Origin of the sequence: Clostridium sp. MCC353, assembly GCF_018785315.1 — a bacterium.
Classification (GTDB): domain Bacteria; phylum Bacillota; class Clostridia; order Lachnospirales; family Lachnospiraceae; genus CHH4-2.
The window spans coordinates 1-57,671 of record NZ_WQPN01000017.1 but is presented as its reverse complement, the minus strand read 5'-3'; the positions used below and the strand labels follow the sequence as shown (position 1 = coordinate 57,671).

Sequence of the window (57,671 nt, the reverse complement as noted above, 5' to 3'; positions counted from 1 at the left end):
TCGAAGAAAAACCAGATGGAATTGGCTTTTACCAAAAACTCCCCATCCTTGTCCCGGATCGTGAAATTCCTGTAGCCGTACATGCCTTTAAAATCATATGGCCAGGTAGAAATCACAATCTGCTCTCCCAGCTTAGGCTGCCTCTCGATCACGATCTGCCAGGACGACAGCCACCATGCCCTGTGGTTCCTGTTCAAATATTCAATCCCCAATCCCAGGTCTTCTGATTGAAAAGTAGAACAATCCTGTAAATAATTTATAATTCCTGTAACGGACAGTCTTCCCTTCTCATCCGTTTCGCTGTATCGGACTCTGCTGTCAAATGAGTACATCGCATTCCTTCCCTTCAACCAAAATTACCATCATTATATAGTATTTTGCCTGCAATGTCTAGGGATGGCGGCATCTAGTTTATGATTTTTTGCAACAGTTCAGACGGCAGGAAAAATGATAAAGAAAGCTGCTTGACCGGCCTTTCCGGTCAAGAAGATGACCGCCTGAACTGTTGCAGCCTGTTTTTGTAATCATTTTTTAGCTATGGGCCGGGATTTATGGTATATTAGAATCAGATAATTTATATTCTGCAGAACGGAGGCTTTCTATGAAGAAAATGCGTACTGAAAAAGAGATGTTTGATCTCATTCTGGGCACCGCCCGGGAAGATGAACGGATCCGCGCCGTAATTATGAACGGTTCCCGTGCTAATAAAGATGTGAAAAAAGACTGTTTCCAGGATTATGATATCGTTTATCTGGTTACGGATGTCCGTCCCTTCGTTAAAGACCGGCACTGGATTGACCGTTTCGGCAAACTCATGATACTCCAGATGCCGGATGACACATCCCAGCAGCCCTACGATCCTGACAGCGGAAAATCCTTTACCTATCTGATGCAGTTCATGGACGGAACCCGGATTGATTTGAAGCTTTATTCTGTGGAAGATTATGAAGATAATCATGAACCGGCCGTCAGCCTCCTGGATAAAGATTCCATTTTACCTGAATTCTCCGATCACAATGGCCAATGTTACTGGATTAAGCCGCCCACTCAAAAAGAATTCGAAGAATGCTGCAATGAGTTCTGGTGGCTCTTGCCTTACGTTGCAAAAGAATTATGGAGAAACGGGCTGCCTCTGGCAAAGACCCTTTTAGAAACCAACATCCGGGAGGAACTGATGAAAATGCTGTGCTGGTACATCGGTTCCAAGCACGACTACAAAATAGGTACCGGCAAGATGAACAAATATATCCGCTCCTACTTAACCCGTGAAGAGTGGATTTCCCTGAAAAAAACATACCCGGACCTAAAAACAGACAATATCTGGAACGCCATGTTCTGCATGTGCACCATTTTCCGCGAAAAAGCCCAGGCCGTAGCAAAGCTGTGGGGATACGAATACCCGATTCAGGACGACCATAATGTCCTAGGCTACATTGAGCATATCCATAAGATGCCTCGGGATGCGGGAGAGATTTTTTAGGTTTTATTGTGATTAATTGATGAACGTTACGCAGAAAAGCGGGGGGAGGCGGATGGCGAAGGACCGGGCATTCCGACCGGGGCGGGGGCGTCCTCTCATGGTGCAGGAATCCAGCTTCCAACCGTAAGTGGAACTAAGCCTCCGGGAATGGAAAAAGACGGTGCGATGCCCATTCACGGTAAACTCTTTATGGACTTTACCGTTCAGTGGGCATCTCAGAAACTGATTCGGTTTTCAGTTTCTGCCCGTCTTTTTCCATCCCTGGAGACTAAGTTCCACTAAACGGTTTCCAGATGGATTCCTGCACCATGAGAGGAAGCCCCCGCCCCGGTCGGAATGCCCGGTCCTCCGCCATCCGCCTCCCCCCGCTTTTCTGCTGGTTTTTCCTGGCTTAGATGATAAAAATTTTTTTTACATCAACCCTCAAGGCATTTTCGAAAATCCCTTCACATTTTACTATTAAACCTTAAAGCATTTTCGAAAATCCCTTCACATTTTACTATTAACCCTCAAAGCATTTTCAAAAATCCCTTCACGCTTTACTATTAACCCTCAAAGCATTTTCAAAAATCCCTTCACGCTTTACTATCAACCCTCAAGGCATTTTCAAAAATCCCTTCACGCTTCATGTAAATTCCCCCATCATCTCAATTACAAAGTCTTTTTTATCATTAGCGCCCCCATACACAGCCATGAAGAAGGGGAAGCTGGGGCGGTCAGCCGCGGATGATAGGAATTGGGGGCGTATGCAGACCCTTAGAAATACTTGGGCTTCAAGGGCGAAAAAAGACAGGCAGAAACTGAAAACCGAATCAGTTTCTGAGGTGCCCACTGAACGGTGAAGTCCCATAAAGAGTTCACCGTGAATGGGCACCGCCCTGTCTTTTTTCGTTCTTGAAGCCCTAGTATTTCTTAGGGTCGGAATCCGTCCCCCAATTCCTATCATCCGCGGCTGACCGCCCCAGCTTCCCCTTCTTCATGGCGTTACACCCGCCAATTAATAAAAAGGAGAGTCACCCTTTATTTACCGTGAAAGCACCGCCTGCTTTGCAACATCCGCACAGGTAGCCGCATCGGGAGTATAATAGTCCGCTCCAATCTGTTTTGCGAAGCTTTCGTTTACAGGCGCTCCGCCTACCATAACTACATATTTATCGCGAAGTCCTCTGGCGTTTAATTCATCGATAACATCCTTCATATTCGGCATTGTGGTGGTCAGAAGCGCTGACATGCAGATGATATCCGCTCCAACTTCTTCTGCCTTGTCGATGAACGTATCGCTTTCAATATCAACGCCCACATCGTAGATTTCGAATCCTGCTCCTCTGAGCATCATAACAACCAGGTTTTTGCCGATATCATGGAGATCGCCTTTTACAGTACCGATTACGGCTTTTCCAACCGGTTCATTGCCCACTTCGATCAGTTTTGGTTCCAGAATTGCGATGCCTGCGTTCATGGCTCTTGCCGCTACTAAAACTTCCGGTACGAAAACTTCATTGTTTTTAAATTTTTCACCGATAATCATCATTCCGGAAAGCAGTCCGTCGTTCAAAATTGCTTTTGGATCCACACCCTCGTCCAATGCCTGCTGTACTAAAACCTTAACATTTTTTGCTCTTCCTTTTTGCAGAAACTCAGAAATCTCTTCGATAATTGCCATTGCTATATCCTCCTCATCATCTACACCCTATGCGGTTCTATCTTTTATCTGTATATTAGTATAAGAAATTGTTCCGGCAGAATTTTGTACTTTTTTTGGAGTAATTGTATTTCTTTTAGAATCTTACTGCAATTCCGCATTTATTTTAGATATTACGGACATAAATGCCTCCACTTCCCCTAAACTGCCCATTTCCCTTATCTTATAAAAGAGGTGGTTAATGGCTGTGTCGATGCCCTTTTCTCCCGCGTCCTCCATCATATCACATTTTAAACGGTCCATCTGGGAACGGTGGGTCTGGAACAGAAGCCACCTGGAAAACTGGTCCTCGTATTCATCCAGAATCTTGTCCGCCGCCTTGATATCCGCCTGCTTTTTCTCGTTGTTCTGCCTTGCCAGTTCCTTCATATCTTCTATATTAAAGTATCTGACTCCTTTTAAGTCCCCCACTGCCTTTTCAATATCCATGGGAACCGCCAGATCAACGAATACTCTTCGTTTGTCCGTCTTCATGCATTTTTCAAAATGATTTTTGGTGACGGTGTAATGAGGGCTGGACGTGGCGCTGATGATGATGTCCATTTCGTCCATGTAAGAATATCTTTCATCATAGGAAATGACTTCATAGCTGATATGTCCTCCTCCCGTCATTCCAGGCAAATGATTCCGGCTGGTGACGCAGATGGAAAGGCCTTTTATACAGCCCGCATTTTTGAGCACAATGCCGCCGATCTTGCCGGAAGCCCCTATGATCATCATCTTTTTATCCTGAAGGCTGCCCAGTTCATGCTCCGCGGCTTTAATGGCCAGGGTTGCCGTGGAAATGCTGGTCTTGGACAGAACCGTATCTGTCTTGATTTTCTTGGAACAGGTAACCGCGTATCGAAACAGCGTGTTTAAGTAAGTGCTGCACCGGTTCCTGACATGGGAAAACTCATGGGCGTGTTTAACCTGCCCCAGGATCTGATCTTCCCCGATCACCATGGAATCCAGGCCGGCCGCCACCCGGAACAGATGATGCATGGCTTTATGATCCTGATATAACAGAATATAATCCCTCAGGTTTTCCACCTGCCCTGCCCCCGCCGTTTCCGCCACCGTTTCCAGCATCTGCTCAAATACCTTTGATGCATCCGCCCTATCGTTGGAATAGCAGTACACTTCCATCCGGTTGCAGGTGGATAATACCACCGCCTCTTCTATGGATTCATGGCCGCAAAGCCCGTCCAGAATCCTTTCCTGCTGTTCCTCATTAAACGCGAACAGGGACCGGATCTCAATGGGCGTTGTTTTATAACTGACACTTAATAATTGTACTCCCATAACAGCCTCGCTTTACGCCTGTAAAATGACCTCACAGGTTTTTTTAATGTCTTCATCGCTGTGAGCGGCCGATACAAACATGGCCTCAAACTGAGACGGCGCCACATAGATACCATGTTCCAAAAGCGCTCCGAAATACTCCGCATATGCCTGTGTATCCGAAGAGGTGGCGCTTTCGTAGTCCGTCACCATTTTTCCCGTGAAAAATGCACACAGCAGTGATCCCACCTGGTTTACGCACAGATTCCCTCCATTTTTCAGTTCTCCCCGTTTCCTCAGGGCCTCTGCAAGAGTTTTGGCTTTCTGTTCTATTCCGGTGTAATATTCCGGGTGTGCTTTCAATATCTCCAGCGTTTTGATACCCGCAGTGGTGGCAATGGGATTGCCTGATAGGGTACCAGCCTGGTATACAGGCCCCACCGGTGAAACCATGTCCATGATTTCCTTTTTGCCGCCGTAAGCGGCCATGGGCATTCCGCCGCCGATGATCTTGCCCAAAGTAGTCATGTCCGGCTTAATCTTATAATAATCCTGGGCCCCGCCATATCCGAGACGGAACCCGGTAATCACCTCGTCGAAAATCAAAACTGTGCCATATTCCAGCGTGATTTCCCGCAGAAATTCCAGGAACCCGTCCTGCGGAAGGACTACCCCCATGTTGGCAGCCACCGGCTCCACGATAATGGCAGCCACCTGGCCTTTGTAAGTTTCCATCAGCTCTCTGACTGAATCCTTATCATTGTAAAGGGCCACCAGGGTATTCTGAGTATAGGAAGCCGGAACGCCGCTGCTGTCCGGAACCGCCGTGGTGAGGGCGGCAGAACCAGCCTTTACCAGAAGGCCGTCGGAATGGCCGTGGTAGTTGCCCTTGAATTTGATGATCAGATCCCTGCCCGTATACCCGCGGGCCGTGCGGATTGCGCTCATGACCGCTTCCGTACCGGAACTGACCAGCCTCACTTTTTCCACAGAAGGCATCGCCTCACAGATCATTTCCGCCAGCACCAGCTCCTTTTTGGTAGGCGCTCCGTAGGTTAACCCCTTCTCACAGGCTTCTTTCACCGCTTCGATCACTTCCGGATGGGCATGTCCCAGAATTCCAGGGCCCCAGGAACAGACATAGTCAATATATTCATTTCCATCCACATCCGTGATGCGGCTGCCTTTTGCATGATCAATAAATAACGGAGTTCTTCCAACGGATCCAAAAGCGCGCACCGGACTGTTCACGCCACCCGGAATCCTCTGTCTGGACGCTTCAAATAACCGCTTTGATTCTTCTGTTCTCATCACTGCTCGTCTCCTTCAAACTTTTTATAAGCTTCTATATTAATTGTTTCAAATGTGCTGTTTTCCAGGTATACCTCATTGGCCATATCCAGCATGGGGAACAAGAGCACTGTCCCCGTTCCTTCTCCCAACGCCAGATTCCCCAAAATGAGGGGTCTGAGCCCCAGTTCTTCCATAATCCGTTCACTGGACGGTTCCTTGCTCATATGGGACGGCAGCATATATCCGACAGCCTCAGGGCAGATCCTCTTTGCCAGCAGGGCGGCGATGGAGGAAATAAGGCCGTCTATGACCACAGGAATCCGGTAAATGGCTCCGCCCAAGAACAAACCGGTCATTCCCGCGATATCAAAACCGCCCAGGTCAGCCAGCACTTCAATGGGGGCCGCCGGATCCGGATGGTGGAGCGCTATGGCCTCTTTGATCACATTTATCTTCCTTATAATCCCTTCTTTTGAAAGGCCTGCGCCTTTTCCCGTCACCTGTTCGGGGGGCAGGTTTAACATCACAGAGGCAATGGCGCTGCTGGTGGTAGTATTTCCAATCCCCATCTCACCGGTGCCCAGAATCCGGTATCCGCTCTCTTTCAGTTCCCGCACAAGATGAATTCCTGTTAAAATTCCCTGAAGGGCCTCTTCTCTCGTCATGGCCGGTTCTTTGGCCAGGTTTTTTGTGCCATAGGCGATTTTGCAGTTCCTGATTCCCGGTTCTTTTACGTCCCGGTTAATGCCGATATCCACCGGTATCACGTCAGCTCCCGCCACAGCGGCCATCCTGTTTACACTGGCAATCCCTCTGGCAAAGTTCTCAGAGACCACTGCCGTCACGCTGCTGTCCGTCTGGGTCACCCCTTCGGCCACCACGCCGTTGTCACTGCACATAACCACAACCGCCTTTTTCTCCAATGAAACCATCTCCTGGTTTTGGATTCCGGCTATCTTAGTAATCATCTGTTCCAGCAGCCCCAGCCCGTCCAGGGGCTTTGCTATATTATCCCAGTGGGCTTTGCTCACCCGCAGGATTTCCTGATTCAGCGGCTTAATCAGCCCGCATAATTGTTCTAATTCCGTCATTCGATCCATATCCTGCTCCTTTTTAACTTCCCTTTTCCACAGGTATAATGCCCGCTCTGCGGCCATTATGCCATAGCCGCAAGCGCCTATAGCAGCCTCCGGCCGATTCCAGCGCCCGGCTTTCTGCGGCGAGCGCAGAAACCGGCATGCGCAGGTATAATGCCCGCTCTGCGCCCATTATGCCATAGCCGCAAAGCGCCTATAGCAGCCTCCGGCCGATTCCAGCGCCCGGCTTTCTGCGGCGAACGCAGAAACCGGCATGCGCAGGTATAATGCCCGCTCTGCGGCCATTATACCATATCTCCCAACAACTTAACATCCATAATTCATAAAACATAACGGTCTGTAACAGAAAGGGAGGTGTCGCCGCACCTCCCTCCCATCCCTTATTTATTTCTCAAATTCAATGGTAGCTGCGGCTGGAAGCGCCAGCCTGCATTCCACTTCCATGCACTTAATGATTCCGGCAACCGCCGGGCAGGACGCGTGTCCTGGGAAATGTTCAGCGGCATACTCATAGAGATCCCCTGCCCCGGGTTTGGCCAGGCATACGTCAAAGGCATCAAACGTATTTCCCAAATCCTCAAACATCTTCCTGATGCTTTCGCAGCCTGATTTCACGGTTACTGTAACTTCCTGCTGGTCCTCCGACTCCGCGGTCACGGTTGTGACCAGACCGCAGATACCCGGATTAATTTTTACTTTCGTCATAATGCTCAGCCCTTTCTTTTCTTGTCGACTGCAGCCTTAAAACAGGCTGTAAGTTCCGGGGTATCCGGCAGGATACTTTCGTACTTCACTTCGCCGTCCACACAGATGGTGGGAACCTGCTTGGCTCCCAGTTTCATCATGCAGGCAACCCCTTCTTTTTCCTTGATTTTATGTTCAATAATCGTAACCTGATCCATTAACGGAGCCGCCGCCACACGCACTGCCTCCATGTTATACTGGCAGGCCGCGCAGGATTCGGAATCCAGCGTAATGCAGTCGATGATCACCTTTTCCTCCGCCTGGTAATCCGGAAGCTCGTAAGTTACGCCGTCCATCACGTTGCCGCCTTCGAAGATATCTTCAATGTCTCCATGAACCGTTTTGGTCACCGCCTGCACATTTTCAACCGGTGTCGCATACGGCATATCGCAGCCGGGAGCCAGGATAAAGCCTTCGTGGCCGCCGATCTGCATACAGTTGGTGGCATCCTGCATGTTGTCATATGGGGTGCCGAACAGCATAGTCAGGGTCAGCTTAATGTTGCCGCCCACAGAAACCTGGTTCTTATGGCAGATATCCACCACGTATTCCAGCGGGATATTCTCATCCACGGATACATTATCCGCATGGATTTTACACATAGCTTCCACATTTCTCTTGGCATTGCCGCATACGAACATGGAACCCAGTTTTCCCCTTTCATGGATGTAATCAAAAACAGGAGTCACGTAAGGGCTGACGAATTCCTCGAAATTATCAGGAGAAATCTGAGAGGTCATGGGATCCACCAGGGCCACGATATCAACGCCTGCGTCTATGTACATTTTCGCCATGTTAATTGCCACCTTCTGGCAGAATTCCATGAGCTCTTCCACCTCTTCCGGCTCATCCAGCATATCGTAAAAAATGTCGGTGCCCTTTAAGTGCAGGGCCAGGGTAAATGGTCCGGTAATCAGGCCGTACACCGCAATTTTATCCCCTACCGCTTCCACGATCCTTCTGGTGGCGCCAAGGGCGATGGGAAGGCGTCCGTCATTTTCCGTTGGGATCTTTAAGTCTTCCAGGCTGGCCCCCTGCTCTAAAATGTGGGTGGATACCGCCGGTGGGTTGTCTTTCGCATAGGTGAGTTTACATCCCATGGCCTCGGCTTCAAGCTGTAAATCGAACATGGTGGGGATTCCGTCGGGATTGTAAAGCTCTACCGCTTTTAACACGCCGTTAACAATGTCCTCTTCGTTTTTAAAAAATGTTTCACAGTCCACTCCGATTAAGCTGGCCGCATGACAGCCTACAAAAGGCACCCACGGAATTCTGTCCACTTTTTTGCACTGCATGGCGTTTAACACCAATTCTTTCTGATTCATCTTCTTTCTCCTCCATCATTTTTCATTATTCATAAATATTAACCGGGCACCCCATGATCCTGTCCCACTGCCGGTACAGTTCCTGTTTAAAATCCCCGTGTCCATTCAGTATCAGAACAATCTTTGTCCTCACCATCAGATCCCTTTTCTTAGGCACATAGGGCTCAAACGACCACTGATCCGCCGTAGAATCAAAAAGGAACCATTTGTTTTCTATCTTAGCAAATCCCTTTCCTCTCAGCATGTCAACCGAAAGGCTGCTGATGAATTCCTTTAATTTCTCTTCCGATATATCCCCGTCACACTCCAGCGCATAGGATGCGGGACGGTTCCAGGGATGGTTGCTGGTTTCTCCCACATATCCGTTGTCCTCCAGATGTTCCTGCAGAAACTCCGCCGGCACATCCGAAAACATGGTTTCATACCGGAATGCATCGGGATTCAGCTCCTCAATCACAGCGCGTATCTCCTTCAAAGTCACCTCATTCACCAGGTCAATCTTATTGATAATGATAAAATTGCTGGAAATGATCTGATTCTGTATTGGCGTCAGCACCTTCACATGTTTTGTAAAGGATACGGAATCCACCACACAAATGGCCCCTTTATAATGATATCCACGTTCGATTTTACCCGTCAGCTCATCCAACAGGGTATGGATGCTGGACGGATCAGCCAGGCCTGAGTTTTCAACGATGAGGACGTCCACATCCAGCTTGGTAAACCCGATCAGGGTCTTTACAAATTCTCCCTTCAGGCAGCTGCAGAAAATGGATCCGTTGCTGATCTCGATCAGATGCATGCCCTCCCGTTCCACCAGAGTGCCGTCGATTCCCACGCCGCCGAACTCATTGACCAGAACCCCCACCTTTTTACCGCCCATGCCGGACAGCATCTTTTTCAGCAATGTGGTTTTGCCCGATCCCAGAAAACCGGAAATCAGATACAAATCGATATCACGATTCTCTTCCTCTGCGGTTTTCTTCGCAAAATCATCCAGCCCCTCTTTCCACTCTCCCGTCTCATCATGATACTGGATGCTGGACGGGTGCAGCTCACATTCGCACCGGATGTCCTCAGCCCCTTTGGCCGCTTCAATGATCACCGCTTCCTGTTCCTCTAAATCAGCCCTGCTTTTTGGGAAGAATGGGCACTGTTTCAGCTTGCATTCCCGGTTGTTTTTATAAAACCGGCAAATGACTTTATCCCTTTTTTCCAAATGGATTCCCAGCTCTTCTTCCAGGAAATCCACCGCCTCTTCAAATGCCAGATAGGTATTGCGCTTGCAGCACCTGGGGCCTTCCACCTCTGCGATCTTTAGAAGGCATCTTCCTGTCCCTCTGTTTGGAAGGGACCAGTTCTTCCCCTCTGTCTTGGGCGCCGCCTTCAGGTAAACGCTGGTAAAAATGCCGATGCCCACAGCAGCTCCGCAGTTGCCATAGTTCCCGCAAAAACCGCCCAGCACATTCTTTGCCCGTTCCAGCACCTGTTCCAAATCCTCTGCCAGCTGCCGGGCAGTCCTGTTTTCCATCTTATACACAACTGTCAGCATCACGGCCGGTATCATATAATGGTGAGGCGGACAGTGCATGGGCAGCCCGTCCAGGCTCATCACCCTGTCGGCCAGGTCCCAAATTGTCAGCGTCTCATCGGAATGAAAATATCCGGTGCAGATATCTGTAATCTCCTGATAAAAATCACGTTCCATAAAAACCTCCTTTATATCATTTAAGTATAAAAGCGTTTTCAACTCTATCTTTGAAATTATGTCATAAAATTTGTAATTTTTTTAGAACATATAAAATCTTTACCGGTTCCAGCGGATACATTTCTCCTCTAAAAAATCCAGAAACAGGTTGAGCAGCAGGATCACCGCCGCGGTCAGGATAATTCCGGCCAGCACACAGGTATAATTTCCATAATCGGCAAAATTTTTGATAAAATATCCCAGGCCGGAAGACGCGCCCATCATTTCCGCCATGGTCAGCAGCATAAATGAAGTGGATAGTGAAATGTGCAGGCTTTTCACCACGCCCGGAATCACATAGGGCAGATAGATTTCCGTAAAAAGATCCCATTTTCCCACCCTCATGCTCTTTATGGTGTCCTCCATGGTCTGCGGCAGAGAAGATACCATGAGAACCACATTCATAAACACCGGCCAAAACAGCCCCATCACCATCACGAATACGGATGCGCTCCTAAACGAAGGCATGACCGCCACCACATAAGGAGTGTAGATGATGGGCGGGATGCAGCAGGCGATTTTGGCAGCAGGAAGTAAAAATCCCCTCATCCGCCTCACCCGGCCCGACAAAATCCCCAGTGGAATGCCCAGGAAAAATGCAGCTCCGAATCCGGCCAATAGAAGCTGGAAAGACGAATATACCCCTTTTATCATCAGGCTGCGCTGATTTATGAAAACCTGGAATACGGCCCTGGGAGACGGGAGCAGAATCGGGTTCACCGCCGGAATCCAGTCTGTAACCAGTTCCCATAGGATCAAAACAGCGTAAAACCCTGCCATGAGGTCGCTGTTTGCCCTCTTTTCTCCCTTCCTTCTTATCAGATAAATGGCTTCGGCCGCGGTAACCATACAGGCGAATGCGGCCCCGCCTGGAACCTCATTGTTAACCGGAACAATCCCCATTACCAGAAGGGCTCCATAGAGGACATGAACCAGCCAGTCACATATCATTTTCATTTTCCTAAATCCTCCCGTTTCAGCGGCAGCCGCATCCTGCAAATTCCTGTGCCGGCCCCCGCTCTTTTCCGGCCTCATTTCCTTCATAGTACAGATCAATCAGTTGTTTTCGGATCACGCAGTATTCCTCTTCCTTCAAAATGGTATCAATTCCCCGGGGACGTTTAAATGGAATCTTAATATCAGCCCGTATCTTCTGCCGGTCCAAAAATATCACCCGGTCCCCCAAAAATATGGCTTCATCCACATCATGGGTGACAAATAGGATGGTCTTTTTCTTTTCTCCCTTTTTCCACATGGTTTCTAAAAGCTGCTGCAGCTCCATCCTGTTTTTCGGGTCCAGGGACGCAAACGGCTCATCCAGCAGAAGGAGTTCCTTATCCATAGCCATCATCCTGGCGATTGCGGCCCTCTGCCGCATTCCTCCCGACAACTGCCCCGGATATTTTTCTTTGCTGTCCTCCAGACCCACATAAGCCAGGTAACGTCCGGCCCGCAGCTCCCGTTCCGCCTTTTTCATATCCGGATGGGACTGGCGGATTCCGAACGTAATGTTCTTTTTCACCGTCATCCAGGGAAACAGGGAATTGTGCTGGAACAGAATGCCCGTATTCTCTCCCGGGCCAAAACAGGCGTTTCCATCAATGGTTATCGCACCCGATGTGACCGTCCTGAGGCCTGCGATCAGGCTCAGAAGCGTGCTCTTACCGCAGCCGCTGCCTCCCAGCGCCACCACGAATTCACCGTCTTCAATTGTTAAATCGATCCCGTCCAGCACACACTGCGTCTCTCCCGGATAGTGGAATCCGGCCTGCTTCAGTTCAATCATAAAACTCCTCCATACCGGAGCGGTTTTTGCGCAGATTTACACACAAACCTCTCTAAAAGTTATTCTCCTGATATTGTTTCTCCAGTTCTTTCAGCGTCTCATTATCCGGCAGCCGCTTTGCAAGCCCGTCCAGGGCTTCTTTATAAATGGTGATGTCCACATTTTTATCTCCGTCCCATTTACTGTCTTCCGGGATATCGCCGTTATTTTTCATCACTTCATAAAATGACATCACCTTATTCCTGGCCGGATCCATGGTTATCTTCATGGCCCCGTCGTAAAGGCAGTATTCCACATATTCCCTGTCCTGTCCTGAAAAATCCATCAGTTTCTTAACCGCCGTTTCCGGGTCTTCCAGGCACAGCAGGTAAGCCCGTAAGTTAGCGGTCTGGAATTTCACCAGGGCATCCCGCTTTTCGTCGATCACCTTTTGGGATGTGGTCTGGCGGCAGCACACCGCCCCCGGCATCACATCACCGATTGCAAATGCCTTAGTGAGCCCCTGCTTTCTTGCGATCAGGCCAAACCCGCTGTTTACAAATCCCGCATCGGCCGTTTTCTTCTGCACGGCCTCAATCACGCTCTGAAAGCCGTCCACTTCCACAAATTTCGTAGCGCCATCCACATCCATCCCCTGATCCCGCATCAAACTTTCCGCAATCATATGGCTGGTTTCCGGCCGCACACAGGCAATGGTAAGGCCCTCCAGATCTTCTAAAGATTTCACCTTATCCTTGTATTCGTCGGAGACCACCACTTCCCCGCCTTCTGCTATGGTTCCGCCAAATACCACGTAATCGCCGCCCTGGGCCGCAAATGTCACGGTAGGGATGATTCCCATAGGAAGCACGTCCATCTTGCCGGTTCCAATGGCGGTCAGTCCGTCATTTAAATTATTGATCTGTTCAAATTCTACTTTCAGGCCTTCTTCCTCATAATATCCCATCTCATGGGCCAGAACCACCATGGCCGCTTTTATGCTGGTTCCCATATTACCCACTTTCAATATCTCAGGTTCCCCGGCCTGTGCTGTTTTCCCGCATCCGCTAAGGCCCGCAGTCGCCATCAGCCCAAGCGCCAATAATACCGCTGTTTTTTTCATTGTCATTCCTCCCCGTTTAGCCGGAATACCGGCGCTGTTATACAAAAATAATACTAATACCGGCGAATTATTTTTGGTAATTTCTTTAGATTTTTTACAGATATTTTATCACTTAGGGGAATTTTCTCCTCTCTGCCGCCCGCAAACCGCCTTCCGGAACCGTCCAAATTTTGGGATTGACAAACACGGCAGCAGCCTTTAGAATATGAGTAAACCATCGAGACGGAGATAAAACCTTCAAAGGCGCCGTACAGAGAATGGGGCATAAGCTGAGAGCCCCGTGGAAAAGCCGGCTGGTAAATGGACCGTTGAGGGCCAGGGGAAATGTCATTTTGTAATTTGACAAAGTATCTGAGGACGTATTCCGGCGTTAACGGTAGGAAGTGTGATGGCATTTCTGGTTGAGTGGATTATTTAATCAAAAAAGGTGGTACCGCAGAATAACAATCTGTCCTTTTATCAGGGGCAGATTTTTTTATTTTAATCATATATCGTAAAATATCAGGAGGAATCAACATGGAAAATTACAGCATTAACCTGCCAAGCTATTCAATCGGAACCGACATTTATAAAAAAATCCCTGAAATATGCCGCCCTTACGGTTCCCGCATCATAGCCGTCGGCGGACACCGGGCCATGGCCGCAGTTCAGGAACAATTGACGGAGGCTGTGGCAGGAAGCGGCCTTGAAATATTAGATTTTATCTGGTTTGGCGGGGAGTGCACCTTTGAGCAGGTCGACCGGCTGATGAATCTTTTACAGGTGCAGGAAGCGGATATGATTTTCGGAATCGGGGGCGGTAAAGCGTTAGATACGGCAAAGACCCTGGCAGTCAAGATGAACAAGCCGGTATTTACATTTCCCACAATCGCGTCGAACTGTGCGGCCTGTACCAGCGTATCCATCATTTATAATACGGACGGCAGCTTTAAACAGCCGTTTTTCTTCCCAAAACCGGCCCAGCACGCATTTATACAGACATCTGTGATCGCCAACACCCCCACCGAATACATGTGGGCCGGTATGGGAGATACTTATGCCAAATATTTCGAAAGCACCATTTCGGCACGGGGAGACGAATTGGTTCATTATATTGCCATGGGCGTTGGCATGAGCCATCTGTGTTACGAACCCCTGATGAAATATGGAAAACAGGCCCTGGAAGATCAAAAGACCGGCGTATCTTCCTATGCGTTTGAACAGACCGTTCTGTGCATCGTGGTCACCACCGCTCTTGTATCTAACTTTGTAACCGCAGATCACCGGATTGACTACAATACAGGGTTGGGGCATGCCGTTTATTATGCGCTGACTTCATTTCCCCATATTGAAGAAAAGCATCTTCACGGAGAGCTGGTATGTTACGGAATCCTCCTGCTGCTTCTGATCGACGGACAAAAAGAGGAGTTTGAACGGGTCTACAATTTCAACAAGAGCGTGAAACTGCCAATATGCATGGCGGATGTGGAAATTACGGAAAATGATCTGGAAGCCGTGGTAAAACAGGCTATTTCCATGAAAGATATTGAGCACAATCCTTATGAGATTACGGAAGAAATGTTGATGGGGGCTGTGAGGGAACTGGAGGGATGTTTGCTTCAGTAGAAATGGAATTTAATTAGTGAAAGTTACGCAGGAAAACAGGACGCGGGAGCCGAGGCCGGGCCGGATGTCTGGAACCGGGCTAAGGGGAATCCCTCGGGGATGAAAACCGGCTTTCAACCGTAAGTTAAACTAAGGCTAAGGGGAGCAAAAGCCGGTCCGATGCACCGGCTTTTGCTCCCCTTAGCCTTACAGCCGATATTGGGATGAGCTGGCCCGCCTTATAAGCCTAATGCCAACAAACACATAACTAATAAAATGTACTTACCCTGATTATTTGTTTTTCTCGATATACTGGATTACATGAAACCAGCCATTATTTTTTGCAGGAAACTGGTAATATCATAATAGGTCTCGTCTTTATTTGAAAAGACTGTAAAGTTGGGAAACAGTGAAATGATATGTTCGAATCCTGCTTTTAACTCATACAATTCCAACACTCCCAAAATGTGGGGAATAAAGGGGACCGCCAGTGCATTAAAAGGATTTTATCTTTTTATATTCAACCCATCCATCCCGTCTGCCACGGACCAGTCCTCCACCTCTGTTTTCAATGCGAACAGATATTCCAGATCCTTCATATTTTTCAGAGCGGACAGATCAGAAACCGCTGTTTCAGAAATGTCCAGAATCTTCAGCTTCGTCATTCCGGCCAGGGGGCTGATATCTAAAACAGGGGTCTGCTGAATCATCAGGGTTGTCAGGCCGGTCAGATCTTTCAGCGGTTCCAGATCTTCGATGGGGTTGCCCCAGAGCCATAATTCCTTCAGGCCTGTCATGGTTTTAAGAGGGCTGATGTCGTCTAAATCATTCTGGGAAAGGTCCAGTGAAGTGAGCTGTGTGAGTTTTTCGATCCCGTTAATATCCGTAAGTTTATTATTCCACAGCCACAACCGTTCCAGCCAGACGATTTCCTGAAATCCGGAGGCATCCGTAATAGCGCTTCCATAAATCCCAAGTTCCTTTAGCTGATGAAAGTTCTTAAAATCGGCCGGAGTTTTGATCGTGCCTGCCAGAGTTTCATCATAATAATACCGGATGGCCAATTGCTCCCGGTTTTCCATAAAACCGGCGCCGTCTTTATCTTTACCATTAATAAACAGGCGGTCATCTCCATACAAATCCACAGATGTGATGAAGTCCAGATCTGAAATGCTGATATCGCCTTCCGGTTTTTCCAGAAATTCCCGGATCAGCTTTTCTACCGCCGGATCTTCCCATTGGACGGCCTGGCCGGTTTCTTCCGTTGTGGTTTCCGATTGGGATATTGCAGTTTGGGGCTGAGATTCCTGGCCCTTTGACCCGTTGTTGCAGGAACTCATTGTTATGACGATTGATAATCCAATTAAAATTTGTGCTAATTTCCTTTTCATGGACAAGACACCTCCTTTAAGATAAGATAACTCACCCGGAACACTTTGCGTCCAGGTGAGTTCTTTTGTATGGGCGGCGCAGTCAGCAGCTTTATAAATACCTGTGAATTAATTGTTCCGCTTCTGCCAGAGATATCCCTTTTTCCCTGGCAATACGCGCCATATCCTCGTATTCTGTTTTCCGTCGTTTCACATCCCAGCCGCTGCTCTCCTTAATATGGACAGTTCCATACTGGGTCTCCACGCTTTTTATCTCCCGCTTCAGCGTATATCTGGCACAGTTGTATTCCCGCACGCCCAATGTTGTGGTATGCCGGAATAAAAGCCTTACCATTTTTTCTTTGTCCTTTGTTCTGCACATGCACACAAGCATCACTCCGGGACGGTTTTTCTTCATTCCAATGGCCACCGTATAAACATCCAGCGCCCCTTCTTCCATCAGCCTTTCCTGGGCAAATCCTATGGCCTCAGGCGTCATATCGTCCAGGTTGCAGCAAAGTTCGGACGCCTCATCTTTTGAATCCCCGGTTTCTCCCAGCATAGCCCGGACACAGTTGGCCCTTTCAAATTCCTTCTTGCCCATGCCGTACCCGATTTTAGAAACCTTCATAACCGGCATGGAACCGAATTTGGCTGAAAAATGCTTCAACAGCGCAGCGCCCGTAGGAGTACAGAGTTCTCCTCTGACCTCGCCTCCATAGACCGGCACATCTTTTAAAATGCAGGCAGTTGCCGGAGCCGGTACAGGCAGGATTCCATGGGCACATTTCACCTGGCCGAATCCCACATGGACGGGAGAGGTAATCACCTGATCGGGGGCTAATTCATTCATCAGCATACAGACGCCCGTAATGTCCGCCACCGCGTCCAAAGACCCCACTTCATGAAAATGAATCTGATCTACAGGCATTCCGTGCGCATGGCTTTCCGCTTCCGCAATCAGTTCATAAACAGCCAGCACATCCCTGCGCACCTGGTCCGGAAGGTCGAAATGCCCGATCATATGCCGGATTTCGTGCATTCCCGTATGATGATGATGCCCCGGGCCATGGCTGTGGCCGTGGCTATGGTCGTGGCTATGGTCGTGGTTGTGGTCATGGTCGTAACTGTGCTCATGGTCGTGACCGTGGTTGTGATCGTGACCGTGGTCGTGGTCGTGACCGTGGTTGTGGTCGTGACCGTGGTCGTGCTCATGGTCGTGGTTGTGGTCGTGGTTGTGGTCGTGCTCATGGTCGTGACCGTGCTCATGGTCGTGACCGTGCTCATGGTCATGGCCGCAATCTGAATGGTTTAAATGCATCGGATCATCATTCCCATGGCCATGTGCAGTACAGATATACTCATCAGGATCATGATAATTTGATGCACAAACATGATCATGGTTATGTTCTGATAAAGTTTGATCATCATGGCCATGTTTATGTTCCGCACAACCTTGATCATCATGACAATAATGGTCATGCTTTTGCTCTGCACAGCCTTGATCATTATTGTCATGATGGCCATGTTTATGCTCTGCACAACCTTGATCATCATGGCCATGATGGTCATGTTTATGTCCTGCACAACTTTGATCATCATGGTCATGATGATCATGTTCTATGCAGCTTTGCCCCTCATGACCATGATGATCATGATAGTGTTCATGCGCTCCATGCCCATGCCCCATATCATGCAAATGCGCATGCCACTCATCCAGGCTCTCTTCTTCCTCCCCATTAATCACCACCGACACATGAGTTCCGGTAATCCCGCATTTCACAGCCGGTTCAGCCGTAACCTTCACCCCCGGAATCCCCAACTTTTCAAATCTCTCCAAAAATCCGTCCCGGTCCGGGTGCAGTTCCAAGAGAGCAGCCATCAGCATATCTCCTGCTGCCCCCATATTACACTCCAAATATAACGTTTTCACTGATTTACCTCCTTTTATGCCTTATCTGCCGTCTCTCTACATGTGATTTATCATACTCCCCAGATAACCAGCGCCGAAACCATTGTCGATATTCACCACACTGACCCCGCTGGCGCAGGAATTCAGCATGGAAAGAAGTGCGGAAAGGCCGCCAAATGAAGCGCCGTAACCGATGCTGGTAGGCACTGCGATCACAGGGCAGTCCGCCAGGCCGCCGATCACGCTGGCAAGAGCCCCCTCCATTCCGGCGATAGCGATTATCACCCGGGCGTCCATGATCTCATCGATATGGGCGAACAGGCGGTGAATCCCCGCAACCCCCACATCGTAAAGGCGGACCACCTCATTTCCCAGAGCCTGCGCGGTGAGGGCGGCTTCCTCTGCCACCGGCATATCGCTGGTTCCTCCCGTCGCCACCACGATCTTGCCGATTCCATCCGGCACGGGCATCTGCCCTGCAATCCCCACATGGCCCATTTCATAATACTCCATGGGAATTGCATTTCCCACAATCCCTGCCGCTTCCGGGTTCATTCTGGTGATCAGGATCGTTTTCTGCCCCTGTTCCAGCATAGTGGAAGCGATTTTAATGATCTGTTCCGGCGTTTTCCCCGCGCCGTAGATCACTTCAGCGATTCCCTGTCTCAGACTTCTGTGGCTGTCAATTTTAGCAAATCCCAGATCCTGAAATGGTTCTGTTTTCAGGTTGAACAAGGCGTCCTCCACTGAAATCGAACCGTCCGCTACCTTCTGAAGCATTTTCTTTATCTCATTTTTCTCCATCTTTACCTCCATCCATTCTGTTTAACGTCCCTTAATCTCCCGGCCTTCTTCCGGCCATATCCAGCATCACCGCGCCAAAATACGCTCCTACCTCTTTACAGACCTTTTCCCGCAGTTCAAACATTTTTCCCATCTGGTCCTCCGGGACCTGGATTCGGGCCATTCCATCTAAAACGCGCACTCTGAAATCCGTAAATCCCAGGTCGAATAAAGCGTTTTCCGCCATTTCCACCTTCGTCAGCATCTCTTCCGAAATCCTCTTTCCTGCCGGTATTCTGGTGGCGAGGCAGGCATATGCCGGTTTGTTCCAGGTAAAAAGCCCTGCTTCTTTCGAAAGGCGCCTCACTTCCGCTTTGGTAATCCCACACTCTCTGAGAGGCGACCGCACTTCCATCTCCTTCAAAGCCCGCATCCCCGGCCGGTCCCCCGCATCATCGGACGCGTTGGTTCCGTCGATCAGAACCCGGTATCCGTCCTCAAACGCCCGCTTTTTAAGCGCGCCGAACAGCTCTGATTTGCAGTAATAGCACCGGTCCGCCGGATTGCCGGCCACCGTCTCATGGGACAGGATGTCCAGCTCAATTACGGTCATCTCCACCCCCAGCCCGGCACAAAGCCGTTTTGCATCCTCAAATTCAAACTGGGGCTGAAACGCAGTTTTAATATAATAAGGCCGTATCTCTGCGCCATAATGAATCCCGGCGTACAAAAGATAAGAAGAATCCACTCCACCGGAAAATCCCAGGGCTGCCTTAGGGTTTTCTTGAAAAAATTGATTTAAACCGGTCATTTTCCCCTCCAATCAGACGTTAAAACGGTCATAAGCAGCATAACAGTCCAGGCAGAGCTTCTGATCTCCCTGAAGGCGGAGCATGTGCTCGGCGGTCATTTCTCCACAGCAGTCACAGGTGTAGGACTGGAACAGCCTGGCCCGTTCCGGTAACTGGTAAGACGGCTGCTTCACTGTAAATAAATCTTTTGGATCACTGGCCTGAAGAAACTGAAAAGATTCCTCCTTTGACTGGAATTTAGGGCGTTCCTTCAGCACCAGGCGGACGGCTTCTCCGGTCTTTCTGTTATAGAACGAAAATGCCTGTTTTCCCCTCATATGGAACAGCAGATTGCCTTTGCCGATGCTGCATCCTAATATCACCTGAATCGCGTCCACCCCGCAGGCGTCATTTTCTGAAATGCACACCACTTCCTCATCTTCCGAAAAATCCAGTTTTAACAGATCCATGGCATATAAGGCCGCTTTGTAGCCGATGGTTAAGCCCCCGCACACGTGGCCGTGAAACTGGGCGCATTTGTTCCATAACTCTCTATTCTCATCTCTCATCATTCAAACTCCTCCATCTGGTAAATACTGCACTCTATATTATCCACTACCGGTTCAAAAGGCCTCAGTTTTCCGTCTTTCAGCAGATAGATCCGGTCAGACACCTTGGCCGCGCAGGCCAGGTCATGGGTCACCATCAGCATGCTGAATCCCATTTGGTTCTGCAGGCCCTTTAAAAGCCTGAGCACATTGGCCTTGCTGGAAGGATCCAGCATAGACGTTGGTTCATCCGCTATCAAAAGGGACGGTTTCATGGTCAGGGCCCGGGCCACTGCGGCTCTCTGCTTCTGGCCTCCGGACAGCTTTCTTATTTTCATTTTCAAAAAATCATCATGGTCTGGCAGGCCCACTTCCCTGAGGGCCTTCCTAACCGCATCCCGGATCTCTGGCTGCCCGGATAAGAACAGCGGCTCTCCCACTGCCTCCAACACGGTCATCCCGGGATTCATGGAAGCGTTGCTGTCCTGAAACACCATCTGAAGCCCATGTTTCATGCGGTGCAGCTTTCCATAATCCACAGGCTTTCCCTCAAACAGGATCTGCCCTTCAAACTCATCGGAAAATCCCCCCAGGATTCTGGAAAATGTGGTTTTTCCCACCCCGGACTTTCCAACCAGTGAAACGAATTCTCCATGTCCGATTTCAAGCCCGGCATCCTTAATCACTTCCTGTTTTCCAAACCTTTTTCTGATGTGCTCCGCCTCCAGAAGGGTGACGATTCCGCCCCGGTTACAGGCCACATAATGCCCTTCCTTCCACTGGGTAAGCTGCGGTTTTTCCGTCTTGCAGGTTTCCAGCCTCTGGCTGCACCTGGCGGCAAACGGACACCCGCCCCCCGGCTCCTCCCCCGCCGGACGGATTCCCCATATATCCCTAACCAGATTGATATCCATGGAAGAGCGGATCAGCCCCTGGGTGTAGGGATGTTTTGGCCGGTTCAGCACATGAGCCGTATCCCCCATCTCCTCCACCGTTCCGCCGTATAAGATCAAAATCCGGCTGCTCAGTTCTTTTGCCAGACGCAGATCATGGGTGATCAGCAAAAATGCGGTGTGATACCGTTCATTCATCATCCTGATCATCTCCATAAATGCCTTCCTGGATTTGGCGTCCATAGAGCTGGTGGGTTCATCCAGGATCACAAGCCTGGGCGTCAGCGCCATGGCATTGGCCAGCAGAAATTTCTGGGCCATCCCGCCCGACAATTCCCCCGGATACCGTTCCAAATCCCCGGGGTCCAGCCCCGTCAGTTCCATCAGATGTTCCATTTTCTCCCGGTGCATTTCTTTGGGGAATTTCTTGATTAAAGTCTCGGCCAGTTGTTCCTTCAGCTTCATGGACGGATTCAGCCATTCCCCCGAATTCTGGAACACGATGGAAAATGCCTCCATCCTGATCTTCTTCCGTTCTTTCTCTTTCATATTATATACGCAATATCCGGCTGTGACAACCTCTCCCGACATCCTAAAGTCCCCTTCCAGCAGACAGGCTAAAGCCCGGGCCAGGGTGGTCTTGCCGCTGCCCGATTCCCCCGCCACCGCCAGGATTTCCCCCTCTTTCATTTGGAAAGAACAGGGGCCCAGGGTAAAGCCCGGATAAGAAACCTCCAGCCGGTCTACATTCAAAACTTCGTTCCCGGAAGCGCCGGTCCATTCATTCACGTTATTATTCAATTTCTTTCCTCCAACAAATAGTTCTCAGCCGCCTGGGAGAGAAGCCGCAGGCATAAAATGGTAGCCACCAGCATTGCTACCGGCGGAACCAGCCACCACTTCCAGTACTCCGTAAAATAGATTCCCGAAAAGGAAGCCGCCTTCTGTATCATCAGCCCCCACGACTTGGCCAGCGGATCGGAAAGCCCCAGGTAGGCCAGAGACGATTCCTGGACAATGGTCTTTCCTGTCACAGCGATGGAATTGACCAGCAGAAGAGGAAATACCTCCCCCAGCATATGTTTCCTCACAAGATACCAGGGCCCCGCCCCATAGCTCTTCGCCAAAAGGGTGTATTCCCTCTTTCTCACCGACATCACCTTGGCCCTCACCTGTTTGGCGATGGGCGCCCAGGAAAATGCAGAGATAATCCAGATAATATTCCAGATACTCTGCCCCCAGAACGCCCCAATCACAATCATAATTGGAAGCTGGGGAACAGAGAGGAATACATTGATCATAAAAGAAATGACCCAGTCCGTTCTGCCGCCCCGGTATCCTGACAGCACCCCAAGGATTCCTCCGGCCAGAAATGAAATACAAGCCGTTATCACCCCTGTCATCATGCTCAGGTAAAATCCCTTGGATATCTGGGCAAATATATCAATCCCCAGATTGTCCGTCCCCAAAAGATGCAGGGCCGACGGAGCTTCTAAGGAGCCGCCCGAAGGGATGACCGGGCTGTGGGGGTACAGTGTGAGGCCATACAGGCAGGCCGCCGCCAAAACAGCCAGCATAATCAAATATCTCCTGATCCGTTTCACATCCGTTCCTCCCTGTCCGCACCCGCATTTATCACATCAGCCAGAAACAGGCTGGCCAGCACGATTGCTGCTGATAAAAGGAAAAATCCCTGAATCATCACATAATCCCGGTAGCGCACCGCCTCCCGCATCACAATTCCCAGCCCCGGATACGCAAAAACATTTTCCACCAGAAGGGTGCCCCCCACAGCGGTTCCCACGCTGAGGAAAAACCGGGCCACCACCGGCGTCATGCCGTTTTTAAAGATGTATTTCCACCTGATTCTCCTCTCCTTTAAGCCTTTTGCCCTGGCGTTGAGAAGATAGGGCTTGGACATCACCTCCAGGAAGCTGGCCCTGGCCGTAAAATAAAACCTGGGCGTCATAACGATCACCAATGACAACACCGGAAGAAGGGCATGCACCAATAAATCCGCCCCTTTTTCCAGAACGCTTTCATAGCGGGCAAAAGGGACCGCCCCTCCCGAAAGAGGAATCCAGGAAACCCTGGACGCGATCAGAAACAGCAGCAAAAGTCCTATAAGGAATGCCGGAATCTCCGTAAGCGCTGACAAAAGCTTATAGACGGCCTTATCAAAATGGGTCCTCTGCATGCCGAAAAGGGCCAGCCCGGTTCCGATCATCAAACTCAGGATCAGGGCTGCTCCCATTATGGAAATGCTCCAGGGCAGACGCTCTTTTAACACATCTGCCACCGGTTTTTTATAGTGAATGCTCAGTCCCAGATCGCCTGTCAGATTCTTTTTAACCGTATCCGCAAACTGGATTCCAAGCGGTTTATCCATGCCGTAATAGCTGCGCATTTCCTCAATCTGCTCTTTTGAAAACTCCACGTTCATATCCTCCCCCGCCACGGAAGAGGTATAGACAAAAGGGTCTCCCGGCATCAGGCGGGGAATAAAGAAATTAAATATGTAAATAACCAAAAATGAAACAATAAACAGCACTGCCCGCTTTTTCATGATTCAAACATCCTCTAACGTTCCATAAAAGAAAGACGGTTTTGTTCCGCCTGCTGATAGGCATACGTCTTCATCCATCCGTCAAAGTAATCCTTTCTGTACATGGAATAAGAAGACTTATTGGCAACCACAATCAGAGGAACTTCTTCACTGACAAGGGCTTCCAGGTCTTTAAACATCTGCTTTCTGGCTTCGAAATCCACTTCGTACATCTGGTCTTCCGCCAGTTTTGTGATTTCCTCATTGCTGTAGCCGATGGGGCCCATGGAATGGGGATTGCCGCCCTGATTCTTGGATTTATCCGAAAAAATTGTTCTCATATATTTAGGCGGATTGTTGCCCCAGCCGCCGTTTCCTACCAGAGCCAATTCGTAATCACCGCCATTTACCATATCGTCCCGTGTGGCGGAATCATAAGCGGCCACATTCACTTTCACGCCAGCCGCTTCCAGGTTCAGCTTGATCAGTTCCGCTATGGCCACATCGTCCCCGCTGTCGGCGGCAAGCAGGGTCACTTCAATCCCTTTACCGTCAAAGGCCGCCTTTGCGGTTTCCGGATCATACTCATACCGGACGCATTTATCATTGTAATAAATACTTCCCTCAGGCACATAACCGGCGCTTCCCACGCTTCCCGCACCTCTGAATACCTTATCCACCACAGCCTGGCGGTCAAGGGCCGCATAAAGGGCTTTTCTCAGGCCGGTATCCAGGAAATCAGGACATTTTTCAAAGTTTATTAACAGTTTATATCCCATATCGTTGGCCTTTTCCACAATTCCGATGGAAGAATCCCCGGCATACCGGTCCTTTAAATCAGCAGGCATGGAAGTGATGTCGATCTCCCCGTTTTCAAATGCCAGCAGAGGATCGCTGACAGGAACAAAAAGCACCCGTCCGGCGGCCGGTTTCCCGCCTTTAAACCCATCAAACGCGGTAAGTTCATAGCTTCCCGTCGCCCCGTCATATGCGGTGCACATATAAGCCCCGCTTCCGGTCAGATAGCCGTCTCCCGTGTAGGTATTGGGATCTTCCACCTTTTCCCATACATGTTTGGGGATGATCACAAATGAACCTACATTGGTAAGCGTATCCGCCATGGATTCTTTCACTGTGATCGTGATGGTGCGGTCATCCACAATGCTGTAATGATCTACAATAAAGCTGTCTCCTGTACCCAGATAATTGGAAACCGGAGTATGTTCTTTATAATAGTCAATGGAAAAGGCCACATCTTCCGTTGTGAGCGGTTCGCCGTCATGGAACGCGGTATCCGGATATAAGGTAAATGTATAGTCATTGCCCTCAATCGTCCATGATTCTGCCAGCCAAGGGATATCCCCGTTCTCATCTTCATCGATCAGACTGGCGAATACCAGATTCATCTTGGCCGTGCCAGGCCCTCTGGATGCGTTTAAAAATGGGCTGGGCGCTCCCCAGTCCGTACCGCCTTCCAGTTTCAGGGTATCAACCAGATAGCCTTCTGTCTCTTTAGATTCTTTGGATTTCTTTGATTCTTTTGTTTCTTTTGCTTCCGCCCCGCCTGTTTCCGCTGCCGTATTCTGATCTTTGCCGGCCTGTGTGTTTTCCTGGACCGCTGTCTTTTCAGCCGGCGCCGACGCATTCTTTCCAGCGCATCCTGCCGCTAAAACCGTTATAAAAGCTGCGCCCAGCAAAACCGCTGTTTTTCTTCTTAATCTCATAGTATCATCCTCCTGATGTCTTTTCCGTCAGAGTGTGTTTGAAACTTGCTGTCCTTCAAACCCGCTCACGCTTCTACACGTTTTTCCCTCGATTGCTACAGCAAACATTGCTAATAAAAGGAACAAAAAAACCACGAAAGCAGCACACCTGTTACGGTGTGTTTCCCTTCGTGGTACTGAATTCATCTTCCTGATGATAATGAAAGTATTTTACCATAATATTGGTAAATTTGCTATGGGTTTTTATGCAAACGTTTGGCGCAAACCCAAGAACAAAGAATCCCGGTTCTCTCAATTAGTTTCCACCCTCACCATAAATGCCTCGTAAGGCCGGAAACTGCCTTCCAGATCCGTACGGTCATAATTGCTGATTAAAAATTCCGTCTTACCTTTTCCATATTCAGCAAGAGGTTTCATGGACCGTGCTTCTTCCGACATGTTTGCCCCCACCAGCCAGGTCTCCTTATCCGTATGGCGGAGATAGGCAAAAATATATGGATCATCTTCCAGAAGAAGCGTATACTCCCCTTCCGTCAAAAGCGGTTCCTCATGGCGCAGTTTAATCAATTTCTGATAGTAATAAAAGATCGAATTTTTATCTTCCAGCGCCTTCTTTACATTGATTTCCCGGCTGTGGCCGCCAATCTGAAACCATGGTTTCCCGGTGGTAAACCCAGCCTGTTCCGTGTCGTCCCACTGCATCGGAGTCCTGGCGTTGTCCCGGCTTTTATTCCACACAGCCTTTAAAAAATCCTCCGCAGAAATGCTCTGATCCCGGATCACCAGCTCCTGGTAAGCGTTGCGTACCTCAATGTCCTCGTAGTCTTCCAGCTCAAACTGCACATTAGTCATGCCGATCTCCTCGCCCTGATAAATATAAGGCGTTCCCTGCATTCCATGAAGTACGGTAGCGTAGGCCTTTGCGCAGACTTCACGATACTCTTTATCATTTCCCCATCTGGAAATGACTCTGGGCTGGTCATGATTTTCAAAATACAGAGCGTTCCACCCTCTGCCGTAAAGGGTCGTCTGCCAATGGGACATCACCCTTTTCAGGTCCCGCAGATCGAAGGGTTTCAGCGCCCACTTGCGGTTGACAGAGCCCGGCACCCGGTCAATGTTCATATGCTCAAAGGTAAAAATCATATCCAGTTCTTTCCGCTCCGGAGCCGTAAAAAGTCTTGCTACGTCCGCCGTGGAACCGGGAGCTTCTCCCACGGTCATACAGTCGTACTTCGACAACACCTCTTTATTCATCTCCTGGATAAATTCATGAAGACGTGGCCCGTTGGCATGGTATTTTCCGGTATAATATTTCCGGCCCGGTTCCTCTTCATAATCCGGGAAATCCTGATCTTTGGAGATAGACGCGATCACATCCATCCGCCATCCGTCCGCCCCTTTCTCCATCCAGAAAGTCATCAGATCATAGACTTCCTGGCGAAGTTTTGGGTTTTCCCAGTTTAAGTCCGGCTGCTTGGTTCCATAAAAGTGAAGATAATACTGTCCCCGCTCTGGGCAGTACTCCCAGGCGCTCCCGCAGAAGCTGGACCCCCAGTTGTTAGGCGGCGCGCCGTCTGCTTTCGGATCTTTCCAGATATAATAGTCACTGTAAGGATTATCCGCCGACTTCCGGCTCTCCACAAACCATACATGCTCATCGGAGGTATGGTTCACTACCAAATCAAGCACAATTTTAATCTGACGCTGATGGGCTTCTGCAATCAAACGCTCCATATCTTCATTGGTCCCAAACCCATCATAAATTTTCCGATAATCCCGGATATCATAGCCATTGTCATCCTGGGGAGAATCAAATACCGGGCTGAGCCAGATCACATCAATCCCCAGTTCCTTCAGATAATCCAGCCGGCTGATGACCCCCAAAAGATCGCCAAGACCATCTCCGTTGGAATCCTGGAAACTTTTTGGATAGATTTGATAAACCACCGCATTTTTCCACCACTTATCACTCATTACATTTTCCTCTCTCTCTTTCTATGCAATTCCCAAAAATGACAGCAGAATACTGAGCGCGATCACTCCAAGAATCAAAACGGTAATGCTGACATTTTTCTTTTTCAGCAGATAGTAGCAAAACAACGTAAGTCCCAGGGGCACCAGACCCACAAAAATCTGGTCCAGCATGGGCTGCAGGCTCAGGATTGATTCCCCATCCATGGTCAGTTCAAATGCCGAATGGAAGGTCACCATGGAGGCTGTCATGCCGCCCACCATAATCAGGCCTACTGTGCTTGCAGCTTTTGTCAGAATATTCATCAGCCCACTGGCGTATACCTTCTGGATATATTCCGATCCCAGCTTATATCCGAGAAAGGTTCCATAATACTTGACCAGAATGGACGGAAGATTGAACAGCAGCAAAAAGACAATTGGGGCAAGCACGTTGCCGGCTGCTCCCATTCCTACGGCGATACCGGCTGCAATGACCCGCAGCACGCCCCAGAAAATGGAGTCCCCGATTCCCGCAAGCGGCCCCATCAGACTGGATTTCACCGCATTTATGGAACCAGCGTCAAAATCCGGCTGCTCGCTGTTCTTTTTTTCCATGGAAGCCACCAGGCCCATAATGAAGGTGGAGCAGGTAATGGTGGTGTTAAAATAGGACATGCTTCTTGTGAGCGCTTCATTTTTCTTCTCCTCACTGTCCTTATAAAAACGGTTGATAAACGGCATCATGGCATAACAGAAGCCGCTTGCTCCCTGCTTTGCAGGACTAACCGCCGCATACAGGGTAAAAGAACGCCAGAACGCTTTCCTCAATAATTTTCTTTCTTCCGCCGGAATTGATTTTGTCAAACTGCTCATCTGAAAAATTCCTCCTCTTCCTGATCTAACCCATATGCGCTGTCTGCCTGTAAGGCCGGCGCTGCGCCTCCCATGGATGCCATCTGGTTAAACTTATAATCATTCATGCCGATTCCGATGGCAATAATAGCGCCGAGCACTGCCAGAGCCACCAGCGGGAGATTTAAGTATGCCGCCAGCACAAAGCCCAGAAAATAATAAATACAGATCTTGTTGTCCCACAGCATCTTCATCAACATTGCCATACCCACTGCCGGAAGCAGGCCGCCACACACGGTGAGTCCATTCATCACTACCTCGGGAATTGCCTCTAACAGCGCGCTAACCGCATTGGAACCAAACAGGATTCCCAGAAAGGCCACCATGGAATACAAAAACCAGTTTACAGCCCAAAGGCCGAAATGGAGAAACACAATCTGTCTTTGTTTACCTTGGGATGCCAGCAGGTCAAACCTCTTGGCAAACATACCTACCAGAAAAATATACAGAACCGTCTTGATCTGGAGCCCCAGAATCCCGATGGGCAGAGCCAAAGTCAAAGCCACCTCAGTTCCCTTGCCCAGCATAATTGCAAATGCCGTTCCCACCGCGGCAGCGATCCCCGGCTCCGCAGCAGACGCGCCGCCGATATTGACCACACCCATAAACACAGCCTCCAGCGCCGCTCCCACAATCACACCTGTATGTAAATCCCCAAAAAACAATCCCACCAACGGCCCGATGACGATGGGACGGTTCAACATGGTAAATCCGATCAATTCTCCCCCGCCGACACATACAAATACTGCCAGCGCTACCAAAAATGCCTGTAACATGGTATTCTCCTCCTTCTATTTCAACTTTCCAATCACATCTTTTACCAGTTTCCGTTCGTCACCGGGAACCTGCTGCATACAGGTATCCGGATCCAGCTCGATCAGTTTCTCCAGACACTCTGTCTCCTCCGGCGTTATCATGATGGTAGGGGTCAGCACTTTTTTCCTGGAAATGTCGATACCGTCAAACCGTCCTACATTGCCGATGTTCAGAAATCCGATTTCTCCTACGTTCTGGCGGATGGTAAGGGCGTCACGGATGGTCCGGGTCAGCACCAGAATCCGCATTTGGGAAGCCTTAGGATAATTCAGCATCCGGACCGCCTCGCCAACTGGTTTTACCAGCACCCGGATACCTGCCGGAACCGCCATCTGCAGCGCCATTTTCTGGGTTGAATCATTGGCAGCGTCATCATTGGCCACAATGATGCCTTCCACACGGAGCTGTTTTGTCCAGGTCATAGCCACCTGGCCGTGGATCAGCCGGTCATCCACCCGCAAGGCCGTAATCTTTGCCTGGGAATGTTCGAAGGTTTCAGACTGGGCAGCGGCCGCCGGCATATCCTCAGGTATCTTCTCTTCCGCCGCTTTTAATGAAATCAACTGCAGTTCCTTCCTCGATGACTCGATCCATTCTTCCAGTTCGCTGTCCGTCACATTCTCACCTGCCAGAGCTGCCTGAAGCAGAATTGGAAGATTTATTCCGGTAATCAGCGTTACATTGGGCCAGCCGGCGTACTGCATCATCTTCTGGTTGACGCTGCCGCCTTTCAAATCTGTAAATACCAACACGCGGTCTTCTTTATGACAGGAAAAATACTCCTGAAGGATCTGTTCCACATCTTCCTCCGGATTCACGTAAGCGTCAAGCGTGGTGATCTCCGCCATCTTCCCGACAACCAGTTCCAGTGTATAGCGAATGCCGGATGCCATTTTTCCATGAGTAGCTATCAGAATCTGCTTCATGTTTTACTCCTTCTCCTCTTTTTTTATTCAGTAGGTTATGTACATAACTTATCTTAAAACCACTATAACACTCCTATTCCATGGTGTAAATAGGTTATGTAGATAACCATCTAAACAGCAAAATAATACGCTATATTTTTGTGCATTATGTATATTTATTAAGATAATTCCAGCTTACTTTTACGCCAGACCGGCCTGCACTTACCCATACAAAAAAAGCGCAGGATTTTCTCCCGCACTTTTTGCAATGATTTTCATATTTCGCTTTCACTGTTTTTTTCCCTTTAAACCGCAGACACTGGTAGACTTGCGCGCCACCAGCGTCACCGGAAGCAGAATATCCTGTTCCAGACCGTCTTCTTTTTTATGAATCTGTTTCATCAGCTCCTCCACTGCCAGCTCTGCTTTTTTGTCCACATCCTGGCCTACGGTGGTGAGTCTCGGCACAGAGAAACGGGAATACTGGATATTGTCAAATCCGGCTACGCCTAAATCCTCCGGAACCCTGATTCCATGGTCATGAAAAAAGCTGATCGCTTCCATAGCATATAAATCAGAGAGGAAAAACAGCGCTGTGTCCGGCTTCATCCGCTGCAGCAGCCAGGCATAATTCTCCTGCCTTTTGGCCGCATTCATCCCAAGAGGCACAAACTGAAGCTTCTGCCCCTGACCCGCACATTCCGCCATGGCCTGTTCACAGCCAAGAAGTCTCTGGTGATCCACTCCGCTGTCTCGTCCGGCGCAGACCTTGATCCATTCATAGCCGCACTCCAGCAGATATTTTACCATCAGATAACCGCCCTCTCTGTCGTCCAGGGTAACATTGACAATCGGCGGTTTCATCCCGCCCCGTTCCCCATAGGCATCAATAGCAACCACTGGTTTTTTCGTAAGCTGATAAATCTTCTCACAGTTTTTGATGCTGGAGGACATCACAATCACGCCGTCAATATCCCAACTGGCCACCATTTGAAAGATCTTGTCCACATCCCGCTCCGAATAGATCATCAGATAGTATCCAAGTTCCCGGATCCGCTCCTCAATCCGCCCCAGTACCTTTCCATAAAACGGATCAGCCAGCAGGGAATCCCGAAACTCTTTATGATAATTCACCACTACCGCAATCAACTGGGAACTTTCGTTATTCAGCACGCGCAGTCCCATCTTCTGGACATAGCCCAGTTCTTTAATCAATGTATTGATTTTCTCGATTGTGGCCGGGGATACCTTGTTCGTCTTCCCGTGTATCACGTTGGAAACCGTGGTCGTACTCACCCCCGCCAGTTCTGCAATCTCCTTAATCGTAGCCATGCCTTTCCTCCGCCTTAGAGTGTGTTTGAAAATTCATTTCCGCCATCTCTGTTTTGTCCATTTTACTATATGCCCAGACTTTCTACAAGCAGGAAAGAAATGCGCGATACGAATTTTTCCATGAAATAACAAAAATCCTGCAGATCTAATATCTGCAGGATTCCCTAAACCTGGGCTACAAGGATTCGAACCTTGAAATGACGGAGTCAGAGTCCGTTGCCTTACCATTTGGCGATAGCCCATCAACACAACAATGATATTTATACACTATCAAGCCAAAATAGTCAAGCCCTTTTTTGAAAATTTTACCGGTAAGTCTGACCTTTTTCTATTTTTTGTTCTATTTTTATAACTGTCATAGCCCCCGCTGGCAGACCCGGCCTGTCGGCCGTGGCGCTGGCGCATCTAACCCTCCATCATTTCTTTCACCTTAGCCGCCACAGCAAGTCCGAGCCTGGGATGGCTGTCCCTTGAAAAATGCACTCCATCCCCGTCATCCGGTTCCGCATAATACCCGGCATTCAAAAATCCGCACCCGTATTTCTCCGCAATCTGTTCATATACTTTGGGAAACAGCCGGGATAGTTTCTCCCCGTCCTCTCCTCCGAACCGGGCGTATACACCGACCCGTCCTTTGGCCTGTTTGATGGGGATTGGCGCCAACAGCAAAATTTTCGGCGGACGGCAGCCCCGTCCGCATTTATCCGTATTTTTAACCACTTTCACCAATTCTTCGATCCCTTTGCCCAACTGATCTTCTGTAAATGCCTCCCGATGGTTTCTAAGCTGCAAATCATTGGTTCCCAGCATAATAATCACCAGATCCAGCGGACGGTGGGTTAAGAGACAGGGCAGCAGATAGTCAATCCCCCTCTTATAGATTTCCTCCGTATCGTCATAAATCGTAGTTCTTCCGCCAAGGCCTTCCTCTATCACATGATAACCGCTCCCCAGTTCAGCGGCCATCACACAAGGCCATCTGGTTTCCTCATCATACCGCTCCGACGGCAGCGCTGAATCCTTCCATCTGGGAATGCATCCCCAGGTATTGGAATCTCCATAGCATAAAATCTCCTTTTTCATGGTTCCCCCTTCTCTCTTCCGCCCCAGAAGTCCATTTTCTCCCAGTCCTCTTCAATCACATTTCAGACTATGTCTGTATCCAGTCTATCAAACTTTTCATGAACATACAATACCTTCAGACTGTGGCAGTCTGCCAATGTTCCAACAGATACTCCTCCGCCTCAGCACACCATAAATTCCGGTTCGCCTCCACAATATCCGCCAGCTTCTCAAAACGCTTATCCTGCCCCGCCAGTTTTCTGAAATCCGCAATCGCCGTCATCGGCATGCTGATCTGCGTATAGACGAGTTTCTTTCCGCCCGGCAGGTTCGGCAGGTTCAGCGTGGCCTCCGCGCAGCTGTCCAGCCCGCCCACATGGGTCACCATGACCGCCGGGTTGATTTTTCCGGATTCCGTCAGCCGCAGGGATTCCAGCATATCATCCGTATTCCCGCCTGTCGTCCCCATAACATGGGTGGAATTATAGTGAACATCGTAAAAATTAATCCGGCTGCCAAACCGGCTGTCCGTCGGTCCGGCAAAGAAATTCAGGCACCCGTCACGCCCCAGGATGTCCGACGAAAGTTCCACCAGCGCCTCCGCCGGGGTAAAACAGAACACATCGTCAAACCCTCCATTTGACAGTTTTTTTAAATACTCCGCCGCATCTTCCAACCGGGAAGTATCGATAAAATGCAGCTCAATCCCCTCTTTCGCAGCCTCCTCCACAGGGAAAAGAGCCTCCGCCCGCTCCAGCCGTTCCCGGTTGATATCCGTGACCACAATCATCCCCGGCCTTCGGTCACAGTGGAGGGCATAAGTCAGCGCTCCCAGCCCCATGGGGCCTGCTCCGGCCAGAATCGCCGTTTTTCCGCCTTCCCTGATCCCCATCTCATGCTGATACACTCCCATTTTCGTATGATAACAGGCGTGAAACGCTCCGATGGAACAGGACATGGGTTCCGCCAGGGAAGCTTCATAATAGGCCCGGCCTTTATATTCCAAAAGGCATCCCAGTTCCATGACTTCCGGAGGAATGATGCAGTATGTACTGTCCCCTCCGAAAAATTCATAACTATATCCAGGTGACCACATGGTCCCTTTATAATTAAGCGCCGGCTGAAGGGTGAACTTCATTCCCGGCTGGAACCGGCTTTTATGTTTCTCCCCCACTTCCACAATCACTCCCGCAAATTCATGGCCCATGATCGCCGGATGGTCCGCCACATCTTCGTGAACCCGTTTGTGGGCCGTTCCCAATACCGCGCATTTATAAGTCGACATACAGATGCTGTCTGAAATCACCTTTACCAAAATTTCATCTTCTTTAATTGCAGGGAGCTCAAATTCCTCCAGCCTGAGATCAGACGCTCCATGCAGCCGCACCGCTTTTGCTTTCATCCCCTCTATTCCTCCATCATTTCTTTTACCTTAACAGCCACAGCCCGTCCAAGGCTGGGATGGCCGTCCCTTAAATAATGCTCCCAGTTCCCAGAAGCGCTCTGGCCGTGCTGACTAAGCAGCGCGCCATGCCTTCTCTGGCCTCTTCCGGTATCCGCGATACATTGACTTCATAATTAAATGTCCCCTGATATCCGGCTTCTCTCAGCCCTTTTACAAACATTTCCCAGTCTATCGTTCCGAAGAAAGGCGGCAGATGCTTATCGCAATGGACGCCTTCCCCCAATTTTCCAAAGTTATCGTGAAGATGCAGCACCTTCAGCCTGTCTTTCAATTCCAAAACCGCCTGATACAAATCCATCCCGTAAATATTGGCATGTCCGCTGTCCAGACACACCGCCCCGGAAACACCGCCGGCTATTTCCAGCAGTTCTTCCACGCCGGTGCACGACATGTTTTCAACCGCCAGCTTTATTCCAAATTCCCTGCCGTACTCCACATATTCCGCCAGCGCTTCTATGCTTTCCCTCACCAGCGTCTTTTTCTTGTCCCCGCTGACTACAGGGTGCACCACAATGTATTCCGCCCCTAAAATGGAGGTGGCTTCGATAGACCGGAGCATCATCTCCCGGCAGAACCCATAGTCCGGGTCCTCCTTATCACCATACCGGAACTGGAAAGGCGCATGGCTGTGTGAAATCACCAGTCCCAGCTCCTGAGCCAGGGTTTTTAAGCCCTGTATCCGTTCCCTCCAGTTCTCCCCGTCCAAAACAGGTTCATGATCCAGCTCTCCTTCACGGATCACCGCTGAAAAATTGATATCCACGGCCTCAAATCCCGTATCCGCAAAAAATGCCAGGGCTTCCTCCATGGGAATCCTCTCTTTTCCGGGCCTGGCGCTGTGCAGCCCCGAATTCACTGAAATCAGCATATCATTTCCTCCTCATCAGCCCTTCACTCCCGCAGTCGCAATTCCTTCCACAAAATATTTCTGGCAGAAAATGAATAAAATCACTGCCGGAACAATTGCGCTGGTCGCGCTTGCCATGGTCAGCTCATACCGCTGCAGTTCATCCAGAAGATACCAGCGAATGGCCTGGGCAATGGTATATTTATGGGTGTCCGTAATGAAAATGAGCGGCGACATGTATTCATTCCATGCGGCGATAAAAGCCAGCACCACCAGAGATACCATGGCGGATTTGGTCAGCGGCAGCATCACCTGGCTGAAAATCCTCACATGTCCGGCCCCGTCAATCTTAGCCGCCTCCATCAAATCATCCGGCAGCCCCATATAAAACTGCCTCAGCATGAAAATGGCCGTCGCCCCGAACCAGGACGGCAGTATGATGGCCCAGTGGTTATTATACAGTCCCATGGATTTAAACAGCATAAACCTGGGGATGATCGTAACCTGGGACGGGATCATCATGGAAGACAGAAACAGCAGAAACACCAGATTCTTGCCCGCAAATTTAATTTTCGCAAACGCATAAGCGGCCATGGACGCGATGGCAATCTGCCCTATGGTGCTGAAAATCACAATTTTTATGGAATTGTAATAGGATCTGAGCATGCTCACCTTTTCATCCGTCCATACCACAGCGTAGTTGTCCCACCTTGCCACTTTCGGCAGCCAGTAATAGGGCCTTGCAAATACTTCGCTGGTGGTTTTCAGCGAAGAACAGATCATCCAGACTAAAGGCAGAATAAACAATATGCTGAGAGCCCCGATGAGAACAGTCTTAATCAGAGCTGTTATATAATAATTTCTTTTCATCTCGTCCCTCCCCTAATAATGAACCCATTTTTTCTGGCCCCAGAAATTAAACAGGGTGACAGCAAGGATAATCGCAAACAGGACCACAGCTTCCGCCGAAGCATATCCGAACTTATAGGAACCAAACGCGTCCGAATAGATCACCGTAACCATGGAAGTATTTCCCTTGGCCGAGGTTCCGGTTGTCATGATGTTGATGGCCGAAAACACTTTAAAAGAGGCGATCAGGCGCACGATTACCAGATAAAATGTGGTAGGGGAGATCATGGGAAATGTGATCTTCCAGAATTTCTGCCAGCTGGATGCCCCGTCGATCTCAGATGCTTCATAAAGGTTCACCGGCACATTCTGGATTGCCGCCATGTAGATGATCAGCTCATATCCAATGGCGGACCAGATCAGCAGAATTATGATCGGATATCTGCACAGGGAGGAATCCGTCAGCCACTTTATGGGCTGGGAAACCATATGCAGATTCATGAGAACCGTATTTATCACGCCCTCTTCCCGGAACAGAAACTTAAAAACTGCCGCCAGGGCCACCGCACTGGAAATATAGGGAATGAAAAAGCAGAGCCTCAGGGTCCGTTTGAAAAATACCCTTCCATTTAACGAATACGCCAACACCAGCGCAATGATGATGGACACGGGAACGGTTGTAACAGAGTAGACGAATGTATTGATCATCGCCTGTTTGAACAAACGGTCCTTCCCCAGATCTTTAAAGTTTTCCAACCCCACCCATTTGATTCCATCCAGACCGGAAAGGAAATTCCATTCGGTAAAGGATAAAAAAATAGAAAAGAAAAACGGAAATGCCACCAGGGTCAGAAAAGCAATCAGCGCCGGGGCGATAAACGCATACCCCATCAGATTTTCTTTCTTCTTATTCATAACTTCCATTCCTTTCCTGGTTATCCGCCGCCCCTCTGCTTGTGAAAGGGGCGGCAGACAATCATCGCTGCTCTTTTCTTATGGCTTCATTGGCAATTTCAGCCGCTTCTTTCATGGCCTCTTCCGGGGTCATTTCGCCGTTAAACGCGTACATCGCATATTCATTGATCGTATTGGTCACATCCGTATAGGCTGCCATCTGTGTCTCCACAAACGTCGGATTAGTTGGAACTCCCACTACGCGTTTAAATGATTCCACATCGATCAGTTCCGCCGCTTCTTCTTCTGACCCAAATATCAGGGATACCAGATCATCCGCAACGGTTCCTCTCCAGGTGGACTGATGGCCTGCGATCACCAGATATTTAGAACCGTAAGTGGAATACCATTTTAAGAAGGCCCATGCGGCCGCCTCATCCTTGCATCCCTGAGTGATTCCAGCATGAGAGAAGCTTGCAACTCCCGACATATAGTTGGTCTGTCCCTTTTCTTCCACCGGGAATGGAGCAAATGCCGTCTTAAAGTCCACCGGATAGTTTTCCCTGTCACGGATGAAGCGGATCATATTGGGATTCACCGCGCTGGCCGCCTGGCCGGACATATAAGTCTGCTGTGTCTGGATGCTGTCGGAACGGTATACCGACTTAGGATACCAGATCTTTTCAACATTTTCCGCATTGATCTCTCTCTTCAGGGAATTGACGATCAGATCGGAATCGAAGGTGGACAGCCCTGTTTCATCATCATAATACCGGTCCGTACCATAAACCTGCTGTTTCGGATAGGTAAAATAGTCCACGGAGTGGTAGTCTGTTCCGCCATAGACCAGCACGTTTTCCCCGTCTTTCTTCGTCATTTTCCGGCTGGCTTCCAGATATTCGTCCCATGTCCATTCTTCCGGAATATCACCGAGCCCAGCCTCTTCCCATGCGTTCATATTGATGCACACATAATAGGAAAGTCCGCCGCAGGGGAATGTGTAGATCCTGCCATTATACTGATATACATCCGTGCTCCAGTTATCGACCAGACTGATTCCTTCTTCAGTTACCTTGTCCGTCAGATCCAAATATAGGTCATTGCTCCATCTTTTATAGGTATTATTCAGATCAAATGATCCCAGTACATCGATTTCCCCCGACATGATGGCTGTATTCACACTCATATTTCCGTCCGCATTATTACTGTAGCTGGTCAGTTCCACCTTAATATTGGGATAAGTCTTATTAAACTCCGCGATCATATCATTCATTCCCGCATCCCCTTTAAAGGGCATCCAGAAACGAACCGTTCCGCTCATATTGGTATCATCTTCTAAAATCCAGCTTTCGATATCACCCGGATCAGTCTTTTCCGCCCCGTTCTCCGTTTCCGCTGCTTTGGCGTTTTCCTCTCCTTTTGTGTTTTCCTCTCCTTTGGATTCCCCTTTAGCGTTTCCCCCGCCAGTTTCCTCCGTTTTCTGTGTTTCCGCCGCTTTCGTAGTTTCCGGCGCCTTGCTTCCTCCGCCGCATCCGCCAAGTAGGCCGGCGATCATGACTGCTGACATTAGTGCTGCGATTTGTTTCTTCATAAAATCCCTCCATGCTTATTTATATTCAATCCATTCTGTGGATTGATTTGCTCACCCCAGATACACCTGATTTTCAATCAGCCTCTCTTTTAACATTTCCCTGTCTATGCAGCGCACCTCTTTTCCTGTTTTCACGGAAACCGCCGCCGCGATTCCGGCCGCCTGGCCCATGGCCATCACCGGAGGCATGACCCTGACAGCTCCTGCTGCCTGTGATTCCGCTGAAATGCACCGTCCCGCCACTAAAAGCCCGTCCACGCCGCAGGGCACCAGGCATCCATAGGGAACGCCGTAATACTCTCCGTTCTCAATAGTCAGGTACTCATTGCTTCTCGGCCCGTAACGGCCATGGACATCTACCGAATTAGAACATACCAGCACCCGGTCGTCCGTCAGCTTTCCCTGAAGGATGTCCTCCAGCGTCAGGCGGCTCTCTCCTCTGATATGGCGGCTCTCCCGGATTCCCAAGACAGAGGCGGTGCTCATCAGCTTCGCGTCCCTGCACCCAGGAATATAGGTGCGGATCATATGCAGAATCTCCTGGACCTGCCTGCGCCCTTCCATTTCTCCCTTAGAAAGGCTTCTGTTGTCTGTGGAATCAATTCCCATAATCCTCGAAGTGTTCACATACCATTCATCCTTCTTCACCCCCCGGTACATGCCGATGGAAACCCGGTCCAAACTCCAGTCTCCCCGCTTCCTGGCCTCCGATACCCACCAATGGAAACTGCGGTAATTCACACCGTCTTTCCTGTAAAAATTCTCCCTGTTTTTTGTAATATCCCCTTCCACCGCATCGGAGTCCACATTGCAGATGCGGAAAAATAACGTGGCCGGCTGTATGAGCTTCAGCTTTTCATCACCCATCTCCCAGGAAACCCCGGCCCGGCAAGCCACATCCCCGTCGCCGGTGCAGTCAATCACCGCCTTTGCATTAACCCGCTCAAACCCTGATTTGGAATGAAGGATAACCCCTGTTATCTTCCCCTTCTCCATCACCGGCTCCGCAAATGTGGTATGGTACAGGGTCTGTACCCCAGCCTCTTCCAGCATCTCGTCCAAAACCACCTTTAAAATTTCCGGATCAAAGGGCGTTACATGGTCATGTCCGTCCCGGATCCAGGAAGTAAACGCAGTCCCCTTTCTCACCTGTGAAGGGTGGATGGCGCCCCCCTTTTTAACAAGGCGGTCCACAATTTCAGAGAACAGGCCTTTGATGATCATATTCTCCCCGTCTTTGTCATAGCAGGTCATAAACGGTCCTACCAGGCCCTGTGTCGCCATACCGCCTGCGCAGCCGCCCTGTTCCGCCATCACCGTAACCGCTCCTTCTCTTGCGGCTGCAATGGCCGCGCATACCCCGGCAGGCCCTCCGCCAGCCACGAATACATCCGCATCCATGGTGTTCATCACGTCTCTGCCGGTCCGCTGTTCCATCATCCGATCCATTCCCCCTCATCAAAAAGTTCTGCTCCAGAATCCATAAGCGCCTTCTGCACTTTCCTGTAGTCCAGTCCACCAGTTCCTATCCCGTCCATGGCGCAGACTGCCGCCGCGATTCCGGCCGCCTGCCCTGTGGCAAGGGCAATCCCCATAACCCGGTAGGAGCCGTGCGCCCTGTGGCTGCCTGAAATATTCCGCCCGGCCAGAAATACCCCGTCCAGATTCCTGGGTATCAGGCTCCGCAGAGGAATATCATAGGGAACCGCCGGTTTAGAATGGCCTTCCGCCTGTCCTCCGCCCTCAGGATTATGAATGTCGATCAAAAACCATGCTTTATGTACCACCACATCCGGGAATCTGGCGCCTGTTTCCACATCCTGGTCCGAAAGCACGTATTCTCCCGTAAACCGTCTCGTCTCCCTCACGCCAAGGGCGCTGGCCGACGCTTTTACATAACAGTTTTCATACCCCGGTACAAAATCCTTTAAAAATCTGACTACGGAATCCATCTGCCGCCTCAGTTCCAGCTCTGCGTCCAAGATCCCTTTTGCATCCAGCGTCTCACAGCCGTTGGCCTGGGTGGCGTTGACCTGCCGCTCGCCGGGATAGAATGTGCGGTGCAGCCGCACAATTGAGACATTTTCAGGCAGAACGCCCTTCTCGCAAGCCTCCCGGCACAACTGCGAATATTTTTTCCCGTCAGGCAGAGTGACCGGATCGCTCCCGCCGTAACAGGCAATGGCTTTCGTCTCATCAACTCCCCCAACCGTAAATTCAATCGTCTCCGGCTGCCTTAACCCGTCGCCTTCCCTGCCGGTTTCAAAATGCGCCCCGCCGCGGTAAGCCACATAACCGTCGCCCGTAGCGTCTACAAACATGTTTCCTTCCATAATGCAAGGGCCTGTTGGAGATGTAACCAGCAGCCGTCTGACCCTGCCGTCTTCTTTTTCCACATCCACAACCGCCGTCTGCAGATAAACGTCAGCTCCGCTGTCAACCGCCAGTTTCAGAAGCCGTCCCTTGGCCTCCTCCGGATCCACATGGATTTCACTTCCGTTTCTCGTTATGATCCGCTCCGCCTCTTCGTGTCCCTGGTTTAAAATGCCGCACACCTCATGATACATGGTATAAGGCGCTGTCCGCCCCAGTATGGGCTGGACATGTCCGGATGTCATCATCCCCCCCAGGACGCCAAACCGTTCGATCAGAGCTGTTTTGGCTCCCAGCCTGGCCGCTGATACGGCGGCCCCAATTCCCGCCGGTCCGCCTCCCGCCACCACCACATCGTACTGTAACACCCGTTCAACAGTTACCTTCATTTCTTTTTGCATACCCCTCCCTCTTTTCACTTTTGGACCGATCTAAATTTTAGATTGTAAAAAACGCTAAAAAGCGTTTTTACCTCGGCTTCACACTCTGCCGTTCAACCATATAGGGTTCAATCACAATGTGCTCCACCTCTTTATCCGGATTCTGAATCCGCTGCAGCAGGCACTTGGCCGCCTGCTCCCCCAGAGCTTCCTTACGGATATTCACCACAGTGAGCCCCGGCGTGGCGTAACCGCAGAGGGAAGAATCCTCATATGCCACAATGGAAACGTCCTCAGGCACCCGGATGTGATTCTCATACAAATACCTCATGACACCTAACGCAATCTGTCCGTTGGCGGTTATCACTCCGTCCGGCCGGTTCCCCGCCTCCCAGAATTCCTTAAATGTCTCATAACCGCTTTCCCCCCGGTTCGATTTACAGAAAATAACCCAGTCAAAATCAAACTCAACTCCGTTCTTTCCCACAAATTCGCTGACAGCTTTTATACGCGTATAGGATGAGTGGAAATTCTTGGGGCTGTTCACCATACAGATCTTCTTGTGCCCCGTATCTAAAAGATGCTTCAGTTCCATCACAGTGCCCACGCCCGGATCCGCATATACGGAATCGATCTCATCTTCATAGCTGTCTACACCGGCAATCACCATGGGAATACCGGTGGCCTGCATCTTCTTCATCAGCTTGGGGCTGTAGGGATTCCCAACCAGAAACACACCGTCCACCCTCCGGTTTTTTACAACCCGGGGCAGTTCATCCGGCTCGTCCACCGAACAGAACCGTTCCGTAATGACGCCATAATCCGTCTCCGCCAGCCCCAGCATGATTCCATTGCTGATGCTGTAGGAACACATACCGGTGCTCTGGTTAAAATCATAACTGAACTGGTCCGGGCTTCTGCTCTTATCCACAAATACCACAAGGCCAAGGCTGTTATTCGTCTTGCTGCTCAGGCCTCTGGCATTGTTATTGGGAACATAATTCAGTTCTTTTATCACTTCCAGCACATGACGGCGTGTCTCATCCTTCACTAACGGGTTATTATTCAATACAAGAGATACCGTACTCCTGGATACGCCTGCTTTACGCGCTACGTCCCGTATCGTTACCATCTTCACACCACCTTTTTGGATCGGTCTAAATTATATTTTCAGCATATACCATAATTGTATCATTGTCAATATATCTAATAAAAATATTTTTTCTATATACAACAAGGAAAATACAATGCATTTTACGATATAAAAGCCTGGGAAAAAGAATAAAACCATCCTTTTCCCCAGGCTTTTTATATCCTCTAATATTTTTAAACCGTTCTATATAACTTCCTATTGCCCGGCGCTCTCAGCTCCTGCCATTTTCACTTTTTCCCTGCTTCCGTTTTCACTCCAACCGTTTTCGTCACAACCACGTCGCTGTCCGTCCCAAGAATCCCTTTTATCACCACATCCCCGGCCATGACCGGAGCGGCTTTCCGGATCTTCCTGATCTCTTCCATGGCCTTCATAATCTCTTTCTTGGGGATCGGTTTCGTCAGCCTCACGCTGGCTAACGGGAGTTCGCCGCCCTCTATGAGGATGGAAGACGCGATTGTCCGGCGGGGATCATTCAATTCCTGGATCAGGTAGTCCCCGCCCTTTTTGCAGAGATTCCCCTTTATGGACAGCACTTTGCCGTCCTCAACTTCCGCCTCGATCTCACAGCCATTGGGGCAGATTATACATGTTATTTCTTTCAGCATATCACCTTCACCTCCAGATTTCCTTCACCTGCAAGTTTATCCACCTTTACCGGAATCTGTATCATCTCCGCAGGAACGGCTTTCTTCATCTTCTTCGACGCCACAGTCACTCCATTCCTGGTCACAGCTATGGTACAGTCTTTAAAATAGCCGTTCACTCTCATGGAACAGTTCACGTCCCTCTTCCCGCTGATCTTCTGGGGGATCACGTGGCCGATGCCAGCTCCCGCCTCCACCGAAATGGGACACTCTTCCAGAGTTCCGTTTTTAACATATTCCGCTGCGCTCTCCGCCAGGGCCTCCGCCTCCAGAGATACGAAATCCACCAGATCATGAACGTGAAGCACATTGCCCGCCGCGAAAATTCCGGGCACATTGGTCTGGAAATGTTCATCCACCAGGGCGCCGCTTGTCTTTTTGTCCAGCTTAACCCCTGCATCGATAGAAAGTTCATTTTCAGGAATCAGGCCTACGGACAGAATCAGCGTATCGCAGGAATATTCTTTCTCAGTTCCCGGTATGGGCCTTCTGTTTTCGTCCACCTGCGATACCGTCACCCGTTCCAGCCTGTTTTTTCCATGGATTTCAGTCACGGTATGGCTTAAATACAGAGGAATATCGTAATCTTCCAGACACTGTTTGATATTCCTGGCAAGACCGCTGGGATAGGGAAGAATTTCAAATACAGCCTGTACATGGGCCCCTTCCAGGGTGAGACGCCTCGCCATGATGAGACCGATGTCGCCGGACCCCAGAATCACCACTTCCTTTGCCGGCATCCGGTTATAGAGGTTCATATAAGCCTGGGCCACTCCGGCCGTAAACACTCCCGACGGACGTTCTCCCGGGATTCCCAGAGCCCCCCTGGTCCTCTCCCTGCATCCCATGGTTAGAATAACCGCCTTTGCTTTCCACTGTCTGAGCCCGTCTCTGGACGCTGCGGTAACCACCTTATCCTCCGTCACTTCCAGAACCGTGGTGTCCGTCAGACATTCAATCTGATTGTTTTTCGCTTCGTCAATAAACCGCTGGGCATATTCCGGCCCGCTGAGGGTCTCTTTAAAACGGGTGAGCCCAAATCCGTCATGAATGCACTGTCTTAAAATGCCTCCGGGCTGTTTTTCCCGTTCCAGAACCAGAATATCCCTGATCCCCAGCTCATATAGTTTTACAGCCGCCGCCAGACCGGCAGGACCGCCGCCGACAATAATCACATCCTTCTGCTCCATTCCCTTATTCCTCCCTCACTTTTCCGTTCAGCACCCAGGAACCCTGTCTCGCGTATACAATGTCCGTCTCCTTTTTGCCCAGTTCCTCTTCAATCATCTGCTCAATCCTCATCTGGCAGTAACCGCCCTGGCACCTGCCCATCATGGAACGGGTTCTGTATTTGATGCCCACCATGGTACTCACTCCCAGCGGATTATGAATCGCCTGCAAAACCTCAGCTTTGGTCACCTTTTCACACCGGCAGATCACTTCGCCGTAATCCGGATTTTCCCGGATCAGTTTGGCCTGTTCTTCCTTGGGCAGCCCTTCAAAGCGCACAATTCCCTTCCTTCTCGGATTGAAGTTTTCATTTTCCTCCAAATGCTCCCGTTCCTTCATGAGGCCGATGGCATATCTGGCAATCGGAACAGCCGCTGTCAGGCCGGGGGATTCAATTCCCACCAGATTAATGGCATTGGGCGCTGTTTCATCTTTGATTTCGATCTTAAAGTCCTGGATCACTCCATTTTCATCCACCCACTTGGGAAGAATTCCGGAATAGTTCCTGATCTGGTCGGCTTTTCGGATGTGGGGCCACAGTTTCGACGCGCTTTCCGCCAGATAGTCCATGTTCTTCTGAGGAACTCCATAATATGTAAAATCCTCCACCATATCCGCATTAGGACCTACGGTAACATTTCCATCGATGGTATTGGTGACATGGATTCCCATGTATGTGTTGCTTGGGACAGGATATACCGGCATGGGCAGAAGCTCTCCCAGACGTTTATCCAGAATGATGTAGTCCCCCTTGGAGCCGATCACCCGGTATCCCGTTATCCCCAGCATATCGGAGATTTTCTTGCAGCCCAGCCCGGCTGCATTCACCACCCATCTGGTCCGGTACACGTCCTGAACCGTTTCAATCCGGTAGTTGCCGTCCTGGTCCCGGCTGATGCCGGTCACTTCATTGTCAAAATAATAGTCCACCCCGTTTTCATGGGCGTTCTCCGCCAAGGCCACCGTAAAATGGAACGGGTCCATGATTCCGCTGTTTCTGGAGAACATGGCGAATTCCCCCACTACGGCAGGAACCAGCTGGTGAAGCTGTTCTTTATCCACCAGCTCCAAACCGGAAGCTCCGTTTTTCTCCCCCTGAACCATAGTCCGTTTCAGAGTTTCCATATCTTCCTTTGTATTCCCCACCAGAACCTTTCCGCACCGGAGAAATGGAAAATCCAGTTCTTCAGCCAGTTCCCCCATCATCCGGTTTCCTTCCACGCACAGCTTGGCTTTCAGCGTTCCCGTATCATAGGCAAATCCCCCATGGACGACGGCAGAGTTGCGGCCGCTGGTCTCATAACACACATCCAGGTTCTTCTCCAGCACCCCGATCTTCAGCTTGTACCGGGCCATCTCCCTGGCAATGGCGCTGCCCACCACTCCGGCCCCTACTATCAAGACATCATATAACTGATCCATAGCACCTTCTCCTTTTTGTTATTATTTTGAAACAGTTCAGACGGCGGGAAACGTGATAAAGAAAGCTGCGTCAAGCTGGCTTGTAAGCAGTTTTCTTTATCACTTTTCACATCGGATGGACATCCGATGCTTCTTGACCGGCCTTTTCGGTCAAGAAGATGAGCCGTCTGAACTGTTACATTATTTGGCTTTGTACTTGTATGATATTTCGTTTTATGTAATATATAACACTATATGTATAATATATCATTTCGGGGTGAATAGTCAATAGAAAACTCCTAAAAAATGGATAAAATTGTTATTATTCGTAACAGTTCAAATAGGTCTGCGCATTCACTGCGCAGACTGTACGAAAACCTAGCGGCTGCAGGCATCCAGCCCCTCGCCGCAGGCGAATTCAATAGGCTGGATGCGTAACAGTTCAGATTCGTCTGAACTGTTACTATTATTCACAGTCCCACATCGGCAAAGCCGCGGGCTGGTTTTTATCAATAAAGGACGGCAAAAAGCACCGGCAAAAGAAATTAAACTATCATTCAATCTCTTTTCCGATGCTCTTCTCATAACCTGTTAAAAGATAATTCTTTTAACTTTCCTTATCACTCCTCCCAAAACGTTCTAAATAAGATACTGCATGTTCATGAGCCAAACCAAAACGTTTTTGAAGTTTTTCCACAATTCTCTCAGCGGAAACGCCCTCTTCTAAATTGTCTTCGACGAATGCCCGAATCCCTGTTTCCAGCCCCTCTTTCCGTTCCATGGCTTTTTCTTCCCACAATTGCATATACCTCACCTCACTATTCACTCATCTTCACAATCGCTTCCCACAGCCCGTTCAGATAAGTCGCGCCCAGCGCCCGGTCATACAGCCCGTATCCGGCCCGTCCGGTCTCGCCCCAGATCATGCGGCCGTGATCCGGCCTCACATATCCGGTAAATCCGTTGTCATGAAGCGCCTTTAAAATGGCAAACATATCCAGGGAACCGCAGGAAGAGAGGTGGGCTCTCTCCTCGAATCCATTGTCCAAAACCGCCACATTCCTGGCATGGACAAAATGAATCCTTCCCATGGCCGCATACTTAGCCGCCATCTTCACCACATCATTTTTGCTGGAACAGCCAAGGGAGCCGGTACAGAGGGTGAGGCCGTTATGGGAATCATCCACCAGTTTCAGGAACCGGTCCAGATTCTCCTCACAGGTGATGATTCTGGGCAGGCCGAAAATGCTCCAGCAGGGATCGTCCTCATGAATTGCCATGTTCACATCACATTCAGCCGCAACCGGAATGATCCGCTCCAGGAAATATTTCAGGTTATTCCAGATATCCTCTTCCGTCATGGAATTGTATTCCCCAACCACCGCTTTTAAGCCGTCCCTGGTATAGCTGGAATCCCAGCCCGGAAGGGTTAAATCACTGTCGCTTTCCAGCGGATTCACCAGGTCTACCTGCTCCTGATAGTATACAAGGCTGGTGGAGCCGTCTTCCAGACGGTGGTCAAGCTGGGTCCTGGTCCAGTCAAATACAGGCATGAAGTTGTAGCAGATGCATTTTACTCCTGCTGCGGCCACCCGGCGGATGTTCTCGCAGTAATTGTCAATATAGTGGTCCCTGGTCGGTTTTCCCAGCTTAATGTCCTCATGAACCGGAATGCTCTCAATGACTTCGAATTTAAGCCCTGCGTCCTCAGTCAGCTTTTTCAGGCGGGAAATGCTCTCCTCACTCCAAACTTCCCCTACCGGCACATCATAGACAGCCGTCACAATCGAATCCATCCCCGGAATCTGTCTGATCTGCTCCAAAGTCACTTTATCATCTTCTCCATACCAACGGAATGATAATTTCATAAACACCTCTCATTCTGCCGCCAGAGACGGCATTATTTTTATTATTTGCAACTGTTCAGAACGGCTGGACTGTAATTATTATTTCTTATAATCCGCATTCTCTCTGTAAGCCTCATACATGGCGATTACATTGTCAGCCGGCACTCCCGGCTGTATGTTATGAACCTGGGTGAACACGAATCCTCCTCCGGGTTTGAAAATTTCAATATTCTCTTTCACGGAACGCTTCACTTCCTCAGGAGACGCCAGATTCAGCACGCTCTGGGTATCCACGCCGCCGCCCCAGAAGGTGATATTCTTTCCAAATTCCTTTTTCAGTTCCCTGGGATTCATGCCTTCTGCCGAAATCTGCACCGGGTTAATGGCATCCACCCCGATTTCAATCAGGTCGCCGATAATCGGGCGGATCGCGCCGCAGCTGTGAAGCAGGATCTTTTTATGGTATTTCTCCTTCACATGCTGGTACAGCCTGGCCTGATAGGGTTTTACCATCTTCCTGTATGTTTCAGGGGACATCAAAAGGCTCTGCTGGGTTCCCATATCGTCCGCATATTTCACGATATCGATCTGATCTGCAAACCGGTCCATCACATAGTCCACCAGCTTGATCTGGTATGCCAGAATCTTTTCATGAAGGGCGTCGCAAAGCTCTTCATTGGCCAGAAGATCCACATAGAAATTCTCTATGCCCCTGAGCCAGGACGGAAGTCCGAACATGGTCTCCCTAAATCCCTCCAGGATACAGAATTTATCCTTATTGGCCTCTAACCGTTCAGCAAGCCCTTCAATCATGTACTCATTGGGCTCATCCCAGACGAGCGCGTCCAGGTCTTCCGGTTCCTCCGCGTCCTCCAGCGGATGTCTGCACATGTTGTAATAATATCCGTCCGGGTTTAATTTCTGCCCCACTCCCCACATATCCGTAAATGTGCCGTCCCCGTTATCGATCCACGGTCTGGTTTCATTAATATAGATACAGCAGGTATCTGCTCCGAAATAGTCCACCACGCTCTGATCCGGCACCACCACGCCCTGGTTGATGGCTTTGATAAAATATCCATGGTCTTCAAGCCCCAGCTTCTCCTTCAGTTCCTTTTCCACCAGCCGGTGCATCATGCTGTTGTTGATCCCGCCAATATCCAGCGGAACCCGGTCAGCCTCTTCATGATTCAGCGCAGCGAACACTCTTTCTTTAGACGTCATTTTGTACCCTCCCATTGTGCGCCAAAAATGTGCCTGAAAACTGATTTCCAAACACATCCCGGCAGATCCGGCCTTCGGCCGGACCTAATCTGTCCACAGTTACCTGTTTACCATTTTTTAGAATCCACATAGCGGAGGATCTCTTCTGCTTCCTCCGGAGTATCCGATATCATATTGATTGCGATTCCCTGGTGGGGAAGATTGTCATAGATGGCATCGATATCATCTTTCACAATTGGCCCCATGCCCAAAACCAGGCGTTTTCCGCTTTCCAGCACCTTCTGGCACTGAGGCAGCATCTCTCTGACAGACAGTCCCACCACATCCCTGTTGATCTGAACTGCCTTTAAGTCCTTAATCTCCAGCATCTGATCCAGATGCATGAAGCTGGCTGAATGAAGGTGAACCAGGGAATAAGGATATCCTTCGATCACCTTATTGGATGTCTCAAACAGGTACTCTCCATAGTGGGCAGGCGACATCAGCGCCGCCAAATCCTCCTGATACCACATGATCCGTTCCGGGGTCCATATATGGTAAAATCCGATGCCGTATCCTCCATGGCTTCTCTTCGTAACCGCGTACTGGTCGGCGATCAATTCACGCTGGGCATCAGTCACAGCGTTAAATGCTTCGTGCATCAGTTCCGGTTCATCGATCAGGCCGCAGGCCATTTCCACCTGGCCCGCCAAAGCGCCTATGGTATCCGTAACCCCTCTTAAAATCGGCTGTCCTACGGCAAACCTGCCTTGGGAAAGCTCGGTAAGTTTACTGGAAAACTCCAGATACTTCTGATACCATGGATTATTTTTATCCAGCTTCAGCCCTTTCAGTTCTTCCAAATCCGAAAATACCGGTTTGGTCACCACGCTGACCGATTCACCATAAGCTCTTGCGCCCATGATGCATTCCATCCAGGGGAGCCCGGTGCAGGGCTCCGCCACAAAAAATGCGTCATGATTGATTTGCTCCAATTCCTGATACATCCGCTCATAATCAGGCAGGAAATCATCCACGATAATCTCTTCCGGATGAATCTCAGCCCTGCGGTCCAAAAGGGGGATCAATGCCTGAAACGCCCGGCTGAAAAACACCCCTCCCAGCCTGGCGATCATGAGAGGCCTCTCCTGATGGTTCCCCTCCCAGAAATCCAGGTTTCTTTTTATTTTTTCGTCGGCAGACAAAGACATTTTCTCAGCTCCTCACTCTATCAATCAAAGGTCAGTGTGATCTTGCATACCTGATCCGGATGTTCCATATTCAGTTTCATGGCTTCTTCCGCCTTTTCAGCCGGGAAGCTGTGCGTGCGTATCTTCTGAGGCGTTAAAGCCCCGCTCTCAAATCCTTCGATTACCTCAGGGAATCTGTAATTGCTCAGTCTGGATCCCACAACGGTCAGTTCCTTCTTGGTGAAATCAACCTGGGCGATCTCCGACGGTTTATTAATCAGGCCGAGAGTTACCACACGGCCCGCCGGGCAAGCCAGATCCATGGCCTCAGGTACGGAAGTTAACGAACATACGCTGTCCACTACCACAGGCATTCCTTCGCCGTCCGTGAAGTCCAGGACCGCCTGTTTCAAATCTTCTCTGGAAACGTTGACAACGATGTCCGCTCCCATTTCCTTTGCCCGTTCAAGCCTGGCGTCCACAAGATCGGTCATCATAACCTGGGCTCCTCTGGATTTTGCCACCTGCATAACCGTGAGGCCGATAGGGCCGCTGCCCATAACCAGAACCTTATCCCCTTCATGGATGCCGGCCCGGTGGTTTACCTGTACGCCGATGCTGTAAGGCTCTACCAGGCAGATCAGGTCTTTATCGATTTTATCCACGTCAATTTTGTAAACATCAGCCGCAGGGGCAACCACATATTCCCTGCATCCGCCGTCCTGATGGACGCCGGTCACTTCCAATGTGGTGCACACGTTGTGCCTGTTGATCTTACATGCATAGCAGTGGCCGCAGGAGCGCACCGGGTCAACGGATACGTAATCGCCCACTTTAACATTTGTCACCGCCGAACCAACTTCCACAACCTGGCCGCCGTATTCATGGCCGATAATTCTGGGATACGTTGCCAATGAGTTGGTTCCTTTATAAATGCCGATATCAGAGCCGCAGATGCCCACACATTTGATTTTAATGAGCACTTCGTTATCCGCTTTGATCTCCGGTTTTTCCACATCCACCACTGTCACTTTAAAAGGTTCTTCTACCATAATCGCTTTCATATCATCCCTCATTTCTGCGCTGCCGTCTGTTTTTCCCAAGTCTGCGGCAGCAGCGCCGGGCACAGACTCATGTTTCCTGCATCCCACGTTTCAGATGCAGAATTCTGTGTTAACTTACTGAAAATCCTTTTATTCACCGCCCAGGTATGCTTTCTTTACCTCTTCATTGGCCATCAGGTTTTTGCAGGTATCGGTCAGGATCATCTCACCGGTCTGCATCACGTAACCGCGGTCAGCCGTCGCCAGGGCGATCTTTGAGTTCTGTTCCACGAACAGGATCGTCGTTCCCTCCCTGTTGATCTCCTTAATGGCTTCGAAAATCTCCTTTACAATAATAGGCGCCAGGCCCAATGAAGGTTCATCCAAAAGGATCATCTTAGGACGGGCGATCAAAGCCCTTCCTATGGCCAGCATCTGCTGCTCGCCTCCGGATAAGGTTCCGGCCAACTGGGTACGTCTCTCTTCAAGTCTTGGGAAACGTTTAAAAACTCCCAAAAGGTCCTGTTTCACAGCAGCCGCATCCTTCCTCAGATAAGCTCCCATCATGAGGTTTTCCTCTACCGACAGCTTGGAAAATACATGTCTTCCTTCCAGTACATGGGAAAGGCCCATGGCTGTGATCTTGTTGCCCTTCTTACCCTGGATCTGTTTACCGTTAAACCAGATTTCGCCCCGGATGCCCTGAGGTTTTGTAAGTCCCGATATGGTCTGGAGAGTGGTGGTCTTCCCAGCGCCGTTGGCGCCGATTAAGGTTACCATTTCTCCCTCGTTTACATACAGGTTGATTCCCTTTACGGAATGGATGTTTCCATAATAATAATGAAAATCTTTAACTTCCAATAATGGCGCCATACTATTCACCTCCTAAATAAGCACGAATTACTTCAGGGTTGTTCTGAACGTCTTCCGGCACGCCTTCCGCCAGCAGTTTTCCATATTCCAGTACATACAGATAATCACAGACATTCATAACCAGTTTCATATCGTGTTCAATCATCAATATCGTAACGCCCCTTTTCAGAATCCTTTGGAGCAGTTCGTCAAATTCTTTCTTTTCCTTCGTATTCATACCTGCTGCCGGTTCATCCAAAAGGATCATCTTAGGATCGCTGGCCAGTCCCCGGACAATCTCTAAAAGCCTCTGTCCGCCATAGGAAAGGCTCCCTGCCGGATCATTGGCAAACTGCTCCAGACCCACGAATTTAAGCAGATCATAGGCCTTTTCCACCGCTGCCTTTTCCTCAGCCCGCTCTGCCGGCGTCTTCAAAAGATCGGAGAAAAACCTGGATTTCAGCCTGGGATGCATGCCTACCATAACATTTTCCAAAACGCTCATATTCCAGAACAGGTTGATAACCTGGTAGGTTCTGGAAATGCCGGCCTTATTGATCTGGTACGGCTTTTTGCCTTCCATATGCTCCCCGTCAAAAATGACGGAACCTTTATTCGGTACATAAACTCCGCTGATACAGTTGAAAAATGTAGTCTTGCCCGCGCCGTTGGGCCCGATCAGACCAGTAATTTTATTCTTCTGAACATGAAGGCTCACATTATTAACAGCAATTAATCCTCCGAACTGAATGGTCACACCTTCTGTTTTAAGCATTTGCGCCACCTCCGACTCTTCTTCTGACCTTTGCGGCCAGTTTCTTGCCTTCACCGAAAATACCGCCCGGCATCGCAACAATAACAAGAAGCATCAAAATACCGTAGATAAACATCTGATAATCCTGCAGGGCACGAAGTGATTCGTTAACCAGAAGTACGGATGCCGCGCCCAGGATCGGTCCCCATAAAGATCCGGTGCCGCCAAACAGCAGCATGGTGAGGAACATAACGGACTGTTTATATAAGAAGGTATCCGGGTTGATGTATCCAACCAGATGGGCGTACATAGCGCCTGCGAACGCGGTATAAAACGCGCTGACGGTAAATGCCTGAACCTTGTATAAGCGGACATTGATGCCCATACCGTCGGCCGCATGTGAGTTTTCACGGATTGCTGTAAACGCCCGCCCTGTTTTGGAATTAACCAAAAAGGTCTTAGCCAGCAGAAATATCACCACGCATACCAACGCAAAATAATAAAACTGTGTATTGGTGGCGACTTTAAATCCAAATAAATTAACCGGGTCCGTATACATGCCCACGTAGTTTCCTGTGATGTTGTTCGGGGAATGGGAAACCAGAATATAAACGATCTCACCAACCGCCTGGGTAGCCAGGGACAGGAAATGGAACACCAGCTGGGAACACGGATAAGCGATGAGCGCACCGATGGCCGCGCTGATGCAGGCCGCGATAATCATTGTTAAAATTACGGGGATACCAAAATACTTATGTAACACAACGGAGCCATAGGCGCCGATTGCGTAAAATGCCGCGTGGCCCAGTGAAATCTGGCCGCAGTAACCGAATACAATATCCAATCCGGAAACACCGATGATATAAATCTCAATAAAGCAGAAAACCAGTATCAGGTAATTGGATCCCTGCATGAGTAACGGCAGAGCGAGCAATAAAACGGCAAATAGGATTTTCCACAAATTATTCTTTCCCATAGCCTTCTTACTTATATCCTTCAAGGTTGTACCTCCTATTCTATAGATCTTATATACGTTTTATCAGTCTTTGATGGCTTTTTCATTGAAAATACCCGTCGGTTTCAGGAACAGGAATACTAAAAGCAGTCCGTATGCGATCAGGTTCTTATAAGTGGAAGAAACCAGGCTGGCTGAAAATGTTTCCACAAGACCCAGAATCAGGCCGCCAACCATAGCGCCGTACATGTTGCCGTAGCCGCCGATTACTGCGCTGGAAAATCCCTTACGTCCGATAACCGCGCCCAATGTGGTATATACGCCATAGATCGGCCCGATCAGGATTTCGGCCACCGCCGCAAGACCTGCGGACAGGCCCCAGGAAAGCCCTGTGCTCAAAGAAACGTCGATACCACAGGATTCCGCCGCCATGGCGTCCATGGAAGCAGCTCTCATGGAAGTTCCAAGTTTCGTCTTTGTCATATACAAATGGAGGATGAACATACAGATGACAGCCACCACGAAACACATGAGTGCTTCCGGCTGCACGCTGATGCTGCCGATTTTAATCGTCGAGATTCCAAATATAGAAGGGAAATTCAGTGCGATAGATCCCCACACAAGCATCGATCCGTTCTGTACAATATAAGAAATCGCTATCGTTGCCAGAACGATGTAGATTGCCATAACATTCTTATCCAATAATTTTCTGATTACGCCCTTTTCAAGAGCAAATCCAAGTAAAACCGCACATAAAACCGTAAGAAATAACGAAACAACAAATGGAAGTCCAAGATAGGAATAAAAAGTGAGACCGAGAAATGCGCCGAGCGTCATGATATCGCCCTGTACAAAGCTCAGTAAGCCGGACGACTTGTAGATCAGGCTGTATCCCAGAGCGATCAGCCCGTAGATGCTTCCAATAACAAGTCCGGATATTAACAGCATTCCATACATAGATGTATCTCCTTTCAAAGATATCTTTTATTTCTTTTTTATCCAATACAGGCCGGGCTTTTTTTCATTCCCGGCCTGCCTCTTCATAATTGATAGCTTAATTATTTTTCGTTGCCTGTAGCTGTTTTGTATTCATCGTAGCCGCCGTTAGCAATCCAGTCTTTCCAAAGGATGTTCTTGCCGTCGATCAGGATAAAGCTGTTAAATGTGTTGTATCCTTCCCTGTTGCCCTTTGTATAGTCCAGAATACCGCCAAGACCCTGAAGGCCTGAAATCTTGTTTGTAGCGTCTTTTAAAGAATCGGAATCATTCTTGCCTGCGATCTTGCTGGCTTCCCACATAACCATAACGGTATCCCATCCACGGTAGGAGGAGTCAGTCTTAGCGATCTCGCCGTATTTCGCCTGATATTTTTCCAGGAATTCTTTTACTTCCGGAATATCACACTCATCAATTGTGTTATATGTAACGTATGGGTTGGCAAATGCGATATAGTTGGAGTTCTCTGCTCCTGCAATGGCTACCTGTGAAGCCATGAAGGATTCTTTATCAAAGATGATTCCTGAATATCCATACTGTCTTAACTGTTTTACGATAACCGGTCCGGTCTCACCGATAACGGAAATGTAAATGCAGTCAGGTTTTGCAGAAATCAGGTTTGCAACCTGTGCTGAGAAGTCGGTATCGCCCTGGTCGTAGCTCTCGCTCTTAACCACTTCAATTCCTCTTGCTTTACACTCTTCCATGAAAGAGTTTCCGGTTGCCAGAGACGCGTCATCCTGTCCGTAGAATACCGCTACGCTCTTCATCTCTAAATCTTCCAGCATGTTAACTGTGATCGGAACTGCGAATCCATTGTTCATGGCCGCTCTGAATACGTATGGCCAGTCCTCTTCCATCCATGACGGAGACGTTCCCAAACCGATGGTATAAATGCCCTGTTTGTTCAAGCTTCCTGCCGCAGCAAAAACTTCACTGGAGTTAACAGAACCGATAACCGCGTCGGCTTTTTCCACTTCTACTAACTTAGAAACAATCTTTACTGCCTCTTCTGCGGAACCCTGGGTATCATAAGGTACGAATTCAACCTGCGCTCCGTTGAAGCCGCCGTTTTCATTCACATGGTCAACTGCCATCTGAATCGCGTTACGTGCTTCAATACCGTAAGCCGCGTTGCCGCCTGAAAGCTGAAGGTATGCTCCCAGTTTAAAAACCTCCCCGCTCGCCGCAGCTTCACCGCCTGCCGCCGCTGTGGTGGTATCGCCAGCCGCTTTCGTATCCCCCGCCGGTGCTGCTGTCGCTGCCGCTGTTGTTCCCGCTGCCGTAGATCCTCCTGCCGGTGCTGATCCTCCTGAACATGCTGCCATCGTTGATACCATTGCTGTTGCCAAAACAAGTGATGCGATTTGTTTCTTCATAAATACGTTCTCCCTTTCTCTTTTATAAATTTTTTAAAAATATGCTTTGCCTTAAAACTGTCGTGCCCTTTTTATCATCTCTGATATATCACTGACTTCACTTTAACACCTTTTGTGCATTATGTCAATATATTAATTTATTAGTTTTTATTTTTAAGCACTTTAACAATTGCCTTTCCACAAATTGGATATTTTAACGTATTTTTAACATTTTTATCAGTATATTTGTATCTATTTTATGCATTTTATCTTGTTTTTTATCCCTATACCGTTTTTTTCGTAGTGTAGAAAGGGGCTGGCCCAATCTTTTCCAAGGGTTTATTCTTTGATATTTTATCATTTTGCACATATAATAAGCTTTTATTTTCAATCATATTGACATTTTAACAATAAAAGCTATATAATGACTAATATATTACTTTTTATACCAATGCGATCTTAGTTAATTATTTATCACACATTTTCTATTGTTCAAGGGGATTTTTTGTTTTTGATATATTACGTCCCTGACTTTAGAAACCAGAAAGGAGCAGTATATTATGAAAACATTTGAAGTGTTCACAGGAATGCGCAATGTTGAAATCAACTTAAACGACGAAAATTTCCTCTTTTTTGCAGAACACGCGGATCACACGCCCACGGTTTCACAGGATGAGCTGATCGAACAGGCCCTGGATCATCCCTTCGGTGATTCTTCCCTGGATCAGATTGAGGAGAATGCCAAAGTTGTCATCCTCATTGACGACGCCACAAGGCCCACACCGACTAAATCCATCCTTCCGCACCTGATAAAGCGGATCGAGCCCCGCACACAGGATATCACTTTTGTGACCGCCCCGGGCACACACCGTCCGCTGACAGATGGGGAACTGGAGATGAAGCTGGGCAGGGAATATAAAGAGAAATACAAAGTTGTCAATGTAAATTACAGAATCGCCGAGGATTATGAATACATCGGTGACAGCGACATGGGAACTCCGCTTCACATCCATAAAGAGGTTCTGGCCGCAGATTATAAAATTGCCGTTGGCAATATCGCTCCCCATAATGTTGTGGGCTGGGGCGGCGGCGCCAAGATCCTGATGCCCGGCGTCAGCGGAGAACTGACCACCTCTACCACCCATTTGATCGGCTCCCATTTCCCGCTTCAGAATATTTTCGGCAATATTGAGTGCGATATGAGAAAAGAAGTGGACGCCATAGGCGGAAGAATCGGCCTTGATTTCATCCTCAACACGGTTTTAGACGCGGAAAGCCATATTCTGGGCCTGTTCTGCGGACATTACATAGAAGCTCACCGCGCAGGCGTGGATTTCGCCAAGAAGACCCTCTGCCCGGCTATTCCGGAACTGGCGGATATCGTAATCGTGTCCGCTTATCCATGCAACATGGATTATTGGCAGGGATTTAAGCCTTTTGGCTTCTCCATGTGCGGAGTAAAAGAAGGCGGAACCATCATCTACATTCTGGATCCAAGGGAAGGCTTCTGCAACAATTCCCCGGTCCACAAAGAGATGCTGGTGAAATATTTAAAATCCGATGCGGAGACCGTTTACAAAGATGTGGAAGACGGAAAGGTATCTGATAAAGTTGGTGTGACCAACCCGCTGTGCCATTTCCAGGTGCTCAATTATGTTAAAAATGTCATTTGCCTGACAAACGGACTGACCGAGGAAGAATGTGACCTGCTCTCCTTCAAGAAAGCAGAGACCATGGAAGACGCGCTGAAACTGGCCTTTGAAGTTCAGGGATCAGATGCCAAGGTGGGGATCATACCGCTGGGCGGGGAGACGTTGGTTCGGGTGGAAAAATAATTTTTTTAGTTTTGATTTGATTGGTGAACGTTACGCAGGAAAGCGGGAGGAGGGGGCGGAGGTCGGGCTGGGCGTTTGGAAGGGGCCGGGCTGGCCGGAATCCAACGGCACCGGAAGGCCGCTTCCAAACGCCCAG

General features: G+C 49.3%; 51 protein-coding genes and 1 tRNA gene (1 of these 52 running past the window's edge). 3 read left to right on the top strand and 49 right to left on the bottom strand.

The window, feature by feature from the left end; all coding sequences use genetic code 11:
• A protein-coding gene (locus GPL15_RS04370; RefSeq protein WP_215696374.1) for an acyl-ACP thioesterase domain-containing protein crosses the window boundary here: on the bottom strand, positions 1 to 332 show its beginning. The gene continues 385 nt to the left of window position 1, outside the view; 332 of the gene's 717 nt are visible here — the first part of the coding sequence; it begins with the start codon at positions 330 to 332; its stop codon lies beyond the left edge, outside the window.
• 269 nt (positions 333 to 601) lie between these two features.
• On the opposite strand from GPL15_RS04370, the gene GPL15_RS04365 reads away from it, so the two are divergent.
• Positions 602 to 1,480, top strand: coding sequence for an aminoglycoside 6-adenylyltransferase (locus GPL15_RS04365; protein WP_215696372.1), 879 nt, complete (start codon positions 602 to 604; stop codon positions 1,478 to 1,480).
• A 625-nt stretch (positions 1,481 to 2,105) separates the two neighbouring features.
• Here the strand turns inward: GPL15_RS04365 and GPL15_RS04360 are convergent.
• The 11 genes from GPL15_RS04360 to GPL15_RS04310 all read right to left on the bottom strand — a co-directional run bounded on the left by GPL15_RS04360 (position 2,106) and on the right by GPL15_RS04310 (position 13,539).
• Positions 2,106 to 2,426: a hypothetical protein gene (locus tag GPL15_RS04360; RefSeq protein WP_215696371.1), complete on the bottom strand. Its 321-nt coding sequence runs from the start codon at positions 2,424 to 2,426 to the stop codon at positions 2,106 to 2,108.
• 78 nt (positions 2,427 to 2,504) lie between these two features.
• Positions 2,505 to 3,143, bottom strand: a complete 639-nt coding sequence (locus tag GPL15_RS04355) for a corrinoid protein (protein ID WP_215696370.1) — start codon at positions 3,141 to 3,143, stop codon at positions 2,505 to 2,507.
• Between the two features lie 123 nt (positions 3,144 to 3,266).
• Entirely contained in the window at positions 3,267 to 4,466 is a 1,200-nt protein-coding gene (gene hemA, locus GPL15_RS04350; protein WP_215696369.1) for a glutamyl-tRNA reductase, read from the bottom strand.
• A gap of 12 nt (positions 4,467 to 4,478) precedes the next feature.
• Positions 4,479 to 5,756 carry a glutamate-1-semialdehyde 2,1-aminomutase gene (gene hemL, locus GPL15_RS04345; RefSeq protein ID WP_215696368.1) on the bottom strand — a complete coding sequence of 426 codons (1,278 nt, stop codon included), beginning with the start codon at positions 5,754 to 5,756 and terminating at the stop codon, positions 4,479 to 4,481.
• Positions 5,756 to 6,838, bottom strand: a complete 1,083-nt coding sequence (cobT, locus tag GPL15_RS04340) for a nicotinate-nucleotide--dimethylbenzimidazole phosphoribosyltransferase (protein WP_346344891.1) — start codon at positions 6,836 to 6,838, stop codon at positions 5,756 to 5,758. Before cobT ends, hemL begins: the two co-directional genes overlap by 1 nt.
• Before the next feature lie 381 nt (positions 6,839 to 7,219).
• Positions 7,220 to 7,540, bottom strand: coding sequence for a hypothetical protein (locus tag GPL15_RS04335; protein ID WP_215696367.1), 321 nt, complete (start codon positions 7,538 to 7,540; stop codon positions 7,220 to 7,222).
• A gap of 5 nt (positions 7,541 to 7,545) precedes the next feature.
• Complete coding sequence (locus GPL15_RS04330; protein WP_215696366.1) at positions 7,546 to 8,904, bottom strand: uroporphyrinogen decarboxylase family protein; 1,359 nt, start codon at positions 8,902 to 8,904, stop codon at positions 7,546 to 7,548.
• A 25-nt stretch (positions 8,905 to 8,929) separates the two neighbouring features.
• Positions 8,930 to 10,612, bottom strand: coding sequence for a DUF5714 domain-containing protein (locus GPL15_RS04325; protein WP_215696364.1), 1,683 nt, complete (start codon positions 10,610 to 10,612; stop codon positions 8,930 to 8,932).
• A 99-nt stretch (positions 10,613 to 10,711) separates the two neighbouring features.
• Positions 10,712 to 11,608, bottom strand: coding sequence for an ABC transporter permease subunit (locus tag GPL15_RS04320; protein WP_215696363.1), 897 nt, complete (start codon positions 11,606 to 11,608; stop codon positions 10,712 to 10,714).
• 19 nt (positions 11,609 to 11,627) lie between these two features.
• On the bottom strand, positions 11,628 to 12,437 hold the full coding sequence (locus GPL15_RS04315; RefSeq protein ID WP_215696361.1) for an ABC transporter ATP-binding protein: 810 nt from the start codon (positions 12,435 to 12,437) through the stop codon (positions 11,628 to 11,630).
• Positions 12,438 to 12,489: 52 nt separating this feature from the next.
• A complete protein-coding gene (locus GPL15_RS04310; RefSeq protein WP_215696360.1) occupies positions 12,490 to 13,539 on the bottom strand; it encodes an ABC transporter substrate-binding protein in 1,050 nt (349 codons plus the stop codon).
• Between the two features lie 516 nt (positions 13,540 to 14,055).
• On the opposite strand from GPL15_RS04310, the gene GPL15_RS04305 reads away from it, so the two are divergent.
• Complete coding sequence (locus tag GPL15_RS04305; RefSeq protein ID WP_215696359.1) at positions 14,056 to 15,144, top strand: iron-containing alcohol dehydrogenase family protein; 1,089 nt, start codon at positions 14,056 to 14,058, stop codon at positions 15,142 to 15,144.
• A 485-nt stretch (positions 15,145 to 15,629) separates the two neighbouring features.
• Here the strand turns inward: GPL15_RS04305 and GPL15_RS04300 are convergent, their stop codons facing one another.
• The 37 genes from GPL15_RS04300 to GPL15_RS04120 form a co-directional block, all read right to left on the bottom strand.
• Positions 15,630 to 16,514 carry a leucine-rich repeat domain-containing protein gene (locus GPL15_RS04300; protein WP_215696357.1) on the bottom strand — a complete coding sequence of 295 codons (885 nt, stop codon included), beginning with the start codon at positions 16,512 to 16,514 and terminating at the stop codon, positions 15,630 to 15,632.
• Between the two features lie 91 nt (positions 16,515 to 16,605).
• Positions 16,606 to 18,426, bottom strand: a complete 1,821-nt coding sequence (gene larC / locus GPL15_RS04295) for a nickel pincer cofactor biosynthesis protein LarC (protein WP_215696356.1) — start codon at positions 18,424 to 18,426, stop codon at positions 16,606 to 16,608.
• Positions 18,427 to 18,462: 36 nt separating this feature from the next.
• Positions 18,463 to 19,209, bottom strand: a complete 747-nt coding sequence (gene larB / locus GPL15_RS04290) for a nickel pincer cofactor biosynthesis protein LarB (RefSeq protein ID WP_215696354.1) — start codon at positions 19,207 to 19,209, stop codon at positions 18,463 to 18,465.
• A gap of 31 nt (positions 19,210 to 19,240) precedes the next feature.
• Positions 19,241 to 19,999, bottom strand: coding sequence for an ATP-dependent sacrificial sulfur transferase LarE (gene larE, locus GPL15_RS04285; RefSeq protein ID WP_215696353.1), 759 nt, complete (start codon positions 19,997 to 19,999; stop codon positions 19,241 to 19,243).
• A 12-nt stretch (positions 20,000 to 20,011) separates the two neighbouring features.
• A complete protein-coding gene (locus GPL15_RS04280; protein WP_215696351.1) occupies positions 20,012 to 20,551 on the bottom strand; it encodes an FmdE family protein in 540 nt (179 codons plus the stop codon).
• On the bottom strand, positions 20,548 to 22,221 hold the full coding sequence (locus tag GPL15_RS04275) for an oligopeptide/dipeptide ABC transporter ATP-binding protein (protein WP_252198087.1): 1,674 nt from the start codon (positions 22,219 to 22,221) through the stop codon (positions 20,548 to 20,550). Before GPL15_RS04275 ends, GPL15_RS04280 begins: the two co-directional genes overlap by 4 nt.
• Complete coding sequence (locus GPL15_RS04270) at positions 22,218 to 23,024, bottom strand: ABC transporter permease (protein ID WP_215696350.1); 807 nt, start codon at positions 23,022 to 23,024, stop codon at positions 22,218 to 22,220. The genes GPL15_RS04275 and GPL15_RS04270 overlap by 4 nt, the downstream gene beginning before the upstream one ends.
• Positions 23,021 to 23,986, bottom strand: coding sequence for an ABC transporter permease (locus GPL15_RS04265; RefSeq protein WP_215696348.1), 966 nt, complete (start codon positions 23,984 to 23,986; stop codon positions 23,021 to 23,023). Before GPL15_RS04265 ends, GPL15_RS04270 begins: the two co-directional genes overlap by 4 nt.
• 14 nt (positions 23,987 to 24,000) lie before the next feature.
• On the bottom strand, positions 24,001 to 25,689 hold the full coding sequence (locus GPL15_RS04260; protein WP_215696347.1) for an ABC transporter substrate-binding protein: 1,689 nt from the start codon (positions 25,687 to 25,689) through the stop codon (positions 24,001 to 24,003).
• A 291-nt stretch (positions 25,690 to 25,980) separates the two neighbouring features.
• A complete protein-coding gene (locus GPL15_RS04255) occupies positions 25,981 to 27,666 on the bottom strand; it encodes an alpha-glucosidase (protein WP_215696345.1) in 1,686 nt (561 codons plus the stop codon).
• Between the two features lie 21 nt (positions 27,667 to 27,687).
• A complete protein-coding gene (locus GPL15_RS04250; RefSeq protein ID WP_215696344.1) occupies positions 27,688 to 28,518 on the bottom strand; it encodes a PTS system mannose/fructose/sorbose family transporter subunit IID in 831 nt (276 codons plus the stop codon).
• Positions 28,515 to 29,333, bottom strand: a complete 819-nt coding sequence (locus GPL15_RS04245) for a PTS sugar transporter subunit IIC (RefSeq protein ID WP_215696343.1) — start codon at positions 29,331 to 29,333, stop codon at positions 28,515 to 28,517. Before GPL15_RS04245 ends, GPL15_RS04250 begins: the two co-directional genes overlap by 4 nt.
• A gap of 15 nt (positions 29,334 to 29,348) precedes the next feature.
• Complete coding sequence (locus tag GPL15_RS04240; RefSeq protein WP_215696342.1) at positions 29,349 to 30,299, bottom strand: PTS mannose/fructose/sorbose transporter subunit IIAB; 951 nt, start codon at positions 30,297 to 30,299, stop codon at positions 29,349 to 29,351.
• A gap of 267 nt (positions 30,300 to 30,566) precedes the next feature.
• Positions 30,567 to 31,610, bottom strand: a complete 1,044-nt coding sequence (locus GPL15_RS04235) for a LacI family DNA-binding transcriptional regulator (protein ID WP_215696341.1) — start codon at positions 31,608 to 31,610, stop codon at positions 30,567 to 30,569.
• A 170-nt stretch (positions 31,611 to 31,780) separates the two neighbouring features.
• Positions 31,781 to 31,852: transfer RNA gene (locus GPL15_RS04230), tRNA-Gln, on the bottom strand.
• 163 nt (positions 31,853 to 32,015) lie between these two features.
• A complete protein-coding gene (locus GPL15_RS04225; RefSeq protein ID WP_215696340.1) occupies positions 32,016 to 32,693 on the bottom strand; it encodes a GDSL-type esterase/lipase family protein in 678 nt (225 codons plus the stop codon).
• A 115-nt stretch (positions 32,694 to 32,808) separates the two neighbouring features.
• Positions 32,809 to 34,074 carry a zinc-binding dehydrogenase gene (locus tag GPL15_RS04220; protein ID WP_215696339.1) on the bottom strand — a complete coding sequence of 422 codons (1,266 nt, stop codon included), beginning with the start codon at positions 34,072 to 34,074 and terminating at the stop codon, positions 32,809 to 32,811.
• 70 nt (positions 34,075 to 34,144) lie between these two features.
• Positions 34,145 to 35,005 carry a sugar phosphate isomerase/epimerase family protein gene (locus GPL15_RS04215; RefSeq protein ID WP_215696337.1) on the bottom strand — a complete coding sequence of 287 codons (861 nt, stop codon included), beginning with the start codon at positions 35,003 to 35,005 and terminating at the stop codon, positions 34,145 to 34,147.
• Positions 35,006 to 35,020: 15 nt separating this feature from the next.
• Positions 35,021 to 35,854: a carbohydrate ABC transporter permease gene (locus GPL15_RS04210; protein ID WP_215696335.1), complete on the bottom strand. Its 834-nt coding sequence runs from the start codon at positions 35,852 to 35,854 to the stop codon at positions 35,021 to 35,023.
• A gap of 12 nt (positions 35,855 to 35,866) precedes the next feature.
• A complete protein-coding gene (locus GPL15_RS04205; protein ID WP_215696333.1) occupies positions 35,867 to 36,748 on the bottom strand; it encodes a sugar ABC transporter permease in 882 nt (293 codons plus the stop codon).
• 61 nt (positions 36,749 to 36,809) lie between these two features.
• Positions 36,810 to 38,318 (bottom strand): extracellular solute-binding protein, encoded by a 1,509-nt coding sequence (locus GPL15_RS04200; protein ID WP_215696331.1) that lies wholly within the window; start codon positions 38,316 to 38,318, stop codon positions 36,810 to 36,812.
• Positions 38,319 to 38,369: 51 nt separating this feature from the next.
• Positions 38,370 to 39,767: an FAD-dependent oxidoreductase gene (locus GPL15_RS04195; protein WP_215696329.1), complete on the bottom strand. Its 1,398-nt coding sequence runs from the start codon at positions 39,765 to 39,767 to the stop codon at positions 38,370 to 38,372.
• Positions 39,755 to 41,092 (bottom strand): FAD-dependent oxidoreductase, encoded by a 1,338-nt coding sequence (locus GPL15_RS04190; protein WP_215696327.1) that lies wholly within the window; start codon positions 41,090 to 41,092, stop codon positions 39,755 to 39,757. The genes GPL15_RS04195 and GPL15_RS04190 overlap by 13 nt, the downstream gene beginning before the upstream one ends.
• Positions 41,093 to 41,159: 67 nt before the next feature.
• Entirely contained in the window at positions 41,160 to 42,203 is a 1,044-nt protein-coding gene (locus tag GPL15_RS04185; RefSeq protein ID WP_215696325.1) for a LacI family DNA-binding transcriptional regulator, read from the bottom strand.
• A gap of 248 nt (positions 42,204 to 42,451) precedes the next feature.
• Positions 42,452 to 42,832 (bottom strand): DUF1667 domain-containing protein, encoded by a 381-nt coding sequence (locus GPL15_RS04180; protein WP_215696323.1) that lies wholly within the window; start codon positions 42,830 to 42,832, stop codon positions 42,452 to 42,454.
• A complete protein-coding gene (locus tag GPL15_RS04175; RefSeq protein WP_215696321.1) occupies positions 42,826 to 44,061 on the bottom strand; it encodes an FAD-dependent oxidoreductase in 1,236 nt (411 codons plus the stop codon). The genes GPL15_RS04180 and GPL15_RS04175 overlap by 7 nt, the downstream gene beginning before the upstream one ends.
• A gap of 4 nt (positions 44,062 to 44,065) precedes the next feature.
• On the bottom strand, positions 44,066 to 45,523 hold the full coding sequence (locus tag GPL15_RS04170; RefSeq protein WP_215696319.1) for an NAD(P)/FAD-dependent oxidoreductase: 1,458 nt from the start codon (positions 45,521 to 45,523) through the stop codon (positions 44,066 to 44,068).
• Between the two features lie 586 nt (positions 45,524 to 46,109).
• On the bottom strand, positions 46,110 to 46,283 hold the full coding sequence (locus tag GPL15_RS04165) for a hypothetical protein (RefSeq protein ID WP_215696317.1): 174 nt from the start codon (positions 46,281 to 46,283) through the stop codon (positions 46,110 to 46,112).
• 37 nt (positions 46,284 to 46,320) lie between these two features.
• Positions 46,321 to 47,370 carry a mannonate dehydratase gene (locus GPL15_RS04160; protein WP_215696315.1) on the bottom strand — a complete coding sequence of 350 codons (1,050 nt, stop codon included), beginning with the start codon at positions 47,368 to 47,370 and terminating at the stop codon, positions 46,321 to 46,323.
• 78 nt (positions 47,371 to 47,448) lie between these two features.
• Entirely contained in the window at positions 47,449 to 48,573 is a 1,125-nt protein-coding gene (locus GPL15_RS04155) for a uroporphyrinogen decarboxylase family protein (RefSeq protein ID WP_215696313.1), read from the bottom strand.
• A gap of 107 nt (positions 48,574 to 48,680) precedes the next feature.
• Entirely contained in the window at positions 48,681 to 49,763 is a 1,083-nt protein-coding gene (locus GPL15_RS04150) for a hypothetical protein (RefSeq protein WP_215696311.1), read from the bottom strand.
• 20 nt (positions 49,764 to 49,783) lie between these two features.
• Complete coding sequence (locus tag GPL15_RS04145; protein WP_215696309.1) at positions 49,784 to 50,806, bottom strand: zinc-binding alcohol dehydrogenase family protein; 1,023 nt, start codon at positions 50,804 to 50,806, stop codon at positions 49,784 to 49,786.
• Positions 50,807 to 50,935: 129 nt separating this feature from the next.
• On the bottom strand, positions 50,936 to 51,658 hold the full coding sequence (locus tag GPL15_RS04140) for an ABC transporter ATP-binding protein (RefSeq protein ID WP_215696307.1): 723 nt from the start codon (positions 51,656 to 51,658) through the stop codon (positions 50,936 to 50,938).
• A 1-nt stretch (position 51,659) separates the two neighbouring features.
• Positions 51,660 to 52,412, bottom strand: coding sequence for an ABC transporter ATP-binding protein (locus GPL15_RS04135; RefSeq protein ID WP_215696305.1), 753 nt, complete (start codon positions 52,410 to 52,412; stop codon positions 51,660 to 51,662).
• The gene (locus tag GPL15_RS04130) at positions 52,405 to 53,391 is read right to left on the bottom strand and encodes a branched-chain amino acid ABC transporter permease (protein WP_215696303.1); all 987 of its coding nucleotides are present in this window, start codon (positions 53,389 to 53,391) and stop codon (positions 52,405 to 52,407) included. Before GPL15_RS04130 ends, GPL15_RS04135 begins: the two co-directional genes overlap by 8 nt.
• Before the next feature lie 39 nt (positions 53,392 to 53,430).
• Positions 53,431 to 54,303, bottom strand: coding sequence for a branched-chain amino acid ABC transporter permease (locus tag GPL15_RS04125; RefSeq protein WP_215696301.1), 873 nt, complete (start codon positions 54,301 to 54,303; stop codon positions 53,431 to 53,433).
• 101 nt (positions 54,304 to 54,404) lie between these two features.
• Complete coding sequence (locus tag GPL15_RS04120) at positions 54,405 to 55,721, bottom strand: ABC transporter substrate-binding protein (RefSeq protein WP_215696299.1); 1,317 nt, start codon at positions 55,719 to 55,721, stop codon at positions 54,405 to 54,407.
• Between the two features lie 539 nt (positions 55,722 to 56,260).
• Between GPL15_RS04120 and larA the strand changes: the two genes are divergently transcribed.
• Entirely contained in the window at positions 56,261 to 57,535 is a 1,275-nt protein-coding gene (gene larA / locus GPL15_RS04115; protein ID WP_215696297.1) for a nickel-dependent lactate racemase, read from the top strand.
• Positions 57,536 to 57,671 lie beyond the last annotated feature (136 nt).

Bases quoted from the DNA above. Each gene is read 5' to 3' on its own strand.
- GPL15_RS04365 (WP_215696372.1), top strand. From the start codon at position 602: ATGAAGAAAATGCGTACTGAAAAAGAGATGTTTGATCTCATTCTGGGC.
- GPL15_RS04360 (WP_215696371.1), bottom strand. From the start codon at position 2,426: ATGATAGGAATTGGGGGACGGATTCCGACCCTAAGAAATACTAGGGCT.
- GPL15_RS04355 (WP_215696370.1), bottom strand. From the start codon at position 3,143: ATGGCAATTATCGAAGAGATTTCTGAGTTTCTGCAAAAAGGAAGAGCA.
- hemA (WP_215696369.1), bottom strand. From the start codon at position 4,466: ATGGGAGTACAATTATTAAGTGTCAGTTATAAAACAACGCCCATTGAG.
- hemL (WP_215696368.1), bottom strand. From the start codon at position 5,756: ATGAGAACAGAAGAATCAAAGCGGTTATTTGAAGCGTCCAGACAGAGG.
- cobT (WP_346344891.1), bottom strand. From the start codon at position 6,838: ATGGATCGAATGACGGAATTAGAACAATTATGCGGGCTGATTAAGCCG.
- GPL15_RS04335 (WP_215696367.1), bottom strand. From the start codon at position 7,540: ATGACGAAAGTAAAAATTAATCCGGGTATCTGCGGTCTGGTCACAACC.
- GPL15_RS04330 (WP_215696366.1), bottom strand. From the start codon at position 8,904: ATGAATCAGAAAGAATTGGTGTTAAACGCCATGCAGTGCAAAAAAGTG.
- GPL15_RS04325 (WP_215696364.1), bottom strand. From the start codon at position 10,612: ATGGAACGTGATTTTTATCAGGAGATTACAGATATCTGCACCGGATAT.
- GPL15_RS04320 (WP_215696363.1), bottom strand. From the start codon at position 11,608: ATGAAAATGATATGTGACTGGCTGGTTCATGTCCTCTATGGAGCCCTT.
- GPL15_RS04315 (WP_215696361.1), bottom strand. From the start codon at position 12,437: ATGATTGAACTGAAGCAGGCCGGATTCCACTATCCGGGAGAGACGCAG.
- GPL15_RS04310 (WP_215696360.1), bottom strand. From the start codon at position 13,539: ATGAAAAAAACAGCGGTATTATTGGCGCTTGGGCTGATGGCGACTGCG.
- GPL15_RS04305 (WP_215696359.1), top strand. From the start codon at position 14,056: ATGGAAAATTACAGCATTAACCTGCCAAGCTATTCAATCGGAACCGAC.
- GPL15_RS04300 (WP_215696357.1), bottom strand. From the start codon at position 16,514: ATGAAAAGGAAATTAGCACAAATTTTAATTGGATTATCAATCGTCATA.
- larB (WP_215696354.1), bottom strand. From the start codon at position 19,209: ATGGAGAAAAATGAGATAAAGAAAATGCTTCAGAAGGTAGCGGACGGT.
- larE (WP_215696353.1), bottom strand. From the start codon at position 19,999: ATGACCGGTTTAAATCAATTTTTTCAAGAAAACCCTAAGGCAGCCCTG.
- GPL15_RS04280 (WP_215696351.1), bottom strand. From the start codon at position 20,551: ATGATGAGAGATGAGAATAGAGAGTTATGGAACAAATGCGCCCAGTTT.
- GPL15_RS04265 (WP_215696348.1), bottom strand. From the start codon at position 23,986: ATGAAAAAGCGGGCAGTGCTGTTTATTGTTTCATTTTTGGTTATTTAC.
- GPL15_RS04260 (WP_215696347.1), bottom strand. From the start codon at position 25,689: ATGAGATTAAGAAGAAAAACAGCGGTTTTGCTGGGCGCAGCTTTTATA.
- GPL15_RS04255 (WP_215696345.1), bottom strand. From the start codon at position 27,666: ATGAGTGATAAGTGGTGGAAAAATGCGGTGGTTTATCAAATCTATCCA.
- GPL15_RS04250 (WP_215696344.1), bottom strand. From the start codon at position 28,518: ATGAGCAGTTTGACAAAATCAATTCCGGCGGAAGAAAGAAAATTATTG.
- GPL15_RS04245 (WP_215696343.1), bottom strand. From the start codon at position 29,333: ATGTTACAGGCATTTTTGGTAGCGCTGGCAGTATTTGTATGTGTCGGC.
- GPL15_RS04240 (WP_215696342.1), bottom strand. From the start codon at position 30,299: ATGAAGCAGATTCTGATAGCTACTCATGGAAAAATGGCATCCGGCATT.
- GPL15_RS04235 (WP_215696341.1), bottom strand. From the start codon at position 31,610: ATGGCTACGATTAAGGAGATTGCAGAACTGGCGGGGGTGAGTACGACC.
- GPL15_RS04225 (WP_215696340.1), bottom strand. From the start codon at position 32,693: ATGAAAAAGGAGATTTTATGCTATGGAGATTCCAATACCTGGGGATGC.
- GPL15_RS04220 (WP_215696339.1), bottom strand. From the start codon at position 34,074: ATGAAAGCAAAAGCGGTGCGGCTGCATGGAGCGTCTGATCTCAGGCTG.
- GPL15_RS04215 (WP_215696337.1), bottom strand. From the start codon at position 35,005: ATGCTGATTTCAGTGAATTCGGGGCTGCACAGCGCCAGGCCCGGAAAA.
- GPL15_RS04210 (WP_215696335.1), bottom strand. From the start codon at position 35,854: ATGAAAAGAAATTATTATATAACAGCTCTGATTAAGACTGTTCTCATC.
- GPL15_RS04205 (WP_215696333.1), bottom strand. From the start codon at position 36,748: ATGAATAAGAAGAAAGAAAATCTGATGGGGTATGCGTTTATCGCCCCG.
- GPL15_RS04200 (WP_215696331.1), bottom strand. From the start codon at position 38,318: ATGAAGAAACAAATCGCAGCACTAATGTCAGCAGTCATGATCGCCGGC.
- GPL15_RS04195 (WP_215696329.1), bottom strand. From the start codon at position 39,767: ATGGATCGGATGATGGAACAGCGGACCGGCAGAGACGTGATGAACACC.
- GPL15_RS04190 (WP_215696327.1), bottom strand. From the start codon at position 41,092: ATGCAAAAAGAAATGAAGGTAACTGTTGAACGGGTGTTACAGTACGAT.
- GPL15_RS04185 (WP_215696325.1), bottom strand. From the start codon at position 42,203: ATGGTAACGATACGGGACGTAGCGCGTAAAGCAGGCGTATCCAGGAGT.
- GPL15_RS04180 (WP_215696323.1), bottom strand. From the start codon at position 42,832: ATGCTGAAAGAAATAACATGTATAATCTGCCCCAATGGCTGTGAGATC.
- GPL15_RS04175 (WP_215696321.1), bottom strand. From the start codon at position 44,061: ATGGAGCAGAAGGATGTGATTATTGTCGGCGGCGGTCCTGCCGGTCTG.
- GPL15_RS04170 (WP_215696319.1), bottom strand. From the start codon at position 45,523: ATGGATCAGTTATATGATGTCTTGATAGTAGGGGCCGGAGTGGTGGGC.
- GPL15_RS04165 (WP_215696317.1), bottom strand. From the start codon at position 46,283: ATGGAACGGAAAGAGGGGCTGGAAACAGGGATTCGGGCATTCGTCGAA.
- GPL15_RS04160 (WP_215696315.1), bottom strand. From the start codon at position 47,370: ATGAAATTATCATTCCGTTGGTATGGAGAAGATGATAAAGTGACTTTG.
- GPL15_RS04155 (WP_215696313.1), bottom strand. From the start codon at position 48,573: ATGACGTCTAAAGAAAGAGTGTTCGCTGCGCTGAATCATGAAGAGGCT.
- GPL15_RS04150 (WP_215696311.1), bottom strand. From the start codon at position 49,763: ATGTCTTTGTCTGCCGACGAAAAAATAAAAAGAAACCTGGATTTCTGG.
- GPL15_RS04145 (WP_215696309.1), bottom strand. From the start codon at position 50,806: ATGAAAGCGATTATGGTAGAAGAACCTTTTAAAGTGACAGTGGTGGAT.
- GPL15_RS04140 (WP_215696307.1), bottom strand. From the start codon at position 51,658: ATGGCGCCATTATTGGAAGTTAAAGATTTTCATTATTATTATGGAAAC.
- GPL15_RS04135 (WP_215696305.1), bottom strand. From the start codon at position 52,412: ATGCTTAAAACAGAAGGTGTGACCATTCAGTTCGGAGGATTAATTGCT.
- GPL15_RS04125 (WP_215696301.1), bottom strand. From the start codon at position 54,303: ATGTATGGAATGCTGTTAATATCCGGACTTGTTATTGGAAGCATCTAC.
- GPL15_RS04120 (WP_215696299.1), bottom strand. From the start codon at position 55,721: ATGAAGAAACAAATCGCATCACTTGTTTTGGCAACAGCAATGGTATCA.
- larA (WP_215696297.1), top strand. From the start codon at position 56,261: ATGAAAACATTTGAAGTGTTCACAGGAATGCGCAATGTTGAAATCAAC.